The sequence below is a fragment of the Specibacter cremeus genome (assembly GCF_003946885.1).
Taxonomy (GTDB): Bacteria; Actinomycetota; Actinomycetes; order Actinomycetales; family Micrococcaceae; genus Specibacter; species Specibacter cremeus.
In genome coordinates, this window is the sequence record NZ_RWKQ01000025.1 from 1 (window position 1) to 57671 (window position 57671).

Here is a 57671-nt window from a genome sequence, read left to right on the forward strand (position 1 = left end):
CCCGTAGGAGAACATGCCCACGCCCGGGACGAGCACGATCGCCGGATCCGCCCCGCGCATCGCCGGCCATCCGGTGGTTGAGCCTGTCGAAACCCCGGTGGCCTGATCTCGACAGGCTCGATCACCGGCACCGACCTGATCTCGACAGGCTCGATCACCGGTCGCGTTGCGCTCATAGTAGGCCGCATAATCCTTGCGGTACTGCTGATGCAGTTCCCTCAACCGTTCCAGCGACTCCCCCACCGGCGCGTCCGCCGGCAGGTCCAGGATCAGCGGCCTGACCTTGGTGCGCAGGAAATGATCCGGGCAGGACGTGCCCAACACGCCCAGGCGCGGATGCTCGGCGCCGGCCAGGAACGCCAGCACCGCCGGGTCGTCACAGAAGTGCCCGACCATGGCCTGGTCGGTGGAGGCCAGGCCCCGGATCACCGGGCCCAGCGCCGCCGCCTTGGCCCGCCGCGACCCCTCCGGCAGCGCGCCGTACCCGTCCAGCGCCGGACCGAACGGGTCGGCCCTGCCGTGTTCGGCCAGGTAGGCTTCGGCGGTGTCGATGATCCACCGCGAGGCGGCCTCCGCCTCGGCACTGGTCGCCCCCCAGGCGGTGATGCCGTGCCCGCCCAGGATCACCCCCACCGCCTCCGGCTGCGCCGCCTGGATCGCGGCGATGTCCAGGCCCAACTGGAACCCCGGGCGCCGCCACGGCACCCAGGCGACCTTGCCACCGAAAATGGTGGCCGTCAACGCCTCCCCATCGGCCGCCGTCGCGATCGCGATCCCCGCATCCGGGTGCAGGTGGTCCACGTGCGCCGCCTCCACCAGGCCGTGCATCGCCGTATCGATCGACGGCGCCGCCCCGCCCTTGCCAAANNNNCAGGCAGTAATCGAAGGCGGCCACCATCTCGTCCTCNNNNACGCTCCACCCCCGGATAGACATCCCGCAGGGCCCGCAACCGGTCCAGCCGCAGCACCGCCAACCCCGACTCACCCAGCGTGCCCAGATCCCCGCCGGACCCCTTCACCCACAACAACTCCACCGGCTCCCCCGTCACCGGGTCCGTGGCCGCCCCCTTGGCCGAGGTGTTGCCGCCGGCAAAATTCGTGATGCGCTTCTCCGCCCCCAACCGGTTCGACCGGGCAATCAGGTCCGTCACAGTTTGATTGGTCATGTCTTTTCCCTCGCTAGTCATGGCTCACCGCGCGCGGCGGTCCTCATTCAGGTCGGCGGCGCGACGGAAGTCGGCCATCTTGCGTCGGTAGTCCTCATGTTTGGCCGGAACCGGCTCAAACGTCGCCTCGACGTCGGCGGCGAACGAGCGCAACCGGGTGACGCCGTCGTACTGGCCCACGGCCAGACCGGCCAGGTAGGACGCGCCTTGGGCGGCGCCGTGGCCGCTGCGCGGGCGGTGCACCGGGATGCCCATGGCGTCGGCCTTGATCTGCAGCCACGCGCGCGAGGCGGAGCCGCCGCCGGTGGCCCGGATGGCGTCGATCGTGAAGCCGCGCTCGGCGAGCCGCGCCACCTCGACGGCCAGCATGAGCGCGCTGCCCTCCATGGCGGCCAGCATGAGATCATAGCCGTCGACGGTCAGGTCGATGCCGTCGAGGATGCCGCGGGCCGACGCGTTCCACGTGGGCGTCCGTTCGCCGGCCAGCGACGGCACCATGGTCAGCCGGGACGGGCGCGCACGGGCCAGCAGTTCGTCGGAATCCTTCAGGTCCGTGCCCGGAATCAGCCGGGTCAGCCAGTCGACGACCGCCCCCGAGGTGACCTGCGCGCTGATCAGCAGATCGACGTCGTCAAAGCAGTGCCGGGCGTGGATGAACCCGTCGACGGCGGTGCCGCGCGGGACGGCCAGCATGCCGACGGTGGAGAACCCGGTCATCTCGACGAACGGGTCGCCGCTGCGCAGCACGCCGGCCTCCAGCGCCGTGCCGACGGAGTCGATGGCGCCGGCCGCGACGGGCGTGCCGGCCGGGATGCCGGTGGCTGCGGCGGCGGCCGCCGTGACCGTGCCGACGATGTCCGTGCATTTGCGCACGGTCCCGAGCAGGTGCGTGGCGACGCCCGCCCCGGCCAGCCGGTGGTCCATCGCGTCGGCGGCCTGGTCGAAGCCCTGCATGAGGGAGGCGGTGCTGTCGTCGAGCGTCGCCGCGCCGGTCAACCGGTGCACGATGAAGCCGTTGGTCGCCAACACGTGCGCGGCACGTCCGACGACGTCGGGCCGGTTGCGTTGCCACCACAACAGTTTCGCGGTGCCGAAGAAGGGGTCCGCGCCGTTCCGGTCGTCCGGGATGAGTTCGCGGATCTCCCGGGCCTCGGCGAGTGCGCGGCGGTCCAGCCATGTCAGCGCCGGGGTGACCGGATCGCCGGCGGCGTCCACGGCGACAAGCGTGGGCGCCTGCGAGGTGACTGCGACGCCCAGCACGCTGTGCCCGGCGACGATGTCGGGGGTCAGTGCCCGCACGCCGTCCCACCAGGCGTTGGCGTCCTGTTCGGCCTCGTTGCCGTCGATGGCGGTGGGGTAGGCCCAGTGGCCCTCGTCGACGAGCCGGCCGTCCAGATCCGTGGAGACGACCTTGACGGAGCTGGTGCCGACGTCGATCCCGAGCAGGATCGGGGTGGGCGAACTCATGCCCGGGCCGCCGTGGCTCCGATGGCGGTGAGTTCGTGCAAGGGGGCCTCGCCGGCCAGGTGGCGGCGGACCTCCTCGGCCACGCCGGCGGCAGCGCGGACGGCCACCTGCTTGCTCGCCCCGGCGATATGCGGCGTCATGACGATGTTGTACCCCTTGTCCAGCAGCGTGAACAGCGGGTGGTCGAAATCGACCGGCTCGGTGGGGAACACGTCGAACGCGGCGCCGGCCAGGTGACCTGATTCCAACGCCGCGACGACGGCGTCGTAGTCGACGAGCGGCCCGCGCGCGGCGTTGACCAGGTGGCCGCCCGGCGCCATGAGCGCCAGCCGCTCGGCGTCGACGATGTGCCGCGTCTCCTCCGTGAGGCGGGCGTGCACGGAGACGATGGTGCTGCGGGCGAACACGTCGTCGACGTCGTCCACCAGGGTGGCGACCCCGTCGAGGGACACCGGCTTGGCGTAGGGGTCGAACACGAGCACCGTGGCACCCATGGCGTGCAGCACCCGCGCGACGTGCCCGCCGACGGCGCCGGCGCCGATCAGCCCGATAGTGGACCCGTTGATCTCGGGACCCACTTCGGCGTGCCGGTAAAACTCCCCGCGCCAGCGCCGCTCGGCCAGCGCCGTGTGCGATTCGGGGATGCGACGCGAGAGCGCCAGCATGAGCCCGACCGTCATCTCGGCCGTGGCGATGCCGTTGCGGCCGGGGACGTTGACCACCTTGATGCCGAGCTCCTCGGCGGCGGCGATGTTGACGTTGGTGGGGCCGCCACGGGAGACGCCGATGATCTCCAACTGCGGGTTGGCCTCGAGCACGCGCCGGGTGAGCGGCGCCAGCTGCGTGACGACCGCCTTCTGGCCGCGGAGCGCCTCGATGAGTCGGTCCTCGGTGCCGGAGGCCTCGCTCACCTCGGCGACATCGCCGAAGGGGGCGTCCGGCCAGTCGAATTCGAGCTCGGAGACGGCGACGGCGCCGCCCATCCGGTGTTCCAGTTCGGTGCGGAAGATGCCCGGGAGGATGAAGTGGTCTCCGGCCGCCAGGACGGGGTAGCCGGATGCTGGTTGGTTGTTCATGTCTACTGGGCCACCTTGCTGTGAGTTGCGGCATCCCGAAGTCGCCGCGTTATTTCATGTTAAGTCTAACGCAATATTACAAGTTGCACATGTTCTATCATGGCGGAGTGATCACTCTGGCTGCGGAAGAGCGTCTGGCCTGGCTGCTGGACCGGTTGAAGACCCATGGCAGCGTCACGCTGGCCGATGCCGCAGGCGAGCTCGAGGTCAGTCAGATGACGATCCGCCGCGACCTGCAGGACCTCGAGGGCACCGGCGACGCCCGTCGCGTGCGCGGCGGGGCGGTCTGGACGGGCGCCACAAGCTTCACCGGCCGGGAGCGGGCCAACAGCGACGAGAAGAACCGGATCGCCGCGAAACTGCTGCCGTACGTCCCGGCCACCGGCCTCGTGGCCTTCGACTCTTCTACCACGATCTACCGCCTTGCAACATTGTTAACACGGGCGCGGGGCCTGACTGTCGTCACCAATAGCATCCAGACGCTTGAGGCGCTGCGCGGCAAGCCCGGCATCGACGGCATGCTTACCGGCGGCGTGTTCGATGAGAACAGCACCTCGCTCGTCGGCCCCGTGGCGACCGCCTCGATCCGCCGGCTCTCGTTCCAGAGCTTCTTCTGCTCCGCCAGCGCCGTGCACGAGACCATGGGCTGCTCGGAGGGGACGCTCGAGGAGGCCGACGTGAAGCGGGCCATGAGCGAATCGGCCGCGCAGACCCTGCTCGGGGCCAACATCGCCAAGTTCGGCTCCCGTTCCGCCGCGCAGTCGGTCGAGTGGCCCCAGGTCAGCGTGCTGGCCACCGAGCTGGATCCGCACGACGACACCCTGGCCGGCTACCGCCGCCTCGTCCCCACCGTCGTCTAGCCTCCGCATCTTTGACGCAGAAACTGCACCGGGCAAGCGCGTTCCCCTGCAGTTTCTGCGTCAAAGATGCGACTGGATGGGGCTACGCCGTGACCGGATCCTTCACTGTTTGGCTTTTCTCATAGTCGGCCAGCGCGTTCTGGTCGACCCTCATGAAGTAGCTCAGGACGAAGCCGAGCAGGTAGATGGCCGCCAGCAGCACGACCATGCCGGCCGTGCCGAGGATCGGCCAGAAGATGGTCACCAGCAGCGGGCCGACGAACGACGACAGGCCGGCGGACAGGTTCAGCAGCGACACGGCGGCGCCACGGGAGTGCGGGGCCCACGCCGGGAACACCGCCGAGAGCGGCACGAACGCGGCGATGCCCACGCCGAAGAGCAGCACGGCGAACGCGGTGATCCACGGGTTCGGGCCCACGGCCAGCGGCAGGAAGTACATCAGCAGCGTCGCGACGGCCATGCCGATGCAGCCGAACCAGCGCACCGTGCGGATCCAGCCGAACTTGTCGCCGAGCACGCCCCACATGAGATTCGTGAAGATCGTGACGAGGTAGACCAAGCCCCACAGTTGCAGCCAGGTGGATTCGGAGAAGCCGATGTCGCGGGTGAACACGATGGGCAGCATGACGATGAACGCGTACAACGAGACCTGGTTGATGATGCGCATGGCGATGCCGAGCAGGAACTGGCGGTTGCGGAACGGCAGCGTCACGCCCTCCTTCAGCGCGGCGCCGAATCCGGCGGCCGTCTTCGGGAAGTCCGATCGGGGCGCCTTGCCGCGGACCATGAAGAACGCCAGCAGGCCGCCGATGACGATGAATCCGATGGCCAGCCACATGGTCGTGACCTGGCCGATCACCGGGATCGTGAAGCTGGGCAGGTAGGAGCCGAACAGGCCCAGGCCCACCGAGTACATGCACCAGAACCAGCCCATGGCCGAGGACAGCTTGTCTTGCGGTGCCGAGTAGGAGATCCACACGACGAAGCCGTACACGAACAACGGGTACGCGGCGGCGCGGATCGCATACATGAGCAGCATCATCGTGTAGTCGTGCTGCTGGACGCCGAAGACCAGGAAGCCGGCGTGGAACACGATCCAGCCGACGGTGGCGATGGCCATGATGCGCCGGGGGCCGAAGAAGTCGGCCAGGATACCGGAGGCGAACGCAGCGATGGCCACGACGAGGCCGTAGACGGTGAACAGCGTGCCGGCCTGCTGTTCGCTGAAGCCGAGGTCGGACACCATGAAGTTGGACAGGAACGCCTGCTCGATGCCGTCGCCGGTCATGAAGAAGGCGATGGCCACATAGCCCCAGACCAGGGCCCGCGACAGGCCGAAGAAGGTGCGGCCCCCGCTCCCCGCTGCCAATTGAGACATGGATACTCCTTTGTACTCGCGCGTCCCCTGCGGACGTGATCAACGCCATGTTATTGCACGATAGGTCATGTAAGCAATTGTTATTTTTGTGAGGCACAACCAGGGTCGCGGGGACTCGCGGCCCCTCTGGGGCTCGCTTTCCGCCCGTTCCCGTGTCGTGACGTGTAATCTGTGACACGAACTCCCACTCCACGAAAGGGCTGCCATGACCTCCTCGATCCTCGACCGCTTCTCCCTCGCCGGGAAGGTCGCCCTCGTCACCGGCGGCGCCATGGGACTCGGCCTGGCCATGGCCACGGCGTTGACCGAGGCGGGCGCCACCATCGTGCTCGCCGACGTCAACGAGGAGCGCGGTGCCGAGGCCGCCGCGTCGCTGGCCGGCGCCTCGTTCGTGCACATGGACGTGACCGACGAGGAGCAGGTGCGTGCCGCCGTCGTCGGCGTCGTCGAGACGCACGGGCACCTGGACATCTTGCTAAACAACGCCGGCATCACCATCCATGCGCCGCTGGAGACGTCGTCGACTGCGGACTGGCGCAAGGTCATGGACGTAAACCTGGACGGCGTGTACCTGGTGCTGCGCGAGGTCGGCAACGTCATGGTGGGGCAGGGCTCCGGATCGATCATCAACACGGCCTCGATGTCGGGCATCATCGCGAACGTGCCGCAGGCGCAGGCGTCGTACAACGCGTCGAAGGGCGCCGTGATCATGCTGACCAAGAGCGCCGCCGCCGAATGGGCCTCCCGCGGCGTGCGCGTGAACGCGATCGCGCCCGGCTACATGGAGACCGAACTGACGAAGCCGTTCTTCGCCGCCGGCGGGGCGCAGATCGACACGTGGATGGCCATGACGCCGATGGGCCGCCCCGGCCAGCCCGACGAGCTCGGCGGCGCGGCCGTGTTCCTCGCCTCCGAAGCGGCCTCGTTCATCACCGGCGCGGTGCTCTCCATCGACGGCGGCTACACGGCCATCTGACGCCGGCCGGTGGTTGAGTTCGTCGAAACCCCCAGCCGAGCGACCTGCCCGTGTAAAGATGCCTGTCGGTGCGCTCCGCTACCGTTAAACCATGATCGTTCCCGTCCTTCCCTCCGTCACCGCCTATGCGATCGCCGCGTTGGTGGGACCGGCCGCGTATGCGCGGGGGAAAGAGTATGCCGGCGCCGGCCACGTATTCGACGTCCTCTGGGACGACGACGAGCTGGCGCTGCACGGGCGGGTGCAGGGCCACGGCCGCACCGCGTATTGGACAAGTGTCTGGTTCACCGAGGGACGGCATGGCATTGCCGCGGATTTCGGCGATTGCTCGTGCCCCGTCGGCGAGAACTGCAAGCACGTCGCCGCCCTCCTGCTCACCGTTGCCGGACACTCGAACGGAACGCTCGCGGTGGCGGACGCATCCGCAGATCCGGACCCGTGGGAACGCCAGCTGTCGTCGCTGCTGCCCCCGGCCCGCGGCCAGGAGACGGGGCGCCCCGACCACCGGCACGGCGCCTTGGTCCCGATGGCTCTCCAATTCGAGGTGCTCGAGCAGGCCGCGAACCCGTACGTGCGCCCCTCGGCGCCTCTCGCGCCGACCGTCGCGCTGGGCGTGCGCCCCGTCTCAATGGGCGAGCGCGGGAACTGGGTGCGCGGCCAGCTCACGTGGGACAACCTCCGCTACACGTACTATGGCTCGGAGTTGAACCCGGTGCACCGCGACTGGCTCAACGTCTTCCGCGCCCTGCATGTGGCCGGCCGGCAGTACCACCAGATGGAAAAGTGGATCACCCTAGACGCTTTCAACTCCCCGCTGCTTTGGCAGCTGCTGGCGCAGGCCCGCCAGATCGGCGTCGAGCTCGTCACCTCCCGGAAATCCACCGTCGTGACCCTCCACGACACCTCCGCGGTCACCTTGGACGTCCTTGAATCCGACGACGGCGGCCTGCGCCTGTCCCCGCAGGTCACCGCCGGGGACGCCCGGCTGGAGGCACGCGACGTCGGCGTGATCGGCGCGCCGGCGCACGGACTGTTCTGGTCGGTCGGCGATCCGGGTTCGCCACTGCAGGCGCGCGACATAGCCCTGGCGCCCTTGGCCGAGCCCCTCGACGAGACGCTGCGCGCGTTCGTCGCCAACCGGTCCGTTGTGGACATCCCCGCCACCGGCCGCGAGCGGTTCCTCGCCGACTACTATCCGCTGCTGCGCCAGAGAACGCACGTGGGTTCCAGCGACGGATCGGCCACGCTGCCTGCCATCGAGGATCCGGTGCTGGTCCTCACGGCAACGCATGCGGCGACCAAGCAGACCCCCGCCTTGGAGTTGCGGTGGCACTGGGAGTACCCGGTGGGCGGAAACGCCGTGCGGCGTCCGATGGTCGACGATGGCAGCGCCTACCGGAACACGGTCTTTGAGGAACACCTGCTGGAGACGGTGACGGAGGCACTGGCCCCGTTCCCGCCGTCGTGCCGGGAAACCTTCCCGCACGCGCCCAACCTCTACCCCGGCAGCAACGAGCCCGTGCGGCTGCGCGACGTCACGGCGGCCCGGTTCAGCACCGAGGCGCTGCCCGCCCTGGCCCGGATCGAGCACGTGCGGATCGACACCAGCGGCTCGGCCCCCGACTACACGGAGCTGTCCGGCACCCCGCAGATCGGCATCAGCACTCGCGGCACCGACGACCACGACTGGTTCGATCTCGGCGTGACCGTCACCATCGACGGAACGGACATACCGTTCGATCAGCTCTTCCGGGCCCTGGCGGCCGGCGAGGAGCACCTGATGCTGCCCAACGGGCACTACTTCCCGCTGGACCAGCCCGAATTCCACCAACTGCGCAAACTGATCGAGGAGGCCAGGTCGCTGCAGGAGCCCGGCGAGTCCTTGAAGATCAGCCGGTACCAGGCGGGGCTGTGGGACGAGCTGGCGGAGCTGGCGGCCACGGCCGAGCAGGCCGCCGCCTGGCGCTCGTCCGTCGAGGGGCTGCTGAACCTCGCCGAGTTGCCGGCCACCCCAGCGCCCGAGACGCTGCGGGCCGAGTTGCGTCCCTACCAGCAAGAGGGCTTCACGTGGCTGGCGTTCCTGCGCGAGCACGGCCTCGGCGGCGTCCTTGCCGACGACATGGGCCTCGGCAAGACGCTGCAGACGCTCGCCCTGGTCAGCCACGCGAAGAAGCACGACGACGGCATGTCGCCTTTCCTGGTCGTCGCGCCGACGTCGGTGGTCGGGAACTGGGCCGCGGAGGCGGCGAAGTTCACCCCCGACCTGGCCGTGGCCATGGTAGCGGAAACGTTCGCCAAGAGCGGCCTGTCGGCGTCGGCACTGGCCGGCGCCGCCGACGTGGTCATCACCTCCTACGCGCTTTTCCGCATCGATTACGCCGCCTACGCCGCCCAGGAGTGGTCCGGGCTCATCCTCGACGAGGCGCAGTTCGTGAAGAACCACGTCACCAAGGCCAGCCAGAACGCCCGGCGCTTCCCGGCCCCGTTCAAGCTCGCCATCACCGGCACGCCGCTGGAGAACAACCTGATGGAGCTGTGGTCCCTGTTCGCCATCACCGCCCCGGGCTTGTTCCCCTCCTCGGGGAACTTCGCCGACTATTACCGCAAGCCGGTGGAGAAGGACGGGGACGCGGACCGGCTCAAGCAATTGCGCCGCCGCATCCGTCCCCTGATCATGCGTCGCACCAAGGAGGCCGTCGCCAAGGAGCTGCCGGCGAAGCAGGAACAGGTCCTCGAATTGGACCTGGCGCCGCGGCACCGCACCCTCTACCAGCGGCACCTGCAGCGCGAACGCCAGAAGGTACTCGGGCTGCTCGGCGACATGGACAAGAACCGGTTCGCCATCTTCCGGTCGCTGACCACGCTGCGCATGCTCAGCCTGGACGCGTCCCTGGTCGATGTGAAGTACGCATCCACCCCGTCGAGCAAACTGGACGTCCTGTTCGAGCAGCTGGACGATGTGCTGGCCGAGGGGCACCGGGCCCTGATCTTCAGCCAGTTCACCAGCTTCCTGTCGAAGGCCGCGGAGCGCCTGGCTGCGGCCGGGGTCGAGTACGCGTACCTCGACGGCAAGACCACTCGGCGCGCCGCCGTGATCGAGAGGTTCAAGTCCGGCGCCGCGCCCGTGTTCCTGATCAGCCTGAAGGCCGGCGGCTTCGGCCTGAATCTGACCGAGGCGGACTACGTGTTCCTGCTCGACCCCTGGTGGAATCCGGCCACGGAGAACCAGGCCGTGGACCGCACGCACCGGATCGGCCAGACGAAGAACGTGATGGTCTACCGGCTGGTCGCCAAGGAAACGATCGAGGAGAAGGTCATGGCGTTGAAGGAGCGCAAGGCGAAGCTGTTCGCCTCCGTCATGGACGACGACGCCATGTTCGCCTCGGCGCTGACCGCCGACGACGTCCGCGGCCTGTTCGACGCCTGACCGCCCCCGGTTGTCGAGCTTGTCGAGACTCCCGCTGGTCGAGCTCGTCGAGACCCCCGCTGGTCGAGCCTGTCACACCGGATTTCGACAAGCTCAATCACCGGTGGTCGAGCTTGTCGAGACCCCCGCTGGTCGCGCAGCCGTCATCGGATGCGCGCATCCGTGTGACACTGGATCCCTAAGCCCCCATCGTCGCACGAATCGAGAACCCGCATGGCGCACGCCCGCCGCAACCAAACCGTCCTGGTCGCAGGCCAGCTGCTCTCCGGCGTTGGCGTGGCCTCCGGCATCTCCGTCGGCGGGATCCTGGCCGCCGAGTTGACGGGGACGACGGCGGCGTCCGGCTTCGTGCAGACCGCCTCGACGCTGGGCGCCGGGCTCGTGGCCGTCCCGCTGGCGCGGTTGGCCGTGCGGCGCGGCCGGCGCTGGGCGCTGGCCGCGGGGTTCGCGCTCGGCGCGGTGGGTGCGGCCCTGGTGCTGCTGGCCGCGGCGCTGGGCCAGTTCTGGCTGATGGCCGCCGGCATGCTGTTCTTCGGTTCGGCCACGGCGTCCGGGTTGCAGGCACGCTACGCCGCGGTGGACGGCGCACCGCCGGAGACGTCCGGGCGGGCCATGTCGATCGTCATCTGGGCCACGACCGTGGGATCCGTGGCCGGCCCGAACCTGTCCGAACCGGGCCGCCGGCTGGGCGCGTCGCTCGGCATGGCCGTGCCGCTGGCCGGGCCGTTCCTGTTCTCCCTGGTCGCGTTCACCACGGCCGCGCTGGTCCTGGCCGTGTTCTTCCTGGGCGTCCCGCGGTCTGCAGGAGGCGGCGCACCCGCGCAGGCGAGTACCGCCGTCGTGCCCGTCCAACGGCTCGGCGCGTGGGTGGCGCTGCGGGTGGCCGCACGCAATCCGCGGGCGTTGTTCGGGTTGGTCGCGGTCACGTGCGGGCACATGATCATGGTCGGCGTGATGGTCATGACGCCGGTTGCGATGGACCACGACGGGCACTCGCTGCAGGTCATCGGCATCGTGATCAGCCTGCACATCCTGGGCATGTACGCGGCGAGCCCGCTGTTCGGCGCCCTGGTGGACCGGGTCGGCGCGGCGCGCGTCATCGGCGTGGGCGTCGTGATCTTCCTGGCCGCCATCGCCGTGGGCGTCATCAACGCCCACCGGGGCGAGCCCTTGCTGATGTCCGTGGGGCTCATTCTGCTCGGGCTGGGCTGGTCCGCCTCGCTGATTGGCGGGTCCTCGCTGCTGAGCCGGTCCGCGCCGGAGCACATCCGCGTCCCGTTGCAGGGCGCGAACGACATGCTCATGAATTTCGGTGCCGCTGCCATGGCCGCCCTCGCCGGACCCGTACTGGCCGCCGGCGGTTTCCTGTGGGTTAACCTGATGGCGCTTGTGGTGCTGCTTCCGGTCATTGTGCTGGGCCTGCGGTTGCGACGGACGACGCCGGCACACCCGGAGGTGCCTCAGGTCGCCGACCGCCGGTGATTGAGCCCGGTGATTGAGCCTGTCGAAATCACCGGAGTCTGACAGGCTCGACCACCGTTGATTGAGCCTGTCGAAATCACTGGGTCTCGCTCCCCAGCGGCTCCCACTGCTCGCAGGCTCGCAGCGGGTCCCTCGCCGCTGTGGGCCCAGGCTCGACCAACGGCGACAGGCTCGACCACCGCTCAACGCGACCCGAGCACGTGGCGCAGCGCCGCCTCGACGGTCGAGTCGCGGAACGCGTACCCGGTGCCCTCAATCCTGGCGGAGGAGATGCGCTGGTCGGCGAGCGCCAACTCCTGAGCGCCCTGCTTCCCCAGCAGCAGCCGCGGCCCGAAGTCCGGGACCTTCAGCACGGCCGGGCGGTGCACGGCCCGGGCCACGGCCTTGGCCAGCCGGTCGGCCGTCACGGGGGTCGGCGCCACGGCGTTGACGGGCCCCGCCACGGCGTCGTTGAGCACGGCGTGGGCGTAGATCCCGGCGATGTCATCGATGCCGATCCAGCTCTGCCACTGGTCCTTCCCGACGGGGCCGCCCAGCCAGGCCACGAACAACGGGAGCAGCCGTTGCAGCACACCGCCGGCAGGGGTGAGTACGAGTCCGGTGCGCACGTTGACCACGCGCACACCCGCGTCGGACGCCACGGCACAGGCCCCCTCCCAGGCCTGGCACACGCGTGCCAAAAAATCGGTGCCCGCCGGCGCGTCCTCGGTCAGCGGTGTCGCGTGGCGTTGCGCCGCCCCGCCGACGGCGCCGTGCGGCCGGGACCCGTAGTAGCCCACCGCGGACGCGTTGACCAGGGTCCGCGCCCGGCCGTCCACGGACAGCCGGGCCAGGGCCGCCGCCAGCAGCGCCGTGCTGTCGACCCGGCTGTGCAGGATGAGGTCCTTCGTGTGGGGCGTGAACCGGCCACCGATCGGGTGCCCGGCCAGGTTCACCACGGCGTCGCAATCGGCCAGGGCCGCATCGTCCAGTACGCCGGCGGCGGGATCCCACGAGATCTCGTCCGGCATGCGCGGGGGGCGCCGCACCAGCCGCAGCACCCGGTGCCCGCCACCGCCCAGGAGCGCGCACACCTGGGTGCCGATCAGCCCGGACGCGCCGGCCACCACGACCGTCCGCGGCCCCACGGCGTGCGCGGCATGGAAGTCGAGGTCGTCGTGCAGCTGCCGTTCCCGGAACGCGAAGAACCGCCCCAGCTCGGTCTCGAAGCGGCGGCGCGTCAGCGGATTGTCGGCCAGCCGGGGGATCTCGTAGTCGATCCGGTCCGTGATGATCGTAGAGGCCGCCGTCGCGCCAGAACCAGTGCCGTCGGTGAACAGGTGCCGGTGCGTCCAGCTGGTCAGCGGCCCACCCGTCATGACGTCGGTGAAGCTCTCGCCCGGGACCAGCTCGGTGTGCAGGGCCTCCCAGTGCACCTCCGGGCGGAGGATGTCCAGCCCCCGCAACGAGCGGGGCAGCAGTCCCGTGGCGGAAGCCGCCGTCGAACCCAGCCACAACCCCAGCCGGCCCGGGGCGGCGACCCCGACCACCGCCGTCGACCCCGGCTCGATGCCACGGCTCGGTTCCCGGACCACCGAGCCGGCGAACGGCGGGTTGAGCCGGACCAGCGCGCCGGGGCGCGTGAACCATTCGAAGACCCGCGCGCGCGGGTAGGGCAGGGCGGCGGTGTACGTGAACGTTGGCATGGGACCTCCCGGGGCGCTCCCTCCCATCATGCCCCCTCCCGGCGGCCATCCTGCAAGAATGGGCCAATGTACGTCACCATCACCGCGACCGGCCGGCACGCCGGGGACCTGACGTTCCTGCTGCACAAGCATCCGGACCGCGTCCACGTCCGGGACCTGTCGGTCGGGCGCGCCCACGCGTTCACCACCGAACTGCAACAGGACAGGTGCACGGTGGCGCTGCTGCTGGAGGTGGACCCGGTGGGACTGGTCCGGGGCGCCACCCGGGAGTCGTTCACGCTGGGCCAGTACGTCAACGACCGCCCCTATGCGGTGTCATCGCTGCTGGTCGTGGCCGTCCGGCGCATGTTCAGCACGGCCCTGGCCCGCACCTGCGCGGCGCGGCCGGAGCTCGTCGACGAACCCCTCAACCTTGCGGTGCACCTCCCCGCCCTGCCCTCCACGGGCGGCGAAACGCTGGTGCGGGACCTGTTCGAGCCGCTCGGCTGGACCGTCGACGCGACCGCCCTCCCGCTCGACCCGGCCATCCCGGCGTGGGGCCGGTCACGCTACCTCGACGCCACGCTGACGGCCACGCTCACGGTTGCGGACGCCCTGGCCCACCTCGTCGTCCTGCTGCCGGTGCTCGACGACGCCAAGCACTACTGGGTCGACGAGGCGGAGATCGCGAAACTGCAGCACGCCGGCGGCGACTGGCTGGCGACGCATCCGCAGCGGGACCTCATCGCGCACCGCTACCTCGCCCACCGGCGCGACTATGTGGACACGCTGCTGGAGCGCCTCGGCGACGTCGCCGGTACGGCTGAGCGCACGACGCCGGACACGGCCCGGGTGCCCCGGTCCGCCTCCCCCTCGACTCAGGAGCCGCCGACTCGGGAAACGCTGGCTCACCGGCGCCGGGGTGCCGTATTGGCGGCGCTGCGCGACCTCGGGGCGGCCACGATCGTGGACATGGGTTGCGGGCCCGGGGCGCTGCTCGGTTGGCTGGTGCGGAACCCGGCCAACACGCGCGTTGTCGGGGCGGACGTGTCGGCGGGCGCCCTGGCGAAGGCGGAGCGCGGCCTGAACCTGGACCGGATGCCGGACACGCAGCGGGCCAAGCTGGCGTTGCTGCAGTCCTCGCTCACCTACCGCGACGACCGGCTGGCCGGGTTCGACGCCATGGTGCTCATGGAGGTCGTCGAGCACCTGGACGCGGACCGGCTGCCGGCGCTGGAGCGCAACGTGTTCGCCCACGCCCGGCCACGGCACGTGCTCGTGACGACGCCGAACCGGGAGTACAACGTGCTGTACCCGCGGCTCACGGCCGGCGGCCTGCGGCACACGGACCACCGGTTCGAGTGGACCCGGGCCGAGTTCTCCGGCTGGGCGGAGCCGCTGGCGGCCGCCCACGGCTACACCGTCCGGTTCGCGGGGATCGGCGACGCCGACGACACCCACGGCACGCCCACGCAGATGGCCGTGTTCACCCGTAAAGACAAGGAAACAGCATGATCCTGGGCATCCCCGAACTGTCGCTGGTCGTGCTGGTCGGCGCAACCGGCGCCGGCAAGTCGACGTTCGCGCGGGAGCATTTCGGCCCGTTCGAGGTCATCTCGAGCGACCACTGCCGCGGGCTCGTCTCCGACGACGAGAACAGCCAGGACGCCACACGGGCCGCGTTCGAGGTGCTGAATTTCATCGCGGGAAAACGCCTGGCCGCAGGGAAACTGACGGTCGTCGACGCCACGAACGTGCAACGGCACGCCCGGCAGGAACTGGTCGAGCTGGCCCGCGCCCACGACGTGCTGCCCGTGGCGATCGTGCTCGACCTGCCCGAAAGCGTCTCACTGGCGCGCGACCGGGGGCGCGCCGACAGGTCACTGGGCGCCGCCGTCGTGCATCGCCAAAAGGACCAGCTGCGCCGCTCGCTGCGCGGGCTGGCGCGCGAGGGCTTCCGCGCCGTGCACGTGCTGCGGACCGAGGAGGAGGTGCGGGGCGTGAGGATCGAGCGGCAGCGGCTGCTCACCGACGCCAGGCATGAGCACGGCCCGCTGGACGTGATCGGCGACGTGCACGGGTGCCTCGGGGAGTTGGCGGCGCTGCTGGCGAAGCTTGGGTACGTGGTGGGGACGGACGACGACGGGCGTCCGGTCGATGCGAGCCACCCGGAGGGGCGCCGGGCCGTGTTCCTGGGCGACCTGGTGGACCGCGGGCCGGATTCGCCCGGCGTGCTTCGGCTGGCCATGGGCATGACGGCCAACGGCCACGCGTATGCCGTGCCCGGGAACCACGAACACCGGCTGGTGCGCGCCCTGGACGGCAAGAAGCCGAACCTGGACCACGGGCTGGCGGAGACGCTCGAGCAGCTCGGCCGCGAGCCGGCGGAGTTCCGGCGCGCCGTGCGGGGCTGGTGTTACGGGCTGGTCTCACATCTGGTGTTCGACGACGGGCGGTTGGTGGTGGCCCATGCCGGGTTGAAGGAGGACTACCACGGGCGCAGCTCGGGCCGGGTGCGCAGCTTCGCGTTGTACGGCGACACGACCGGCGAGATCGACGAGGACGGGCTGCCCGTGCGCTATCCGTGGGCGCAAGAGTACCGCGGCGCGGCGATGGTGCTGTACGGCCACACGCCCGTGGCCGAGGCCCGCTGGTTGAACAACACGATGTGCCTGGACACGGGCGCCGCATTCGGCGGATCGCTGACCGCGCTGCGGTACCCGGAGCGGGAGCTCGTGTCCGTGCCGGCCGAACGCGTCTGGAGCGAGCCGATCCGCCCGCTGGGTGGTGCGGCGCGCCCGGAGGATGAGTTGAGGCTCGACGACGTCGTGGGCCGCCGCGTTGTCGATTCCCCGCTGCATGGCCGGGTCAGCGTGCGGGAGGAGAACGCGGCCGGGGCGTTGGAGGTCATGAGCCGGTTCGCGCTCGCCCCGAAGTGGCTCGGGTACCTGCCGCCGACCATGGCCCCGGTGGGCACGAGCCCGCTGGACGGGTTCCTGGAGCACCCGGCCGAGGCGTTCGGCGCGTATGCGGCCGCCGGTGTGGGCCACGTGATCTGCGAGGAGAAGCACATGGGCTCGCGGGCGGTCGTGCTGTTGTGCCGGGACGCTTCGGTGGCCCGGCGCCGGTTCAACGCGTCCGGCGGGGAGACCGGGGTGGTGTACACGCGCACCGGACGAGCGTTTTTTGACTCGCCGCTGACGGAGTCCCTGTTGGGCCGGATGCGGTCGGCCGTCGCCGCGGCGGGCCTGTGGGACGAGCTCGGCACCGACTGGATCCTGCTCGACGGCGAGATGCTGCCGTGGTCGTTGAAGACCGGGGACCTGCTGCGGGACACGTACGCGTCCACGGGCGCGGCCGCCCGGGGTGCGCTGTCCGCCGCCGCGGCCGGGCTGGCCCAGGCGTCCGGGCGCGGCCTGGACGTGGCCGCGTTGCAGTCCCGCGTTGCGTCCCGTTCGTCGAATGCCGACGCGTTCACGGCCGCGTACCGCAACTATGTGTGGCCCACCGACGGGCTGGACGGCGTGCAGTTTGCCCCGTTCCAGGTCCTGGCGACCGAGGGCGCGTCCTGGTATACGTCTTCGCATGCCTGGCACCTGGACGTGGCGGACCGGCTGGTCGCGGCGGATCCGGCCACGTTCCGGACCACTGCCCGTTTGGTGGTCGACCCGTCGTCGCCGGAGTCCGTGGCCTCCGGAATTGATTGGTGGCTGGACCTGACCGGCGCCGGCGGCGAGGGCATGGTGGTCAAGCCGCTGGAGAACCACGTGGTTCTCCAGCCGGGCTCCGGCCGCGCGGGCCCCGTCCAGCCCGGCGTGAAGGTGCGCGGGCGCGAATACCTGCGCATCATCTACGGCCCGGACTACACGGAGCCGGACAACCTGCGCCGGTTGAAGGAGCGGAGCCTGAACCACAAGCGGTCGCTGGCCCTCCGCGAGCATGCGCTCGGCCTGGAATCCCTGGACCGGCTGGTGGCAGGCGAGCCGCTGTGGCGCGTCCACGAGGCCGTGTTCGGCGTGCTGGCACTGGAGTCGGAGCCCGTGGACCCGAGGTTGTAGGCGGGGGCGGCCCGCACCCCTCCCCTGCGCCGAGTCAGACCGAACGCTGCATGTCAGACCGAACGCTCGGGCTGACATGCAGCGTTCGGTCTGACTCGCGGCAACACCTTGTCGCGCCCCCTTGCTAGATTCAGGTACGAGCCGGGATCCGCCCGGCCCGAAGGTGGAGGCGCCCTTTGTTCCTGATGGACCCGGTGCACGAAGGTGCCGAAAGCGACCTCATCTTCTCCGCCAGCGACCTCGTCATCGCCAGCGACTGCGACTACCAGTCCCTGCGCATCCTGGACGAGAAGCTGGGCCGCACGCCGAAGGCCGACTTCGCGCCGGACGCCATGCTCGAACGCGCCGCGCGCCTCGGTGACGCCCACGAGGCCAAGGTCCTCCGGGAGCTCGTAAAACAGTACGGCGACTGGAACCCCACGACAGGCCGCGGCGTGAAGATCGTCGACCGCGCCGAACCGACACGCGCCGCCTTGGGGGCCAAGCGCGACGAGACGCTGGCGGCGCTCCGCAACGGCGCCGACGTCGTCTTCCAGGCCACCTTCTTCGACGGCGAGTTCGTCGGGTTCGCCGACTTCCTGGTCCGCCAAACCGGCGGCGACTACGCCGTCTGGGACACGAAGCTCGCCCGCCACGCCAAGGTCAGCGCGCTGCTGCAATTGGCGGCCTACGGCGACCAACTGCTCCAGTACGGCATCACGCCGGCGCCCGTGACCACGCTGGTGCTGGGCGACCGCAGCCGCAGCGACCATCCCATGGCCGACCTCCTGCCGGTGTTCCGCGAGCGCCGCGACAGGTTCAAACGGACGACGGCGGCGCACCGCTCCCAGCCCCACCCGGTGGAGTGGGGGCTCGCCGGCGAGACCGGGGTGGCCGCGTGCGGGCGGTGCGACTATTGCGCCGAGCAGGTCGCCGCACACCGCGACCTGCTGCTGGTCAACGGCATGACGCCCACCCAGCGCCGCAAGCTGATCGGGCGGGGGATCACGACCATCGAGGCACTGGCGGGGATGCCCGCCGGGAACGCCCCAGCCTCCAACGCGGCAGCCCGGCTGCGCGACCAGGCCCGCATGCAACTCGGCCTGGACGAACCCGAGGGCACGCGGACGTTCAGCAAGGACGGCCAGTCCCACACCGTCAGCTTCAAGGTGCTGCCCGGCCACGACCTGGCCACGCTGCCGAAACCCAGCGACGGCGACATCTTCTTCGACTTCGAGGGCGACCCACTGTGGCAGGACCCGGACGATCAATCCTGGGGCATCGAGTACCTGTTCGGCTCCATCGAGGCGCCGGATTCAACACCGGGCGAACCCGAGCGGTTCACGCCGTTCTGGGCCCACTCGCGCGCGCAGGAACGGAAGGCGTTCCTGGCCTTCCTCGCCTATGTGGAGGGCCGTCGCGCACAGTACCCGGACATGCACGTCTACCACTACGCGCCGTACGAGAAGTCGGCGCTGCGCAACCTGTCGCTGCGCCACACCACCGGCGAGGACACGGTGGACCGCTGGCTGCGCGAGGGCCTGCTCGTGGACCTGCTGCCGGTGGTCAAGCACTCGATCCGTATCTCGGAGTCGTCGTATTCGATCAAGAAGCTCGAGCCGCTGTACATGGGCGAGCACCTGCGCACCGGCGAGGTGAAGGACGCCGGCGCCTCCGTGGTGGCCTACGCCGAGTATTGCGCGGCCCGCGATGATGGCCGGGCCGAGGAGGCGGCCGCCATCCTGGCCTCCATCTCCGACTACAACGAGTACGACTGCCTGTCCACGCTGCGCCTGCGCGACTGGCTGCTGGCGCTGGCCGCGACGCATCCGGTGGTCGAGCCTGGGCCGGTGGTCGAGCTTGTCGAGACCTCCCCGGTGGTCGAGTCTGACGAGTCGGTGGTCGAGCTTGTCGAGACCGTGACCCCCGAGGAACAGCGGCTGCGCGCCTTCCTCGACGACCTGGCGTCGCGGAACGGCCACGTCCCCACGAACGACGAGCGGGCCATCGCCATGGTGGCCGCGGCAGCCGGCTACCACCGGCGCGAGAACAAGCAGTTCTGGTGGGGGCACTTCGACCGGCTGGAGGCCCCGGTGGAGGACTGGGCGGAGCAGAGGGACGTGTTCGTCGTGGACCACGCCGAGGTGGTGGAGGACTGGGCAAAAGCCACGCCCAAGTCCCGCACGGAGACCCGCACGCTGGAGCTGACCGGCACCATGGCGGACGGGTCGGATTTCCGGCCGCGCACCACATGGTTCGGCATGATGACGGGACCCCTGCCGGTGGGCCTGGAGCACGAGACAAACCCATTGGCCCGCGGCGGACTTTTTAACACAACTGTACAAAAAACTGTGGATAACCCGAGAAACCCGGCCCAGAGCATCCTGACGGTGACGCAGAAGTCGACCCTGAAAGTCCCCCCGCACGACCACCTGCCCCTGGCGCTGACCCCGGACCAGCCGATCAGCACGCGGAGCATCGAGGCGGCGCTGGCCGAACTGGCGAACGAGGTCGGCGGCCTGCTGCCCGCCCTCCCCCGGCACCCGGGGGTGGAGATCCTGCGGAAGGCCCACCCCAGGCTGGCCGACGACGGCACGCTGCCCGCCGTCGTCGTCGGTGCCGACGGCGCACCGGACTACATTGGCGCGATCACCGAGGCCGTGGCGCGGCTGGACCGGTCGTACCTGGCCGTACAGGGGCCGCCCGGGACGGGCAAGACGCACGTGGGCTCGCACGTCATCGCGGCGCTGGTGGCGCGGGGATGGAAGGTGGGCGTGGTGGGGCAGTCGCACGCCGTGGTGGAGAACATGCTGCGCGCGGCGATCGGGAAGGCGGGCGTGGACCCGTCGCGCGTGGGCAAGAAGCTGGCCGCGCCGCACGAGGTGCCGTGGAAGGTCACGGACGACAAGCGGTTCGAGGGGCTGCTCCTGTCCGCCGAGGGCGCGCTGATCGGTGGGACGGCGTGGACCATGACGGGCGCGAACGTGCCGGCCGGGTCGCTGGACCTGCTGGTGATCGACGAGGCGGGGCAGTATTCGCTGGCGAACACACTGGCCGTTTCCCGGTCCGCCCGGCGGCTGCTGTTGCTCGGTGACCCGCAGCAGCTGCCGCAGGTCACCCAGGGCACGCATCCGGAGCCGGTGGACGAGTCGGCGCTGGGCTGGCTGTCGGCGGGGCATGCGACACTGCCGTCGGAGCTGGGGTACTTTTTGGCCGATTCGTGGCGCATGCACCCGGTATTGTGCGACGCCGTGTCGAAGCTCAGCTACGACGGCCGCCTGGAGTCGGCGCCGGCGGCCGGGCTGCGGCACCTGGCCGGGGCGCCCGCGGGGGTGGAGGCCGTGCTGGTGCCGCATGAGGGAAATTCGACGTCGTCGCGAGAAGAGGCCGCCGAGGTGGTGGCGCAGGCGCGGCGGCATGTGGGACTGGCCTGGACGCCCGGACCCGGCGCGGCTTCGAGGCCGCTGGGGCCGGACGACGTGCTGGTGGTGGCCGCGTACAACGCCCAGGTGCATCTGGTGCGTGCCGCCCTCGACGCGGCCGGATTGTCGGGGGTGCGCGTGGGGACCGTGGACAAGTTCCAGGGGCAGGAGGCGCCCGTGGTGCTGGTGACAATGGCATGCTCGTCGGCGGCCGAGGCGCCGCGCGGCATGGAGTTCCTGCTGAACCGCAACCGCATCAACGTGGCCGTGTCGCGCGGGCAGTGGCGGGCCGTCATCATCCGCTCCCCCGGGCTGACGAACTTCATGCCGACCAAGCCGTCCGGCCTGGCCGAGTTGGGGGCGTTCATCGGGCTGTGCAACTGACCCGGTGATTGAGCCTGTCGAGATTGAGCCCGCCGAAACCCCGGTGGTTGAGCTTGTCGAAACCCCGACCCATCCATTCCGCAGAAAGCAGCGGCGGGCCGCCAACGCTCGCACCCCATGTAGAACGGATGCCGCGAATCATACTGAGTTACAGGTAGACGTTTCGCCGGTGCCCACGCGAACCACGGTGACGATGAGCCGATCGTCCAGCACCTCATAGAGGACGCGATAGTCGCCAACGCGGATCCGCCAGGCATGGCTCTCCCCGACGAGCTTCCTGCACCTCCCTGGCCGCCGCGATGGTGAATTCAACCCGACACGAACTCACGCGTCGAGCTCATGACGCAGTTGCTCCAAGGTGACGCGCTCACCGTTATCGGCGGCCTTGGCCGCCCGATATTCGGTGACATCGCGGAGCATCTCCAGTTGTTCAAGCAACTCGAAATCCTCCGGCCCGATGAGCACGGCAGCGGGTTTCCCATTCTTGGTGATCTGGACGCGCTCGTGCCCGTAGCTGGCGCGAGATGCGGACTTGCAGACAGGTCCCAAAAGTCGGACCATCGATGCATGGCGAGCATCGGGAGGATTGAAGCCATGCTGCGGAACAGGTGCTGGCCGCGATAGACAAATTGAAGGTGATGCCTGATGCCGACTTATGAGACCGATGTCGCCATCGACCACTACGCCTATTCGGTCTCGTGGTCGGTCGAGGACGAGGAGTTCGTGGCGACTGTCGCGGAGTTCCCCTCGCTGTCATGGTTGGACGGCACCCAGGACAAGGCCCTCCGCGGCCTCGAAGCGCTGATCGCGGACGTCGTTCGCGACATGCAGGACAACGGCGAGGACGTACCCACGCCATTTGCCGAACGCGAGTACAGCGGCAACCTGCGTGTGCGCGTCAGCCCGGAAAAGCACCGGAAGCTCGTCATCGCCGCCCGCAGCAGGGCGTTTCCTTGAACCGCTACCTGAACGAGAGGCTGTAGCGCTCTCCGTTCTGCAGATCAGGCGGGTGTGGAGGCTCCACACCCGCCTGATCTGCAGAACGGAGACGAGGGGGTCTGACAAGCTCGATCACCGGGTCTCGACGAGCTCGACCACCGACGGCCAAAACCTACGGCTGCACGAACTCCCCGGCGACGACGCGAGAAACCACCTCGGTGAGCAGGTCGACGCCGGCGAGCATGTCGGCGTCGGAGGTGAACTCGCGCTCGTTGTGGCTGATGCCCTCGGCACTCGGCACGAACAGCATGATCGTGGGGACGATGTCCTTCATGTTGGTCGAGTCGTGCCCGGCCAGCGTGCGGACCACCCCATGCGGCAGGCCCAGCGCGGAGGCACACGAGGCAGCCAAGGCAAGCCCGGCCGCGTCGTACGCCTTCGACGCCCAGATGTGCGAGGCCCCCTGCGAAATCCGGACGTTGAACCGCTGCTCGATCAAAGACACCCGCCGGTGCAGCTCCGCATCCGCCGCGGCCAGGACGGCGGCATCGGTGCTGCGCACATCCACCAGCAGGTTCACCCGGGACGCCACCACCACGGGCGAGTTCGGGAACACGTTGAACTCGCCGCAGGACGTGATCACCATGTGCTCGTCAGTGCTGTAGTCGTCCGCCACCTCGCGGGCGGCCACCACCAGCGCGGAGGCGCCCAGCAGCGCGTCCTGCCGGTCGGCGATCAGCGTGGCCCCGGTGTGCGCCTGCTCGCCGTGCACCACGAACTCGTACTTGTTCGCCCCCCACGTCGACTCGACCAGCCCGATCGTCAGACCGTCGTCCTCCAGCGAGCGCCCCTGCTCGATGTGGATCTCCAGGTATGCGGCCACGTCCAGGCTGAAGTCGCCGATCGTGCCGATGGCCTCCAGCGCCTCGCGCACGCTCGTCCCGGACGGGTCGGTCGTGGCCAGCACCTGCTCGGCCGGGATCTTGCCGGTGAACACGGAGCTGCCCATCATGGACGGCTTGAACCGGCAGCCCTCCTCGTTGAACCAGTTGATCACGGCGATGTTGAACTGCGGCTCGCTGGTGAGCAAGGACGCCACCCGGATCGCCGCATGCGCCCCCGCCAGCACGCCGTACGCGCCGTCAAAGCGCCCGCCCAGCGGCTGCGAGTCCAGGTGCGACCCGATCGCGATGTATGGTGCTCCCGGCACCAGCTCCAGCAGCGCGAACTGGTTGCCGACCTGGTCGTAACGGACCTCGAAGCCGTGCCCCTCCACGAGGCCGCGGAACCAGTTGCGGGTCTGCCCGTCCGCGCTCGTCGCCGCCTGCCGGTCCACGCCGCCGCCGGGTGTGGCGCCGAAGGTGCTCATGGAGCGGAAGTCGGTCAAGAACGACGTCGTCTGCAGGGTTTGGGTTGTCATCGTCAGTCCTCCTGTGGCTGGCTAAAGGGTGCGGGAATCGTAGCTGAAGTCGCCGTCGACGGCGGTCGCGACCACGTCGAGGGCGGCGATGTCGGGCGCGGACAGCGGGCAGCCGGACAGGACCACGAAGTCCGCGAGCTTCCCTCGGGACAACGTGCCGCGGGACGAAAGGGTGCCGGTGGCCTGCGCCGCCCATTGCGTGTAGCTGCGCAGCGCCTCCTCCGGGGTCAGTCCCTCGGATTCGCCGCCCAGGACCAGGCCGCCGTCGGTGCGCCGGTCCACGCTCGATTGCAGCGCGCGCAGCACATTGTTGTCCGCCACGGGCAGGTCGGAGCTGCCGGCCAGCACCACCCCGGCGTCCACCAGGGACCGTCCGCGGTACAGCCAGGATTCGCGCTCCGGGCCCACGAGCGCGGCGAACTGGTCACCCAGGGGCCCGATGAACGCGGCCTGCGGCGTCACGGCGATGCCGGCCTCGGCCACCCGGACAACTTGGTCGGGCCGGGCGATGCCGAAGTGCTCGATCCGGTTCGGCAGCGCGTTCATGCCGTAGGTTGCCTGGCAGTCGGTGATGATGTCCGCGGCCAGGTCGATGGCGGCGTCGCCGATGGCGTGCAGCGCGATCGGCCAGCCGGCCCGGTACGCGGCGTCCACGCGTTCCCGATACGCCTCCGGGGTGTCCAGCAGGTACCCGCTGTTGTGCTGGTGCCCGCAGTAGTCCTCGGTGACGGCGGCCGTGGCGCCCAGCAGGGACCCGTCCATGAACACCTTGACGGGGCCCAGGCTCAGCCAGTCGTCGCCGAATCCGGCGCCGATGCCCAGATCGATGCCGTTGCCGGCGCCCGTGCCATGCATGTCGGTGCCGTGCGCCGAAAGGGGCCGCAGCGCGTCCAGCGTCGGCATCAGCTGGGCCCGGGCGTGCAACTTCCCGGCGCGCCGGGCCTGCTGGTAGGCGCCGACCTCGATGGGCGAATGGCCGATCCAGCCGGCCGCGATGCCCGCCTCGGTGAAGCTCGTGATGCCGACGGCGGCGTAGCGGGTGGTGGCCGCGTCCAAGGCGTCGACGATCTGCGGCACCGCGTACGGCAACAGCAGGTCCTGCAGCAACGCCTGCGCGGATTCCTCCACCACGCCGGTCGGGTAGCCGTCGGCGTCGCGCAGCACGGCCCCGCCCTGCGGGTCGGTGTAGCCGGGCTCGAACACGCCGGCCAGCCGCAGCGTGGCCGAGTTGGTGATGGACAGGTGCCCGGAGACGTGCCGCAGGTACAGCGGGTGGTCGCCGGTGATCTCGTCCAGGCGGTGGATGTCCGGGAACTGCAGGTCGTGGTGCTTGTGGTTGAAGCCGGTGCCGTTCACCCAGGCGGAAGGCGCGTTCCTCAGTCGGGCAACCTCCGCGGACAGCAGCGCGTACAGTTCCTCCAGTCCGCGCGCCGGGGCCAGGTCGACGGCGGACAGGCCCAACCCCCACCACGTGGTGTGGCAGTGCGCGTCGATGAAGCCGGGCACGATGACCCCGGTGCCGAAGTCCTCGTACCGTGCCGCGGTGCAGCCGTCGAGCTCCTCGTCGAAGCCCACGATCCGCCCGGCGAAAACGCCCATGCGCGTGGCCCGAGGCCGGGCGTCCTCCAGCGTGTGGATGGCGCCGGCGGTGACGATCAGGTCCAGTTCCATGGTGACTACTCCGAAACCGCGGCCGCGGCCAAAGAAGGAGCGGCAACGGGGCTCGGCCCCATCGTCGCCGGGTCGGTGCGCAGGTGCAGCAGCGCCGGCAGCCCGCTGGCGAGCGCCCGCTCCAGCGCCGGGGCGAACTCCTCGGTCGAAGACACGTATTCACCGTGCCCGCCGAAGGAGCGCATCCAGGCGGCGAAGTCGGGGTTGGTCATGGCCGTGCCGGAGGGGCGGCCCGGGTAGTGGTTGCGCTGGTGCTGCACGATGGTGCCGTAGATGCCGTTGTCGACGACGAGCACCAGCGGGGTGCCGCCGTGCGCGAAGCAGACCGAGAGCTCCTGGGCGTTCATGAAGAAGTCGCCGTCGCCGCAGATCGCCACGGCCTGCCGGTCCGGGAACGTCAGCGACGCTGCGACGGCGGCCGGCACGGCCAGCCCCATGGCGCCGTTGCGCGGGCCCACCAGCGAATTCGGCTGGGTGTGCGACAGGTAGCGGTGCCCCCACAGGGTCGCGTTGCCGGCGCCGTAGGTGAGCACGCGGTCGGCCGGCAGTGCCCGCTCCAGCTCGCCGAACGCGATGCCCAGATCGACGGCGGTGCCGCGGTCGACGGCGTCCCCTCCGTCGGGCGCGGGCGTCGCGAAGCGCCGCTGGTCGGCGGCGAGGGCGTCCATCCAGGCCGGTCCGCGGGTCCCGGCGGCCGGGGAATCGGCCGCGGACCCCACGGGTAGCGCGTCGACCAGCGCGGACGGCGTGGCGAACACGTGCCGGTCGAGCCGGCCGTCGTGCATGGTGGCGGACGTGTCGGCCAGGACCAGGATGGTCTCGGTGTCCAGGCCGCGGGTGTAGCCGTCGCTGAGCACGTCGGCCCGGCCGCAGCCGATGAACACGAGCAGGTCCGCCTCGTCGAGCCGGGCGGCGAGCGTGTCGGCGCGGCCGTAGCCGAGCCAGCCGGCCCAGGCGGGTCCGCGGTGCGGCACGGCGTCGTAGGCGCGCCAGTCGGCGGCGACGGGGACATTGGCGGAAGAAGCGAAGTCCAGCAGCCGCTCTCCGGTGTCCCCGGTCCAGCCGTCCCCACCCACCACGATGAGCGGCTTGTCGGCCAAAGCCAGGCGCTCCATCAGATGGTCCACGTCAAAAGCGGCGGGCACCAGCGAAGGCAACGGCCGCGGCGTAAGCGCGGGAGCCGCCGTCGTGCGTACCAACACATCCTCCGGCAACCCGACGACCACCGGGCCGGGGCGGCCGCTGCGCGCCAGGTGAATGGCCTCCGCGACCATTTCGGAGGCCCGGTCCGGGTCCTCGAGCACCATGACGCGCTTGGCGGTGGTGGAGAACCAGCCCTCCAGGCTGAACTCCTGGAAGGCGTCGCGGCCGCGGTCGGCGACCGGGATGAGGCCCACGAACAGGACCAGGGCGGTGGCGTCCTGCCAGGCCGTGTGGACGGCGATCATGGCGTTCGCGGCGCCGGGGCCGCGGGTCACCATGGCGATGCCGGGGGTCCCGCCCAGCCGGCCTTCGGCGAGCGCCATGTAGCCGGCGCCGCCCTCGTGCCGGCACACGACCGTCTCGATGGTGGAGTCGTGCAGGCCGTCGAGGACGTCCAGGTAGCTTTCGCCGGGGACGGCGTAGACGCGCTGGACGCCATGGGTTTCGAGGGTTTTGACGATGAGGTGGCCGGCTGAGCGGGTCATGCGTTTGGGGTCCTTACTGGTTCTAGTGCTTGAGGCTCAGTGCTTGAAGCCGGGCAGGCTGACGCTCAGGCGCGGGGCGATGACGCCGGCCACGGCCGTGAAGAGCGAGAGGAAGACCAGGATGGCGGCGGCCGGCCACCAGTGGCCGGCGGCGGAGGCGACCAGGCCGGTGGCGACCAGCGGGATGAACCCGGAGATCATGCCGGCGATGTTCTGGGCGAAGCCGACGCCGGTGTAGCGGGTGCTGGCCGGGAACAGGCCGGTGAGCACGGTGCCGGAGGCGGCGTACGGGAAGGACAGCGCGGCGACCGCCAGGGTCATGCCGGCGATGACCAGGACGCCGTTGTGGCTGGTGATCATCAGGAAGGCCGGGACGGCGACGATGGCCGAGGCGATGCCGCCCCAGATGATGACGCGGCTGGACCCGAACCGTTCGCCGAGGCGGCCGCCGGCGATGAGCACGGGGATCTCGACGACGGCGGCGATCATGCCGCCGAGCAGCATCAGGCCCGCGTCGTAGTGCAGGATCTTGACACCGTAATAGACGACGAACGCGGTCACCAGGTAGAACCCGCCGACGCCGAGCATGCCGGCGGCCATGCCCACGATGATCTGCTTCCAGGACTGCACCAGGGTGGTGCGGATCGGGGCCTTGGCGGTCTCGCCCTTTTCCATGAGTTCGGCGAAGACGGGGGACTCGTCGAGCCGGCTGCGGATGTACAGGGCGATGAGCAGCATGGGGATGGCGGCCAGGAACGGGATGCGCCAGCCCCAGGCGCTGAAGTTGCCGTGGGAGATGAACAACGTCATGAGGAAGAAGCCGCCGGAGGACAGGATGGTGCCGATGGGCGAGCCGATCTGGGGCAGCGCCGCATAGCGGGCGCGGCGTTCCAGTGGGGCGTTCTCCACCACAATGGTCATGGCGCCGGACCATTCACCGCCCACGAACAGGCCCTGGGCGATGCGCAGCAGCACCAGCAGGATCGGGGCGGCGATGCCGATGGCCGCGTAGGTGGGCAGCAGGCCGATCAGGCCGGTGATGGCGCCGATGCCGACGATGGTGACCATGAGCGTCTTGCGGCGGCCGATCTTGTCGCCCATGGCGCCGAAGATCATGCCGCCGATGGGGCGGGCCACGAGGCCCACGCCGAACGTGGCGAAGGAGGCCAGCGCGGCGGCCGTGGCGTTCTCATTGGCGAAGTACTGGACGTTGAAAACCAGTGCCGCGGCGGCACTGAACAGGAAGAAGTCGTACCACTCCATGGCGGTGCCGATCAGCGCACCGATGGCGACCTTGGTCGCCTCCTTGTCGGTGATCTGCCGGGTGGCGCCGGCTTCAAGGTTTGCTGTCTGGGTCATTGCTGGCCTCCGGGGGTTGCGCTGCGGTGCGCGTGCTGGTGATTACCTTCAAGGGTGCCAGCGTTCGCTGTGATCTGGCCGCACGATTCGGAACGAGTTGTGCATCACACTTTGTGCAAAAGCACATATCATGGGGCAATGACGCTTGATGAGCCTGTTTCCGGCGGCCAAAATGTTACGAATGCCGATTCTTCCGGGTGGCGTTCCTTGCTGGCGCAGCTGTCCGTTGACGCGCTGACGGAGGATTTCATCGCCCGGGTGATGACGATCCCGGAGTACGCGAAGGCGCCGCTGCCGGTCAGCGAGATCCGCCGCACGGGCGCGTCCTCCTTTGCGGCGCTGATCGCGGCGCTGGGCCGGGACGACGACACGGCGCAGGACTGGGCGGACCGGGAGTCGATCGCCACGGACGTGGGCGTCTCCCGGGCCCGGGCGGGGGTGCCGATCGAGTCGTTGATGACGGCGATCCGGCTGGACTTCTCGGTGCTGTGGCAGGCGTTGACGGCGATCGCCACGGAGGCCGATGCGGCCGTGCTGGTGGCGCACACGGCGCGGATGTGGCAGGTGGTGGACAGCTACGCGGGGCAGACGCAGGCCGCGTACGTGGTGGAGCAGCAGCGCATGCACGACGAGGCGTTCAGCGTCCGGCAGGGCCTGGTGGCGTCGCTGTTCGGCGATCCGTCCGAGGCGATGCTGGCGCAGGTCGCCGCGGCGCTGAGGGTGGCTTTGGATGCTTCGTTCGCCGTGGCGGTGGCCGTGGGCGAGGAGGTGCCGAAGCTGCGCGTGGCGCTGGCCGCCGCACGCGCCGGCGACGCGGTGTTCACGCATCACCTGGGCGACGCGCTGGTGGCGTTCTGGGTTTCTGATTCGCGCCCGGGGTCCGTCGGTTTGCGGATTGCCGAGCGCGTTGGCGTGTTGCGCTGCGGTTTGGCGGGTCCGACGCCGGAACTCGCCTCCCTGCGCGCGTCCGCCCGGTTCGCGCGTTCGTTGGCCGGGCTGTTGCAGCCCGGTGAGGAGGGGCCGATGACGTGGGCGCGCGGCTGGGCCCGGATGGCGCGGCTGCGGCTGGACGAGTCGGGGGCGTCGGTGATCGCGCCGGTGGACGCTGCGCTTGCCTCGTGTGGCACGGCGGAGCGGCAGCGCCTGGTCGAGGCGGTACGCAGTTATCTGGAGACCGGCAGCGTTTCTTTGTCCGCCGAGCAGTTGTTCTGCCACCGGAACACGCTCATGAACCGGTTGCGGCGCTTCGCCGAGGTGACGGGTATCGACGTGTCGGTGCCCCGGGAGGCCGCGCAGCTCGTGGTGGGGTGGGCATAACGGTGGTCGAGCCCGTCGAGACCCCGGTGATTGAGCTTGCCGAAATCGGCGGTTGAGCCTGTCGAAACCGAGCCCGTCGAGACCCCGGTGATTGAGCATCGAAATCACCGTTGATTGAGCTTGGGCCCACGGCCGCGAGGGGCCCGCCCGAGCTTGCGAGGGTGAGGAGCGGCCGGGGAGCGAAATCACCGGTAGCCGTCGGTGGTCGAGCCCGTCAGACCCCCCGCAGCGGCCCGGCGTTTTTCCGGAGGCCAGGGCCGTAGGCGGCCTGACGCGTCCTTTGACGCCGCCTACAAAAATACTCCGGCTCGGCCGTCGGGGGACTACCAGACCTCGGCTCGCGCGCAGCATCGACCTGCGAGGCCCTCCCGCGGGGCGGGTTTCGCGCCCGTTCTGGACTCCGCCGGCCGGACGTCGACGGACCCGCGGGGGGCCACCTGAACCGAGCCGTTGACAACCATGGGAGCGGTGCGCTGAAGCGCTCCCCACGCCGCAGGACGCCGGAGGACAAGCGCACTCCGCTGGGTGGGTGTTGGTCGGGGCGTTTGCTCGTCTGCCCGACGCTGCGGCAGATGACACCGTGCTCGTGGGGAGCTCTGTCTTCCATGCTTGGGCAAGAAAGGCGACCGTTCTACCGTCCGCGTCCTGATCTGAAAACCGACACGAGCCGGGTGCCGAGGACGCGGAAAGCCTGTTCGATCTGCGGCGCCGGCTCAACCCCGTCCAGATCTGCCAAGGCGAGTTGAAGCAACGGAGTCGTTCGTCGGCCCGCAAATTGGCTGCCCAGCCAGTCGACGACTTCGTCGATCTGTTCGCCCAGCGCCTCGATCTCGGAGAGTTCAGACAGGCGTTCCCCGAGGCATTCGGGCGCGATGTTGCGGAGCAGTCGGAGAAGGTCGCCTGCGTCCTTGGCGATGACGCGGTCGAGGTTTCCGATCTCGAGACGCTCGTGGATCTTCACTGCTTTCGCGACGACGAGAGCGGCGGGCCCGGCGATGCGCACCGTGATCCGGCGCGGATCACTCTCCTCCAATGCAGTGATCTCCGCCGGGGCGTTGTCGTGAAGTGCGGCTTCGAGTCCTCGCGTGCGTCGTGCGGTGGTCCGTGCTTGTCCGTCGAGCGGTGCTGTGCGGCGGGTGCTGGCGGACAGCGATCCGGCCGGGACCATGAGGTCGACGACGATGCCCTCGGGCGAGAACCAATGTCCGGGGTTGCCGTGCTCATCCAAGGTGAACCCCGCGGCTGCGAGTTCGGAGCCCAGATCGGGACGCTGGGCCAGGAGATCGGGGTCGATCGCCAGATCGGCGTCGGTGGTGTAGCTCGGGCGTGGGTCGCCGTAGGGTGCGTGATGGTAGACCGCCTGCGCGCCGACCAGCACGAGCGCATCGATCTGATCGCGCATCAGGAACAGCGCATCCAAGAGTACCCGCCGTGCGGCCACGTACTCGGGGCTGGTGTTCAGCGGCCCGGCCATCTCAGATCCGCTCCCGCTCGAGCGCGTCCGCGAGTTCCTCGCCTACGGCGGCTGTGCGGCCCTGCGTGGACAGGAGATCTCCGACCGTTCGCCACGGCCACACGACTCTGAGTCCGTTCAGGACACGGATCCCCTCTTGTTCGAGGAAGTCGCATTCACCGACCAGGATGCTGCCCTTCGGATCGGCAGCCAGCTTCAGCGCACGTTCGGCGGCTTCACGATCAGGGGTGTAGATCCATGCTCCGCGGGAGGGCAGGGATGCGATCCTGCCCTGCGCGCCGAGGTACTGGTTGGCCGCCTGCACGCCGGTGACGGCGTAGGGAAGCTCGCCTGTCCGCAGCCGTTCGAGTGTGATCTCCTCGCCGAGCAGCGAGAAGTACCGGCGCGCCTTGAAGGTCTTCGTGAAGCTGTAGTCTTGGGCCCATCGCCGCGCGAGACGCTTGATATCGCTGACCACGATTGGACCCCTGGCGGTGTCGTTCAGGAACTCCTCGTCCCGGAGTAGCTCGATGACGCGGCTCACCGTCGCCACTCCGACCCCGGTTTCCCGCGAGAGCTCGCGTACGGTCGCCGCCCGCCCTTCGGTGAGGAGTTTGACGAGCACGACGGATGCCGCCTGCCCTTTCAGCGACCGGAGCCGGCGAGGTCCCTCGGTCGAATCGGGCGACGGGTTGCGGGACGCGCCCGTTCGTTCCACCCATACGAACGGGTCTCGGTTCTGGATGAGCATGTTGCCTGTCTCATCCCAGTAGGACCACCCCGCTTGCCGCAGTTCGTCTCGCGCCGCGGGTGAGAGGAACGCGGCGAGCAATACCGGAGTGCCGCTTTTCGTCCGTTCGACAACCCGGCGCACCTCATTGCGAGAGGTGAGGCTGGCCTGCTTGATCTCGACATCGAGCCGCAGGGCGTCGCCAGGGAGTACCCAAGTGAGCTGGGCGTCGAAATCTGTGTCCCGCGTCGTCGACATATGCAGCCGCTGTTCCGTCGCTCCGCCGACCTGGGACAGCGCAGACGCGAAGCCACCGAGTAAGGTCGTTCCGTACTCGGCGCTGTTTCTCATAACGAGGAACATAGCAATTTGAGGAACAATTGTCCAGCACCCAGTACGACGGCGGAACGCACCTCACGCTCGACTGTCGCCATCCGCGGCGGTCAAGCAAGTCGAGTCCCCGGTGATTGAGCTTGTCGAAATCCTCCGGAGATTGAGCTTGGGCCCACGGCCGCGCGGGGCCCCGCCCGAGCTTGCGAGGGTGGGGAGCGGCCGGGGAGCCAAATCACCGCCGGTCGTTCCAAACCGGTCAACTCCCCCAGACGCCTGGGCGGTAGCCGGTCCGGGTTGGCGCAGAGCACGGCCAAGTTGCCGACGCCTCGTGCCCGGTCGGCTGGATCAAGCACCTTCCAAGAATCGTGGCCGGCGTCGCGAAAGTCCTCCCGGTAGGCGGCACCCTTGAGGACCAAGGCCCCGAGCGCGTTCGGCATACTGATGACCATTGGGTTGCCGTCGATTGAGGTAACCGGGCAGTTCACGGTTTGTCGCAGCGCTTGCGTCCCCGCCGGCAATTGAAACGGGCGCCGCCCACCGATGCGGGGGATGATGGTCGGTGCGGCGTGGTCTGCGATCATCACATCGATTTGCTCCCTCGGTCCGGACGAACTGGCCCGCACGAATCGATGAGCTGGGGCGTCTGCGGCTATCGAGCGCTCCAACGACTATCCAAGATCGCCGAGCACTTTCGTTACACGGACAACCGAGGCCGCCCCCGTTTCGATGTGCAGGACAATATCGACATCCACGGTGGAGCGCGTCACGGCGAGACCTGCCACGATGGCATGGAGTTGGACCATGAGACCACCGATCATGATCCACTGAGTCGACGGGAGCCTCCGCGCCAGTTCCATGCACTGCGGCCACGGGCGGACCCACCCGCCAGGCGGCGTTGGTGCCTCCCAAAGGGGTCGCGATCTCGCCTGGTCACCGTCGGTCATGGAGCAGTTCCTCGAGGACGCGTCGGCCCGCACTTCGTTCCCGGGTCGCGGGTGATTCCATGAGGTCCAGGGCGATGGCGGCGACTGGTACCTGTCCGCCGCGGAACGCAGCAGTTGCTGTGACCTCTCGAATGACGACGTTCCCTTCGGTATCGGCCCGCAGCCCGAGCGCAGCCTCCAGTTCTGTCGCGTCGCCCTCTGCGACGTATCCTTCTACTGCTGCATCCCCGACGGCCAACCCAAAGCGTTCGGCGATTTCGTCGACTCCCATGGCAGCCGCACCGCTGGGGAGCAAATGGCTGCGAAGTACGTCGACGGCGTCGGGCGTTCCTTGGTACCGACGGCACGTTGAGCGGTTGCGGGAGAGAATGGCGACGTCGTCGGCGGTCAGGTCTCGCAGTCGGGCCTTCAGGCGGGCCTTCTCGGACGAGCCGATCCAATCCACGTCCAGGCCGGACAGCATGCTGAGCGCCGCCCAGGCGACGGGCTGGCTCCAGGGTCGACCGCGTCGTGTACCGGTGAGTGCCAAGCGCTCCACGGATGCCGTGTCGATGAGGAGGACCCTTCCGGCCGCGCCTGCCTTCACCAGGCGCCCCGATGACAGCAGGCGACGAACGGCGCGAGCGCCGACGCCCAGTCGTTCGGCCGCCTCTGCGGTGGTCATGGGAGTCATGCACTAATGTTCCGAGAACGGTACATTAGTGTCAATATCCTGGCAACGCCCAAGAGATCCTCTCCGGCAAGCGGCGCCAAGATCGCGCCTCTCTTCCGTCGTCGCCAACAATTGCTCGTGGGCCTGCCCGGGCACATGCGCCGTGGCGCCCTAGCATGAAATGGCGGGGTCACCGCGGCGCTTGCTACTCCGACCCGGGGGTTCCCATCGTCTGGAGGCAGGCGTCCCGGACCTTGGCGACGAGCAGCGAATCGGACATGTCCTTGCTGTAGATCAAGCTGACGCGGGATATGGCATTGACGTCGTCGATCTTCAGGTACGCCAGGCCGGGGATGGCGAACGCTCGCAAGGACGCCGGCACAACGGCGATGCCGAGGTGGGCCGCCACCAGCCCGAGGATGGTGGGGAACTGGACGGCGTGTTGGACTATGTTGAAGTCGACGTCGACGGCGTGGAACAGTGCGGAGATGTGGTCGAAAAGCCGTGAAATCCGGTCCCGGGGGAATGCGATGAACTTTTCCCCCCGGAGCTCTGCAAGTCCCACCGATGTACGGGACGCCAGGTGGTGGTCCGCGGCGACGGCCACGATGAGGCGCTCGTTTTGCAGCAGCGTCGTATCGACCCCGGGGGCGTCTTGGACTTCCCGGGCGATTCCTGCATCCAGGGCTCCGGCCATGATGAGGTCAATTTGTGCGTCCGTGGTTTCTTCTCGCAGTTCGAGCTCGATTCCGGGCCACTGCGAACGGAGATGTCGGACCACCGGCGGCACGGCGGAGATGGCGGCCGAGGAGACGAAGCCAAGCCGGAGCCGGCCGATTTCGCCGTTGCGCGCCTGTCGCAGCGCCGCCGTCATGGCGCTGTATTGGCTCAGTACCTTTCTGGCGTGTTTCAGAAGCAACTCGCCCTCGCTGGTGAGCTGAACATTGCGCGAGTTGCGGACAAACAGTTGGACCTTGTATTCCTCTTCGAGCTTGCGGATCTGCTGGCTCAGCGGCGGCTGGGCCATGTGCAGGCGCTCCGCGGCCCGGTTGAAGTGCAGTTCCTCCGCGACGGCAACGAAGAGTTCCAGACGTCTCAGGCTCATGGAACCAAGACTAGTTGAATATTGGTCCACGCGAAATAGATACTTCAGTGCGGGGTTTCCGGGGTCTACCGTTGGTTGTGAGGAAAGTCATAGATCGGCACGGAACAGAGGATAGGCAATGCCCGTATTGACCAAGCCCGCCAGCAGTTTCATCAACGGCACCTGGGTTGAGGGGTCCGGAGCGGCCGTGTCCCGCTGCAACCCGGCCGCACCGGAGGAGACGGTCACCAGCTACCGCCAAGCCGGTTCAGCGGAGCTGGAGCAGGCGATCCGGTCGGCTGCCGCCGCGGCCAGGGCGTGGGACGATCTGGGCATTCTGGCCCGGGGCCGGATCCTGTCCGCCGCCGCGGCACGGATCCGCGAACGAGCCGAAGAGATCGCCGCGGTCATGACGGCCGAACACGGCAAAACCATGGCGGAGTCCCGGATGGAAGTTGACGCCTCCGCCGATACGTTCGACTACCATGGCGGGTCGGCCCGGAATCCCGTGGGTACCGAATACCCGTCCAGTCATCCCGACGAACGGATCCTCACAGTCCGCAGGCCGTTGGGCATCGTCGGCGTGATCACCCCCTGGAACTTCCCGCTGCAGATCCCGGCCTGGAAAATCGCACCGGCACTCCTGCATGGCAACACGGTGGTGTGGAAATCAGCCAGCCACACGCCCGGGGTCTCCGTCCTGCTCATGGACATCCTGGCCGCGGCCGGTGTTCCGGCCGGCGTCGTGAACCTGCTCCTGGGCCCGGGCCCGCTGGGCTCCGAGCTGGTTTCCCATCCGATGGTGGCCGGCGTGACGTTCACCGGATCGGTTCCTGTCGGCCACCACATCCGGAGCATTGTTTGCGGCCGCGGAGCCAAATTGCAGCTCGAACTCGGCGGCCACAACGCAACGCTCGTCCTTGCCGACGCCGACGTCGAACTGGCCGCCAGCAGCGTCGTCAGCGCCGCGATGGGCTCCACGGGCCAGAAGTGCACCGCCACGCGGCGTATCATCCTGGTCGGAGATGGGCACGAGGCGTTCCTGTCGAGGGTGAAGGACAAGGTCTCGGCCCTGGTTCTGGGACCCGGCACGGATCCGGCGGTCCAGATCGGCCCCGTTGTCTCGGCTTCGGCGCGAGATGAAATCATCGCAGCAATCAGCCAGTCGTTGGCCGAAGGCGGCGAAATCCTGGCCCAGGCCGCGACACCAGCCGGCGACGGATACTACGTCCCTCCCACCCTGCTGACCGGGCCGCAGTCCATGTCCATCTGCCAGGAGGAGGTTTTCGGCCCCGTCGCCACCGTCCTGCATGCGGCCACCCTGGATGAGGCGATCGCGCTGGCAAACAATACGGCCTTTGGACTCACCGCCGCCGTTTTCACCAGCGATGAGCGCGCCGCCCGCCGGTGCGTCACCTATCTGGAGGCGGGCCTGGTCAAAGTCAACGCCCCCTCCACGGGGTCCGAACTGCACGCACCCTTCGGCGGCATGAAGGATTCAACGTTTGCCGGTCCCCGGGAGCAGAACAGCGCCGTCGCCGCGGCGTTCTTCACGCACGAAAAGACCGCCTACCTGCGCCTGGCCCCCGAGAAGGCATGATCATGACTCTTCAGGACGAACAAACCATGTGTGAACTCCGGTCCCCCGAGGAAGTGCTCTCCGGGACCGACATGAACGGCGCCTGGGGCACCCGCCACAGTTTTGCACGCACGATGCTCCGCCGGGCAGCCGCACATCGTTGGACCGTTGCCAGGACACGCCTGGATCTCGATGCGCAGGGCCGGGGCACCGCCGTGTACACCGTTAACGCCGAGGGCCGCGAACTGAACTTCATCGCCTTCTGCCGGACTCTGGAGGAAAGCGAACGCACCGACCGGGTCATCGCAAACGCCTGGGACATCACCGCCGCCCTCGTGGACGGCGAACTCACCCCGGAGCGCGAAGCTGACCTTCGCCGTAACGTCCCGGTCCAGGAGCGCGGCCGCGTGGATCCGGAAACGATCATCATGACCCGGGCCAACCGCAGCGCACGCTTTTTCGACTATGTCAGCGACTGCCTGTCCACGGGATCCCAGCCCGACGTCGGTAAGATCGGACCCAGCCCTTACCTGATTCGCAGCACCGCGTTCTACGGCAACGGCAAATTCGGGCTCAAGGAACTCGCCAACATCCCGGCAGGTCATCCGCTGTCCGTCCCCTACCGTTCCCAGATGCTCGCGGCCTGGCTGCTGCGCGAACTCAGCATGGACATGGTTGAGCACGTCGCCCGGGCCAAAGCCGCGGCAGCCGGTACCATCGCCGTACCCCTGGACGGGGGCTGGGGCAGATACTTCGGTTTGGGCAACGCCACCGGCCTGGGGATGGTCCCCTTTGTCATCAATCACCCCGACTATCTCGACGCCTGGTGCCGGCTCCGGGAGATTCCCCTCGCCGCAGGGCTCACCCCCCGCTACGCACCCGACCACCCGGACCTGGGCCGCGTCGCTGAACTCCTTGTCAAGGCAGACCGGCATCTGGCAGAAAAGAACGGGCTCAAGACAGTCCCGTTCCTGCCGACGGAACTGATCAGGCCCCAACTTCAGCAGCTGCTGGGAGAGCTCCAGTCCTTCATGGTCTCCGGGCAGGAGCCTGCTCCCGTGCTGGCGCGGATGCATGAACGAGCGGCCGGTCTCAGCCCGGAAGTTCGCGGCATCTTTGCCTCCATCGTCATCGAGCTCCGAGCCGACTTCGATGAAGAGGCTGAGGCCCTGCTCACCATGACGGACTCCACACCGTTCGACCCCGCCATGCGCTGCCATGAACTGCAGCACCTTTTGGACCAGAACTACGGCTGGGCCCGAAGCTATGACTTCGCCGTGCCGGAGCGCGCCAGCTACTACTGGTACTCGTCCGCGGCCAACGAAGAACCCCGGCGGGCACTGCGAACAGATCGGGCCGCCGGCACGGTTGAGCACTGCACCGACGTAGCACGCCGAATCAACGCCCTCGCCGTCGATTTGGAACGGTTCCCGTCACACCTCAGCGTGGCTGATTTCCTCCTTGCCCACCCTGACCACCGGTTTGCCGCCGGGCGGATCCAACAGACCCAGCCCCTCTTTTACGGTGAAGTTCGGGACAACCTCCTCGACGCCGAGTTCCTGCCCCTGAGCACCCAGCGCTTCCAGCTGGCCACTTACGGCATGAACAACTTCAGCCCCCAATCAACGGACTGGGTTCGGGTCACCCTGTTCAGCGGTGCACCACGCGTCGCAGACATCAACCACGGAACCGACGACGACGACTGGCTGTTCCCCGTGGCACCGGAAGGGTCGGAGCAATGAGCTTGCACCAGCACGCAACCATCGTCGACGGGCTCCAGATCAGCAATTGGAGCCGGCCGGTCCTGGAGGAACTGCGCACGGGGGGTGTCAGCGCCGTCAACGCCACCTGTGCCGTCTGGGAAAACGCCAACGACACGATACGGTCCATCGGCCAATGGCTTGAACTGGCCAACCGCAATCCGGACCTGGTGTTCCTCGCCACCCATGGCTCCGACATCGAAGTCGCCAAGCGGCAAAACAAGATCGCGGTCTTTCTCGGATTCCAGAACGGCAGTCCCTTTGAAGACGACTACCGGTATGTGGAAGTCTTCCACCGCCTCGGCGTACGCATAGCGCAACTGACCTACAACAACCAGAACCTCATCGGCGGCGGATGCTTCGAATCCACGGATGCCGGGCTGACCCGGTACGGCCGGGTGGTGGTGGAAGAAATGAACCGGGTAGGGATGCTCATTGACCTCTCCCACGTCGGCTACCGGACGAGTCGCGACGCCATCGAGGCCTCGTCCGTGCCCGTAGCGATCACCCACTCCAATCCGCTCTGGTTCTTCGACACCCCCAGGAACAAACCCCACGACGTGATCCAACCGCTCGTGGACCGCGGTGGCGTCATCGGATGCTGCCTCTACCCCACCGTCAGCGGCGGCGAACATGTCACCGTCGACGGCTTCTGCACCATGGTCTCGCGCATGGTGGATCAGTACGGGCCGGCACACATCGGCATCGGCAGCGACTGCACCCGCGGTTGGGGTCAGGAATTCGTCGGCTGGCTCCGCAATGGCCGCTGGCAACCCACCGACGCCCAAAATTCGCCGACTTGGCCCACCTGGCCGAACTGGTTCACCGGGCCCCAGGATTTTCCCCGGCTCACCGACGGGCTCGTCGCCGCGGGCCTCAATGATGACAGCGTCGTCGCCGTCCTGGGCGGAAACTGGAGCCGCCTGTTCGCCGAGGTCATGGACAACACGAAGGAGCTCGCTCATGTCTGACACCATCACCGTGCTCGACGACGCCCACAGCGTCCGAAGCGCCGCCCTCACATCCGTCCAGCCACGGGAAATCACGGAGTCGGCCTTTCGGGCCCTCTCCGCCGCGGGGGCAGACCCTGCCGAGGCCCAGGAGGGTGCCCTGGCCGTGCTGCGCGCCGAAGCCGACACGCAGGACGGACTCGCCCTCCTGGAGCAGCTACTCGATGCGGACTGGGCACAGCCGATGCACCGCGCCAGTGCCAAGTCCACGTCATGGGCCGGCGTCACTGTCCGCGAGGTCTGCTGCCCGGGGCAACCGGGGCTGAGGACAGCGCTCCAGCTGATGGACCTGGCTGCCGACGGACCGGCCGCCGAAGTGCGAGTTGCGCGCACCACGGCCCCGGGCATCCCGCGCAAGCTTTGGAACGACCTACTCCTCCGTCGAACAGCCAGCCTGCAACGCATCATCGCAATCACCACGACCAACGGCACCGAATACCTGACCGTTCGGAACGGTGCTGTCTGCTCCACCAATGAAATACCCTCCGAAGCCATCGCCGCGTTGCTGCTCCCACGGGCAACCGGGCCCGAAACAGTCGTGATCGTCGTTCCGGGGACCACCGGGCTGGCTCCGCAAGACATCCGCATCCCTGCGAAACCCCTGAAAGTGCGTGAAGACGAATGGCGTCGGATGTATCAGTTGTCCCGGAAGTACCTGGCGACGGACCAATGAGCACCATCGTCCGCACCCAGTTCTCCGACGGCAACCCCCGCCCCTACTCGGCCTCGGCCGCCATGAACGGCCTGGTTTTCCTCTGTGGCCAGGTTCCCACCCGCCCCGACGGCTCGTGCCCTGCGGACATTGCAGGCCAAGTCGCGCAGGCCTTCGACAATCTGGAGCAGGCCCTGGTGGCCGCGCAATCAGATTTGTCCAGCCTCCTCAAACTCACGGTCTACCTCGCGGACCTGGACGAGTTTGAGGACTACAACGCCGCTTACCTCACCCGGCTCAGCGGCCGCCCCCTGCCTCCCCGGACCACCGTGCAGGTTGCACGCTTCCGGGGCGAGAAACGCATCGAGATCGATGCCGTCGCAGCCGTAACAGCGTAACCGGACAACGGTCACGGATCTGTTGGGTTACCACCGTCGTTTTCCCCTTGTTCAGATCGGAACCATCATGCTCTCCCAGGCACCCGCCCCCGCCTCCCAAGTGACAATCGATTCAGCCCCGCTTAACTCGTTCCACAAACGCCTGACCCTCTTCAGTTCCGGTGGCCCCTTCCTTGATGGCTACATCCTGGCGATCATTGGCATCGCACTGGTCCAGATCATTCCCAGCTGGAAGATGAATGACTGGTGGACCGGACTCATTGGTGCATCCGCGCTGATCGGCGTCTTCCTGGGCGGCCTGATTTTCGGAAACATCACCGACAAAATCGGCCGCAAACTGATGTACACCATCGATCTGGTCGCGATCATCGTCCTCTCGGTCGCCCAGTTCTTTGTCAACGAGCCCTGGCAGCTGTTCGTCCTGCGGCTGCTCATCGGCGTCGCCGTCGGGGCCGACTACCCGATCGCCACCGCCCTGGTCGCCGAATTCGTCCCCGCGAACTGGCGGGCCCGCCTCCTGGGCGGCCTGAACGCCATGTGGTTCGTCGGGGCCACCGTCGCGGCCTTCGTTGGATACTGGCTGCTTTCCCTCGAGGACGGATGGCGCTGGATGCTGCTGTCCTCGGCAGTGCCGGCCGTACTGATCCTCATTGCCCGCGCCACCATCCCGGAATCCCCGCACTGGCTCGTCGGCAAGGGACGCCATCAGGAGGCCCTGGAAATCCTGCGCAAAACCATCGGCGAGGGAGCCACACTCGACGGGATCACCGCACATGACCCCAACGCAGGCCAACTGAGCACCAAGAAAGCCTTCAGGCTGGTCCTGACCGGCGGATATTTGCACCGGGTCGTCTTCATCTCCATCTTCTGGACCTGCACCATCGTGACCTTGTTCTCCATCTACGCCTTCGGACCCCAGATACTGGCCCTTTTCAACCTCCAATCCGGCGCGGAAGCCAATATCGGCTATGGCCTGATCAACCTGTTCTTCCTCGTTGGCAACATCGTTGCCCTCCTGGTCGTGGACAAGCTCGGCCGCCGTCCGGTCCTCATTTGGGGATTCGTCCTCTCCGGCGTGGGGCTCATGTTCCTGGCCGTCTTCCCGAACGCACCCCTGGCCTTGATCGCCCTCGCGTTCGCCTTCTACGCCATCTTCAATGGCGGGCCCTCCATCCTGGAATGGATTTACCCCAACGAGCTGTTCCCCACGACGGTTCGTGCCACCGCGGTGGGCCTGTGCACCGGAACCAGCCGCATCGGCGCCGCCATCGGTACCTTCGCGACGCCCCTGGCACTGACCCACCTGGGACTCTCGGGGACCATGTGGATCGCCGCCGGCATCGCACTGGTCGGGGCCGGCGCAAGCTACTTCATGGCCCCCGAAACCAAGGGTCAAAAACTCGAAGAAGCTGCCTCACTCCACGCCTAGGATCCCCCGGATACCGACGTGGCGTGGGTGGGGTGGCCTCCCGGGAGGCCACCCCACCCACGCCACGTCGGACCAGCAAGCCCGGTCGGCCGGGGCAGTGCGGGCCATCCAGCGAAATGCGCACACAGGCGCCCAGGAGGCTACCGCAACAGGGTGGCCAAAGTGATAGATCCGGTGTCCCAATCGGCCTTGCGCCGGGGCTTGGCACGTACGACGGCGGAACTCACCTCGCGCGCGACTGCCCGCCGCCCCCGGGTGATTGAGCTTGTCGAAATCCAGCCCGTCGAGCCCCGGTGATTGAGCTTGTCGAAATCACCGTCAGATCCGCACCACCATCTTCCCCGTGTTGTCCCCGTGCATCATGGACAAGAACGCATCCACGGCATGCTCGATCCCGTCCACCACGGTCTCGTCGTAGGCGATCTTGCCCTCGGCGATCGCCCCACACAAGGCGACGCGGCCGCCGTCGTTCATCACCGACAACGCGGCCTGCAGGTGGTCCCCGCCGACTGGCACCTGTTCGCGGTTCACGGTGCGTCGGCCCGACGATCCTTTGCGTCGCCATCTGTCTGAAGCCGCCCCGGAACGTCGTCTTTGAGGTATCCCGGGCGGAATCGCGGTACTCCCCGACCAGACGACGGTATCGACGCTCGTCACCGATGTCCGGTCCGGCGCAAACAACCAGCTCAATGGAGTCGAAACCCGAAGCGCCCGGGCTGTTGAAAAAATCGACGGCATTCCGGTTGCAGATGCTGTATCTCCCGTCCGCGTCGTAGATCGATGCGATGGCCTCGCGGGGCGTGAACCGGCCACCACCGTTGGCGACCCCGTTGATTGCAGCAACACGTCCGTCCGCCCAACGGGTGTAGACGTGGTCCATCGCCGTAGCACGGTCCACTTCGACGTCCAGCAGGGTGACGTCGCCGTAGTCATGGGCCTCAAGCAGTTGAAGATAGCGCGCGGGGAGTCCAGTCCATGAAAGCGTCCCTTCGATCACGACATTCTCGCGCGCCTCCAGGCAGCGTTCGATCAAACGATCTGCCAGGAAGACGCTCTCGTTGTGCACCAAAGTTGACAGTTCGTTGATCATGAGGGGGTGCCCATCCACAAGCGTCCGTGACAACACAGACGCGAAGATGCCATCTCTAGTGGCCGCGTCCAGCAACGTCACCTTTATCGCGTCTGCATCGATTACCCGCCACCCCGGCCCATCGAGACTCAGGTTCTGTACAAACGTCGACTTCCCGGCGCCGGGCGGTCCGGCGGTCACGACCACGGCCGCCAATCCACCGGTTTCCACATTGCCGGCACCCTCTGCCAGGATTTCGTCCAGGAGTCGACGCTGAAAACGAAGCCGGTCAAGGCTAACGGGTTTCTGGGGGTCGAACGTGGCCAGCGCGGAGTACCGGTGCAATTCCGCCCCGGGCGCGGTCAGTTGGTCCAGTTCCGCGGCCACCTGCCGAAGGACCGGGTTGTCCATCTATGCAGCCGTCGGATGGACGGCCTGCACGATCTCTTGGTAGTCCTCTAGGTCGATCAGGTCCCTCTGGACGGCATCGGTGATGTCATCCCAGCTTCCGCCGGTCAGGGCGCCGAGAGGGTTTGCCGGTTCGGCGTCACTGGAGAACGTGTACGGCCAGCCCTTCAGGGTCTGCATCATCTCCTCATGACCGATCCTCTCGGCGTGGAAGTCGAGTATCACCTCCCGGGGCGTGCGGTCGAGGAGAGCTGGGAAGTTTTCAATCCTACGCAGAATGCGATGGACTTCCGGCTGGGAAATGGACAAGTACCGGGCGATTTCCATCTGGGTCAGCCCTTGCCTTCGGGCCTCGCTACAGACACGCAGCTGATCGATCCGGTTCAGCTCGCGATCAGCGAATATGCGGGCGAGCTCATCTTGGATGGTTTGCACGGGACCTCCTCGCTGGGCCAATATACGAAGTGTATAGACATCACGTTACGCCAAGCGGATGCGGTCGGACAGCGCGCATGACGCGCGAGCCCGCCGAGACCCGGTGATTGAGCTTGTCGAAATCACCAGGTCTCGCTCCCCAGCGGCTCCCACTGCTCGCAAGCTCGACCACCGTCAGACCCGCACCACCATCCATGACCACCCGTGTGGCATGGCAGCGCAAGCATGCGTCCTTCGTGCTTGAAGTACGAAGGACGCAGTGGTTGCTGGACCATCCCGATTATCACGGCCCGACGAAGCCGCGGGGACCACTTGGCCGAGCGGATCAGAGGGGTGGGATCCAGGCCTTCCGCTCGCACGACCACACGAAGCCGTCTGCACTGCCGCCGAGCACGGGATCGGCAAATACGATGCACCGGTCGATCAGTTCTTGGAATCGCTCCGGTGTCGCCATTTCGAGCCGTTGCTTGCGTCGCCACGTCATCCACTTGGACTGCGCATGCTCGGCCATGCCGCTGAGGACGACTGCAAGTGGACCCGTGGGGACGCGACGAAATGCGGCAACCTTCTCAATGGCCACTGCGACGTCCTCCTGCCTCACGCTTCGCGCGTCAGTGATGGCGACAATGTCTACAAAGTCGCGCCAACGCGTGTTCTGATCGCCCCGGTCGATGGCCGTGACGATCTTCTCAGCCAACACCATATGGTCGGGATAGCCTCGTATTCGCAAGGTGCCGCCGAGGAGCAGCGGTAGCTCGGTGTCGACGGCCGCGGGCCAGATCGGGTCGCCGAAGTTCACGTCAACATGCAGGGCGATTCGGGCAGTAGCCAAAGCTGGCGTCAGCTTGACTCGCACGCCGGAGTATGCGTCTTCGTCACGGGTCACGGCCCCGGAGACCGAGTCGGGGTCGAAAATGAGGCCGTCCCCGTGGTCGAGCGCAGCGAAGGCCTTCACCCGCCGTACGACATCCTCGACATCATGGGGGAACCCGGATGCTGCGAGGTCGATATCCCTGGTTGGTCGGCGCCCGGCGAACGCGGCCATCAGGACACCACCCTTGAGGACGAAGTCCGCCGAGTCGTCCGAGTCAGCGAGCCGGGCGAGGAAACCTTCAAGCGCATACAGCGTGATGTAATCGACGGGATCGCGACCGTCGCGCTTGGCAAGGTTGCGCAAGTCGTTGTACGCCCGCCCGGCCAGCGTCTCGTGGGTGGGTCCAGACGGGGTTACAGCAGCACCTCCAAAGCGTGGCGGAGCCGTGGGAGCGCCTTGGGGAATGAAGCTGCGACTTGCAATAACGACGACGGCGAGTTCCCCCTCTGTGCAACCCATCGGCGCAGGGCGGTGTGTGCCACGTCGCTGCCCTCTAGATGCATGAGGCGGAAGCAGTCGACAATGGTCCGCTCGGCCGAATAGACCGCTAGCTCCAGATCCGGCCCGGCAGCCATCGGCGTTCGCCCCACCTCGAAGGTCGCCTCGTCGAAGCTGTGCCAGGCGACATGCTCGAACCCAGCAGGGTGGCGAGTACCACGCGGCAGAGCAATGTCAGCACCGAATGGAATGGCGTCACTGAGGTCATGGTAGACCAGCGCGCTGGTCAGGCACATGGTCGCCGCAGGTTGCATGGCGGTGGCCGCGGCCAACGATGTAGTGGTGGGATCGATCATCCCAGGCTGAACGTATACGCCACGCCCCACACGCTCAATCTCGCCGGAGGCGACCATGCGGTAGACCCGATCCTTTCGCAGGCCGAGCGCGCGGGCGTCTTCGAGCGTGAAGACTGCAGTAGCTGCCAACGCAGTCACGTCAATTGCTCCTAACTGTATATAGGTAGATCATATCTGTTTACAGTTAGGACGGAAAGTACCCGCGGAACGACAGTCCCGGAAAAGAAACGCACCGCCACGAGTGGGAGGGAACGCCGACGGCGCCGGCGAGGACATTGTTGGCTGTAAGGACCGCGGGGCGAGACGCCCTCACGGTACTCGCCCTCCGAGGCGTCGGATCCAGTGTTCCTCTCCCCCAATCGACCCGGGAACGGCCATTGCCTCCGGTGATTGAGCTTGTCGAAATCCAGCCCGTCGAGACCCGGTGATTGAGCTTGTCGAAATCCAGCCCGTCGAAATCCGGCGATTGAGCCTCGAAATCACCAGGTCTCTACAAGCGCGACCACCCTCAGATCCGCACCACCATCTTCCCCGTGTTGCCCCCGTGCATCATGGACAGGAACGCGTCCACGGCGTGCTCGATCCCATCCACGACGGTCTCGTCGTAGGCGATCTTGCCCTCGGTGAACCAGCCGGTCATGAGCCGGTTGAACTCGGGGGCATGGCCCTGGTAGTTGCCGACCGTGAAGCCCTTGAGCGTCAGGCCCCGGGTGATCAGGTTCGCCATGTTATAGGGGCCGGGGGTCTTCTCGGTGGCGTTGTACCCGGCGATCGCCCCACACAAGGCGACCCGGCCGCCGTCGTTCATCACCGACAGCGCGGCCTGCAGGTGGTCCCCGCCCACGTTGTCGAAGAACACGTCGACGCCGCCGGGCGCCGCCGTGTGGAGTTGCCGGCGCACGGGGGCGGACTTGTAGTTGAAGGCGGCGTCGTAGCCGTACTTGCCGGTCAGCAGCGCCACCTTGTCGTCGGACCCGGCCGAGCCGATCACCCGGCCCGCCCCGAGCAGGCGGGCGATCTGGCCGGCCGCGGTGCCGACGGCCCCGGCCGCGCCGGAGACGAACACGGTGTCGCCGGCCTTGAGCCCGGCGATCGCCGTCAGGCCCACGTAGGCGGTGAGGCCGGTCATGCCGAGGACGCCCAGGTACAGCGAGAGCGGCACGCCGGGCAGTTCCGGGACGGCCCGGAAGCGGGCGGCGTCCTCCTGGACCACGTCGCGCCAGCCGAACTGGTGCAGGACGACGGCGCCGACGGGCAGGTCGGCGCTGGTGGATTCGACCACGCGCCCGATCGCGCCGCCGGTCATGGTCGCGCCTAGCGCGTACGGCGGGGCGTAGCTCCTGGCGTCGCTCATGCGCCCGCGCATGTAGGGGTCGACGGAGATGAACTCGTTGGCCACGCGGACCTGCCCGGGTTCAAGGTCGCCGTACTCGACCTGCACCGTGGCGAAATCCGCGGGGGTGGGCCAGCCGGCGGGGCGGGCGGCGAGCTGGATCTGGGTGCTGGTGGTCATGGATTCCTCCGGAATGGTTACAGGCCGATGGCCAGGGCGATGATGCCCAGCAGCGGCGGGACGAGTTGCGTGAGCGCGGCGGACGCCTTCGACGGCGCGGACAGCAGCAGGACCAGGCCAGCGGCGACCATCGATCCGGCGCCGGTGAAGACGAGCGTGGCGCCGATGGCAGTGTGACTCAAGGCGAAGAAGACGATGCCGAGGGCGATCGCGACGGCCAGGAACAGGTTGTAGAAACCCTGGTTGAACGCCATCTGCTTCGTGGCCTCGGCCTGGTCGCGGCTGGCGAGTCCGAAGATGGCCCGCGTCTTGTCGCTCGTCCAGGCCACGGACTCCAGGTAGAAGATGTAGACGTGGATCAGTGCCGCGATGCCGGCGAGCACGAGTCCGGCGATGACCATTTTGGTGGCCCTTCTGCGTGTTTTGGACTGATCAGTCCACTATCCACTGGATCGGTCGGTACGCAAAGGGGGCGGTGGTCGAGCTTGTCGAGGCCCCCCGGTGATTGAGCCCGTCGAAATCGTCACTCGCCGCCCGCCGGTGATTGAGCCTGTCGAAATCACCATGGCTTGACGCCCAAAGTACGACGACTGCCATGTATCGCTGTCCGCTCCCCAAACGCACGTGGCCACGCCCTCGTGCGAGCACCCCCTTGCCGGATAATTGACTCATGGCGTCCCGGGACAACATGCCGCTGGTGCCCGCATATTGGCAGCGGCGCGACGACAGGATCCTGCCGTTGTGGTGGGACCGCTTGTGCGCGGAATCGAACCCGCAGCAGGCNGCTGTTCACGGCGGACCGGCGCCGGCCGATCGCCCAGTGGCACAATCCGACGCTGGACGCGGCCCTGCTCGTCACCCACCGAGGCATCGCCTCCCACGCTCCAGGGCGGCCACCGAGTACCGACGCCTCGCGACGGCGTGCGGTCCCCTGCTCATCGCGGCCATGACCTTGGCCCGCATTGGCCGTGCGGGGACCGTGCGGACCCTCGACGCCGCCCTCGAACTCATCGGCCGCTGAGCGGCAGGACAATGACCGGGCATGGCACCCGGTCGGATCGTTGAGGGTGTTCGAAGTCCTTGATGAATCGGGGACGCTGCCGTACCCACACCCGTGTGATCCTTCGTTCCCACCCCCGATGGTCAATTCGTCTCGTCCGGCGCGGGGACTGACCCGCAGGGCCAGATCGATCCGCGGCAAGGGTCGTTGCCTCATAGCAATACCTCCGGGAAGTGAGGGATCGCCTGTGACCCAGAGGTGTGCTACCGTGGGGGCATCACGATCAGCCCGCTCGCCTCACGGCTCGGGCTGATTTTCTTTTGCGGGGGCAGGATGATTGAATACGCGAAGCCTTGGCTTTCGGTCGATGAACAGGTGGCTAAGCTCCAAAGCCGCGGTGTGGAGGTCGGTGAGCGCGCTCACGCTGCCGACCTCCTGCGAATGGTGGGGTACTACCGGCTCACCGGCTATCTCTACCCCTTCCGCAACTCGGAGTCGTATGAGGACGACGAGGGGCGATCGCAGATCCGAATCCTGAATGAGTACAGGCCGGGGACTTCGCTCGGTCATGCGGCAGAGGTGATCGACTTCGACCGAAAACTGCGCATGCTCGTCCTCGACGGTGTTGAGCGCATCGAGATCTCGATGCGCATGCAGATCGGTTACATCCTCGGGCGCGTCTCGCCGTTCGCGCACCGGCAAACCTCGACGTTCATCTCGTCTTTCACGGATCAGTACCCAGACCCTCAGTCCAACGTGATGACGAGCAAGCACGCAGAGTGGCTGAAGCGCGTGGACGCGCGTCGGGCGGACTCGGACGAAGCCTTCGTGGCTCACTTCCGTACCAAATATGACGACCAGATACCGATTTGGGCACTCACGGAGATCTTGGAAATGGGCCAGCTCGGTCGCCTGTACACCGGGCTGATCAACGCCCTCGCGACCGAGATTGCGCAGGCCTACGGCGCTCCCACCAAGAAGCTGATGACGAGCTGGATCTCCAGCCTCAACTACGTCCGGAACGTGGCGGCACACCATGCCCGACTCTTCAACCGAAAACTAGTGGCGGCACCGGGCAGGCCGAAGGAAGGCACCGTTCCCCTCCTTGACCACCTTCGGGACGAGACCACGCCCAAAGCCGTCTTCGGACTCTACAACGCGCTTGCCGTCATGGCCTACCTTTTGAGATCCATCGACAGGCACTCCGGCTGGCCGCAGAGAGTCGTGGAAGTTGTCCAAGGCTTTCCCGAGGAGCCAGGATTCACGGTCAGCACGCTGGGCATCCCCACGGGGTGGACAGAATTGGAGCTTTGGCACGGCTGAGCGCAACGCAAGGCCCGGGCCCCTCAAACCGGAACCCGGGCCGCAAACCCTCAGTCTTCGACGGCGGCGTAGCGTTCGTCACGCCAGGCCAGGGCGGCGCCCAGGCCTTTCCCGGCCACGAGCTCGGTGAATTCCCGGCGCTCCTCGGTGTAGGCCGAGTTCAGCACGGCCGCAATGTCGAGGTTGGCTTTGACCGCGTCGCGCAATCCCATGGCCTCGTAGGCCCGGTTGAGCGCCATCTTGGTGTAGCGCAGGATCGGCAGTGGCGTCAGGGCCACCTTGCGCGCCAGCTTCTGCACCGTGGCCTGCAGCTGGTCGGCCGGTACCACTTTGTTGACCAGGCCCAGGTCCAGGGCGGTCGGGGCGTCGATGATGTCGCCGGTGTAGAGCAGCTCGTTCGTCTTCTTTTGCCCGAGCACGAACGGCATGATCAACGTGACCGGTCCGGAGCCGAAACGGATCTCGGGTTCACCGAACTGCGCATCCTCGGTGGCGATCAGCATGTCGCAGGCCATCGCCAGCTCGCAGCCACCGGCCAGGCACCAGCCGGATACGGCGCCGATGACGGGCTTGGACAACTCCCAGACCTGCATGGTCAGGCCCACGTTGTTGCTCAGGCCGGCATGCCACTGCTCGGCCGTCGACACCCCGAGCTCAACCTCTTCGGCGATGTCGTAGCCGACGCTGAATGCCTTTTCAACGCCCTGCAGCACCACCACCTTCACGGTCGGGTCGGCTTCGGCGGCACTGAGGACGGCGGAGAGCTCGCCCATGACCGCCGTGGAGAGGGCATTGAGCTTCTTGGGCCGGTCGATGGTGATCCACGCGATGCCGTCGGCATCGTCGCGGGTGATGAATTCGTTGTCCGTGGTAGCCATTTCTTACACCGGTTCCTTTTCTGGGTTGGCGATTTTCCGTAGGGCTTTCTTGTCAATCTTTCCCACCGCGGTCGTCGGAAGACGCTCGACGACGACAATCCGGTCCGGGACCCACCAGCAGGGGAAGGTTCGCGCCAGGTAGTCGGAGAGCTCCGCCTCACCGGGTACGACGGCGTCTGCCGGGACTATGTAGGCGACGGGACGTTCCCCCCAGCGGGGGTGGGGGACGGGAACGACGACGGCGGAGGCCACCGCCGGGTGCCGACACAGGTGCTGCTCGAGTTCGGCGGAGACGATCCATTCGCCGCCGGACTTGATCAGGTCCTTCTCCCGGTCTCGCAGGGTGAGGTTCCCACCGGGATCGAGGGTGGCGATGTCCCCGGTCGCACACCAGGACTCGCCGGGAGCCCCGACGACGAACGGGCCACGGACCAGCAGCCGCCCGGGAGGCGCGGTTCCGGGGTCGGCGGCCTCGTCTTGGGCTGCGCCGTCGTCGATCGCCAGCTCGATCAGCGGGATCGGCCGGCCGGCCCGGCGATGCGGCAGCTCACGTTCGTATGCGCTGCAGGCCATGGTCTCGGTCATGCCCCAGGCGGTCGCCACGCCCGCGCCCAGGACGGTGCGGATGCTGCGGCAAAGGGACTCGGAGACCGGGCTCCCACCGGTGAGGACTTCCCGCAGCGCACGCGGTCGCGGCGCCGTCCCGGCGTCGACGGCGGCGCACACGTCATGCCACACGGTGGGAACGGCGGCCGCCACGGTGACCCGCTCCTCGTCCATGAGTGCGGCCACCCGCGCCGGGCCGAGGTCCGCGCCGGCCAGGACGAGGGAGGCCCCGGTCAGCGCGCAGGTCAGGGGCAGGCCCCATCCGTTGACGTGGAAGAAGGGGGCCAGCGGCAACACGCGGTCGCTGCGGCGGATCCCGGAGGCATCGACCGTGGCCTGGCTCAGGCTGTGCAACAAGGCCGCCCGGTGCGTCACCTCGTAGCTCTTCGGGCTTCCGGTGGTGCCACTGGTGTGGAAGATGAAGGCCGTGGCGTTTTCGTCGCCGGGCTCGTCCGGCAGCCGGCGGCCCAGGTGGCGCCGGACCAACGACTCATAGGACCAGGCACCATCCGGTGCGGCGTCTCCGGCGCCGATGACCGGCACCCCCTGGTCCCGTAGGCCGGCGACGAATCCGGCGACGTCGGCACCGACGGCGGGATGCTCCAGGACGCCTGAGCCCACCACGACGATGTCCGGGATGGGGCTGGCGCCGAGCCCGGCCAGGGTGGCTGCGCCCACGCGCAGGTTAAGGCTGTTGACCCGTGCCCCGATCAGCGGCACCGCGAACATCAGCTCCAGGTGTGGCTGGTCGTTCCAGCCCAGGACGGTCGCCGTGCCCCCGGGGCGCAGGCCGAGGTCCTCCCGAAGCCCCACGGCCAGCGCCTCGATGCGCTCGGTCAGCTCGCCGTAGGTGCAGCGGCTGGTGTGTGCCGCGTCCGGCCCGGCCGCGACGACGCCTGAGTCCGGATGCACGTTGCGCATCCGCCAGAGCAGATGGCACATGGTCAAGGCATACATGGCTAGTCCCGGACCAGCACGGTCTGTACGTCGACGGCACCGGCGAGCGTGTCCCGGATCGGCGAGCGCTCCTGGACGGCCCGGGTCAGGGCTGCCAGCTGGGCGTCCGTGGCGTTGGGGGACGTGGCGTGGACGTCGACCCGGATCCGGGAGATGCCGGGGCGGACCTCGTCATTGAGGTTCAGGAAGCCCTGCAGGTCGAGGTCGGCGGCCAGCTCGAGCCGCAGCGAGTCCAGTTCGATGCCCTCGGTTGCGGCCAGTGACGCGTAGGTGACGCTGTAGCAGCCAGCCAGCGCGTGCAGGATGTATTCGGCCGGGTTGGCGGCCTTGTCCGTGCCCAGCAGCGCCGCCGGCTCGTCGGACTCGAGCACATAGGTGCTCTGCCGTGACTCGACGACACTGCCGTTCTGGATCAGCTCGCCCGTCGTGGCCCGCTGGTGGCAGCCGCCGGTCCACTGCGAGTGGACGTTGAAGGACACTTGGGCCAGCTCGGGCTGGTTCTTCACGGCCTCGATGGTGGCGGACAGGGCGTCGGTGTCGATTCCGTTGGTCATGATTGTCTCCTCGTGGTGGGGTGGGTGATGGTGGTGGTTAGTGTTCGAACACGACCTTGCCGAACACTTCACCGTTGAGCATGCGCTCGAAGCCGTCCCGAGCCTTTTCTAGTGGGTACACGCTGTCGATCTGGGGCCGGAGCCCGGTCGCCACCAGGAACTGGCCCAGCCGCAGCAGCTCGTCGCGCGTGCCCATCGTGGAGCCGAGGATGCGCAGCTGGAGGAAGAAGACCCGGCTGAGTTCGGTGCTGGCGGCGGGGCCGCTGGTGGCTCCGCAGGTGACCAGGGCGCCGCCGGGCTTGAGCGCCTTGAGCGAGTGCTGCCAGGTGGCCTCCCCCACGCTGTCGAAGACGACGTCGACCCGTTCCGGCAGCCTGTCCCCCGGGGCGAAGCAGCGTTCGGCGCCCAGGCCCAGGGCCTTGGCCTGCTTCTCCTCGCTGCGGCTGGTGGCCCACACCCGGTACCCGGCGGCATTGGCCATGGCGATCAGGGCGGTGGCCACGCCACCGCCGGCCCCCTGGACCAGGATGGTGGAGCCGGGCGCCGCCGGGGCCACGGTGAACAGCATGCGGTAGGCCGTCAGCCACGATGTGGGCAGTGCGGCCGCCTGCACGAAGCTCAGGGCGGCAGGCTTCGGGACCAGATTGTACCGGGGGACCCAGATCTCATCCGCCATGGTCCCGTGGTATCGCTCGGAGAGCAGGGACCGCCGCGGATCCAGCGTCTCGTCCGCCTTCCAGTCCGAACCGGAGACGACGCCGTGGACGATGACCTCGTTGCCGTCGTCGTCGATCCCGGCTCCGTCGCCGCCGAGGATCATCGGCAGGCGTTCGGCTGGCAACCCCACGCCCTTCAGTGAAAAGAGGTCATGGTGGTTCAGGGCCGACGCCTTCAGCGTCACCCGCACGAAGTCCTCCGGCACGGGGTTGTTGTCGACGTCCAGGTCGCCGAGCACCAGGCCATCCAGGGGGTGCGTGGTGGAAAAGGATTCTACGTAGACTGCGCGCACGGCTAGCTCCTCTGTGGGGCCGGGGAATGGAATTCGGCAAGACACGATTCACCTAATGATTCTTAACCGGAAATCCATAAAGTCAGTTTGGGAAATGATGAATAGTGCGGTATTGATTCGTGCCTCTTGTGTCATTCAGTCTGCTGGCGCTTTCGTCCGCTTTCAATGCCCAGTCCCGCACAGGCGTGTGCAAAGATACACAGCATGGAGCATGAACCATGATCTCGGCGGACAACCTGTCCTTCTTCCTTGAAGTGGCCCGGCGGAACCGGCTGACCCTGGCCGGGCAGGCGCTGGGCGTGGACCACACCACGGTCGCCCGGCGGATTGCGAAACTGGAGTCGGATCTCGGCGCGCGCCTGTTCGACCGCAGCAGCCAGGGCTGGTTCCTCACCGGCGCCGGCGACCGGCTGCTGGTCCATGCGGAGGCGATTGAGGACGCGCTAGCCGCGGCCGGGAACATCGCCAAGCAGTCGGATGCCTCGCTCGCCGGCTCGGTCCGGATCGTCACCCCGGACGGCTTCGGTGCGTTTCTGCTCGCACCGGCCTTGGGGCCCATTCGGGAAAAACACCCCAACCTGACCCTGGAAATCATGACGGCGAGCCAGAAATCGTCATTCTCAACCCGCGAGTTCGATGTCGCCGTCGTTCTCCATGAGCCGGCGCAGCGCGCCGTGTGGACGGACACGTTGTTCCATTACACGCTGGCGCTTTACGCCTCGCGGGAATACCTGGAATCGCATGCGCCTATCCGCAGCGCGGAGGACCTGCACGACCACACGCTCATCTTCTACGTCGACGAGGCACTCGATTCGGACCCGCTGGGCATCATGGAGGAGATCCTGCCGGGCCACACGGCGGCGATCCAGATCAACAACATCGCCGGGCATTGGCGCGCCACGGCCGCGGGCCTGGGCATCGCGCCGCTGCCGCGCTACATCGGGGACCGCGACGCGAGCCTGGTGCGCGTGCTGCCGGACGAGGTCGAGGTGACCCGCACGTACTTCCTCGTCGTCCCGCGCGGCCTGCTGCGGCTGCCGCGGGTGCGTGCCGCCGTCGAACTTTTGCGCACGCTGGCCCGCGACCAGGCGGGCGCGGGCTGAGCGCCGTCGTCGGGCAGACGCCGTCGGGCCGGCACGACAGGGCGCAGGGCAGGGCGGCATCGGTGCCGCCCTGCCCTTCCGCGTCCGGGGTCAGGCGACGCTGTCCGCCGCCAGGACGTCCGCGCCGACCTCGGCGAGCACCTCGGCGACGCGGTCGACCAGCCAGTCGATCTCCTCGCGGCTGAGGACCAGCGGCGGGGAGAACTGGACGAGCGGCGTGCCGCCTTGGTCCACGGCCGCGCGGCACAGGATGCCGGCGGCCAACAGCGCCGGGGTCAGCCGCTCCGCGACGAACTCGTCGGCGGGCACGGGGCCGGACCAGCTGCGGCCGGTCTTGCTGGTGACCAGCTCGAGCGAGTAGTGGTATCCGGCCCCGCGGACGTCGCCGACGAGCGGGAGCGCGGCCAGCTCGTCGAGCCGGGCCCGGAAGTGCGCTTCGTTGCGGCGCACGTTGCCCAGTACGTCCTCGCGCTCCATGATGGCCAGGTTGGCCAGGCCTGCGGCGCAGGCGGCGGGGTGGCCGCCGTAGGTCAGGCCGTGCAGGTACATCTTCGACGGGCCGGCCAGGACCGTGTCCACCACCTCGTTGGTGGCGATCATGCCGCCAAGGGGAACGTAGGCGGAGCCGATGCCCTTGGCGAAGGTGATGATGTCCGGCCGGAGGCCGAAGCGGGTGGAGGCAAACCACTCCCCGAGCCGGCCGAAGCCTGTGATGACCTCGTCGGCCACCAGCAGGATGCCGTACTTGTCGCAGATTTCCCGCAGGCCTTCGCAGTACCCGCGCGGCGGCGTCAGCGACCCGCCGGCGTTCTGCAGGGGCTCGACGAAGATGCCGGCCACCGTGTCGGCGCCCTCCTGGAGGATGAGCGCCTCCATCTCCTCCAGCAGGTAGGCCGTGAATTGCTCCTCGGTTTCGGCCTCGGGGCGCGTGTACCGCTTGGTGTTCGAAACATGGCGCGCCCCGTGCATGAGCGGCTCGAAGGCCTTCCTGAAGTTGGTCATGCCGTTGATGGACAGGGCGGCATAGGACGTGCCGTGGTAGGACACCCGCCGGGCCAGGAACTTCATCCGCGTTCCCTCGCCGCGGGCCTGGTGGTACTGGCGGATCAGCTTGATGGCGGCCTCGTTGCTTTCGCCCCCGCCGGAGGTGAAGAAGACCCGCTCCAGCCCGTCCGGGGCCAGCTCGGCGACCTTGGCGGCGAGCTTGATTGCCGGAGGATGCGCATACCCCCAGTTGGTGTAGTAGGGCAGCTCGGACATCTGCGCCTTGACGGCCTCGCCGACCTCCTCGCCGTGGCTGTAGCCGATCTGCACGCAGAAGAGACCGGCCAGGCCGTCGAGGTAGCGGTTGCCCGCCTCGTCCTCGAGCCAGCAGCCGTCGCCCTTGACCATGACGGTGGGAGGCCGGTCCTCGTAGGCGCGGGCCCCGGTGAAGTGCATCAGCAGGTGCCGCTGGGCGAGTCGCTGCAGGTCGGAGGCTTCCGATGGGGCCTGATCCGGGGCGCCGGCGGCGGTGTGGGTTTGGGTTGACATGGTGGTTCCTTTCCTCAAGTGTCGTGCGATTGCATCCGGGACCCGGCGAATCGCCGTTCCGGTGCGGTCTTCCGTCAGGCGACGGGCACTGTGGCTTCCTGCTGTCCGTCCGGCTCCAAGTCCTCGTTGAACGTGATCTCCGGGAGTCGGCGTCGGAACATGCGGGTCAGGGACAGCAGCCAGACCAGGCCCAGGCCCACCCAGATGAACCCGACGGTGAACGTGAGCCCGTTGAGGTTGCTCCACAGCCACAGCGTGAGGGCGACGCCGCAGCCGGGGAGGACGGCGAACCTGACGATGTCCCGCGGCCTCCTCAGGCCCTTGTCGATGACGTAGTGCTTGATGACAGACAGGTTGACGAAGGTGAAGGCGGTCAACGCGCCGAAGCTGATCACGGCCGCCGCCGTGGTGCCGTCGACGAACAGGGCGGTCAGGCCGAAGGCCCCGGAAATGAGGGTGGCGTTCACCGGGGTGCTGAAGCGGGCGTTCATCTTGCCGAACACGCGCTTGGGCAGCGCGGCGTCGCGGCCCATGGCGTACAGGATGCGGGAAACACTCGCCTGCGACGCGATGGCACAGGCGAAGAGCCCGGCGCAGTATGCAGCCGTGAAGAACACGGCCAGCCAGTTGCCGCCCGCGTGCGTCATGACCTCGATCGTGGCCGCGTCCACGTTGTTGAACGTGTAGCCGGGAAAGACCATCTGGGCGGTGTAGGAGATCATGATGTAGAGTCCGCCGCCGATCAGCGTGCACAAGATGATGGCCCGTGGAATCCTCACCCGCGGGTTGTCGGTCTCCTCCGCCAGGGTGGACACCGCGTCGAAGCCGAGGAAGGACAGGCACAGCAGCGCCGACCCGGCGAGCACGCCGGCAACGGGCATGTCCGGGGAAAAGAACGGCGCGGTGAGCGAGGGGACGGCCTGGCCTGACATCGTCCGGACCGAGGCCAGGATGAAAACGGCGACGAACACGATCTGGACGCCCACCATGATCAGGTTCATCTTGGCCACCATCTTGATGCCCAGCACATTCAAGGCGGTCACCAGCACGACGGCGCCGACGATCCAGACTGCGACGGGCACGTCGGGCGCGTACTGCTGCAGGTAGATGCCCAGGAACAGGTAGCAGATCATGGGGAGCAGGATGTAGTCCAGCAGCAGCGCCCAGCCGACCAGGAAACTGGTGTTGCCCCGAATGAGCGCCGCACGTAGGCGTAGGTCGACCCTGAATGCGGGTGTGCCTTGACCATGGCCCCGTAGCTGAAGGCGGTGAACATCATCGCCGCCAGGGTGACGACATAGGCCGCGGGGACATGGCCCTTACTCAACACGCTGACGTATCCGAAGGTGGTGAACACGGTGAGCGGCACCATGTAGGCCAGGCCGAAGAGGACCAGGGCCGGCAGGCCGAGGACCCGCTTGTAGGTCCCGGATTGCAGTGTCCGGGGCAAGGCATGCGTGGGGAAACTGGGTGTTTTCAAGGTCGTACCACTCTCTCTGGGGGTCCGCCGTGCGGCTCGGGAATCCCTGTCGACCGAGCAAGCACCAATTCCACTTTGGTGGATTGTTTCCACCGATATTGCGACCCGGGGCGGCGGCTTGTCAATGGCCGCCGGCCTCCCGGAGCGGTGCGTTTGTGCACATGCCTGTGCCTTTTTGAGCATTGCCTGTGGTGGCGATGCCGCCCAAACTTGGACCCCAGGGCATCACCGCGCCGCCCGCGCCGCGGGCTGAGACGGCCGTGGACCTTCCCGCCCCCACCAAGAATCAGGATGTGATCAATGATGTACCAGGTGTTGAATCCGGCCACCGGAGCGCTCATCGAGGAATTCCCGACGGCGACGGACGCCCAGGTCATG

44 protein-coding genes and 3 pseudogenes (1 of these 47 running past the window's edge) are annotated in these 57671 nt (G+C 67.9%); 18 read left to right on the top strand and 29 right to left on the bottom strand.

Translation table 11 applies throughout. The features are described from left to right. The 3 genes and pseudogenes from EJC77_RS11070 to EJC77_RS11080 all read right to left on the bottom strand — a co-directional run. A pseudogene (locus EJC77_RS11070) lies at nucleotides 1-1166 on the bottom strand (class II aldolase/adducin family protein); the annotation flags it as partial. Between the two features lie 24 nt (nucleotides 1167-1190). Further along, a complete protein-coding gene (locus EJC77_RS11075) occupies nucleotides 1191-2633 on the bottom strand; it encodes a xylulokinase (protein ID WP_125612581.1) in 1443 nt (480 codons plus the stop codon). Then, a complete protein-coding gene (locus EJC77_RS11080; RefSeq protein ID WP_125612583.1) occupies nucleotides 2630-3709 on the bottom strand; it encodes an NAD(P)-dependent oxidoreductase in 1080 nt (359 codons plus the stop codon). Before EJC77_RS11080 ends, EJC77_RS11075 begins: the two co-directional genes overlap by 4 nt. 107 nt (nucleotides 3710-3816) lie before the next feature. Between EJC77_RS11080 and EJC77_RS11085 the strand changes: the two genes are divergently transcribed. Continuing rightward, nucleotides 3817-4569, top strand: a complete 753-nt coding sequence (locus EJC77_RS11085) for a DeoR/GlpR family DNA-binding transcription regulator (RefSeq protein ID WP_205787171.1) — start codon at nucleotides 3817-3819, stop codon at nucleotides 4567-4569. A gap of 82 nt (nucleotides 4570-4651) precedes the next feature. Here the strand turns inward: EJC77_RS11085 and EJC77_RS11090 are convergent, their stop codons facing one another. After that, entirely contained in the window at nucleotides 4652-5947 is a 1296-nt protein-coding gene (locus tag EJC77_RS11090; protein WP_125612587.1) for an MFS transporter, read from the bottom strand. A gap of 205 nt (nucleotides 5948-6152) precedes the next feature. Between EJC77_RS11090 and EJC77_RS11095 the strand changes: the two genes are divergently transcribed. From EJC77_RS11095 to EJC77_RS11105, 3 genes are all read left to right on the top strand, one after another. After that, the gene (locus EJC77_RS11095; protein ID WP_125612589.1) at nucleotides 6153-6923 is read left to right on the top strand and encodes an SDR family NAD(P)-dependent oxidoreductase; all 771 of its coding nucleotides are present in this window, start codon (nucleotides 6153-6155) and stop codon (nucleotides 6921-6923) included. 91 nt (nucleotides 6924-7014) lie between these two features. Beyond that, on the top strand, nucleotides 7015-10350 hold the full coding sequence (locus EJC77_RS11100; protein ID WP_125612591.1) for a DEAD/DEAH box helicase: 3336 nt from the start codon (nucleotides 7015-7017) through the stop codon (nucleotides 10348-10350). 213 nt (nucleotides 10351-10563) lie between these two features. Next, nucleotides 10564-11832, top strand: a complete 1269-nt coding sequence (locus tag EJC77_RS11105) for an MFS transporter (RefSeq protein WP_125612594.1) — start codon at nucleotides 10564-10566, stop codon at nucleotides 11830-11832. 182 nt (nucleotides 11833-12014) lie between these two features. Here the strand turns inward: EJC77_RS11105 and EJC77_RS11110 are convergent, their stop codons facing one another. Then, nucleotides 12015-13517: a TIGR01777 family oxidoreductase gene (locus tag EJC77_RS11110; protein WP_125612596.1), complete on the bottom strand. Its 1503-nt coding sequence runs from the start codon at nucleotides 13515-13517 to the stop codon at nucleotides 12015-12017. A gap of 66 nt (nucleotides 13518-13583) precedes the next feature. Here EJC77_RS11110 and EJC77_RS11115 point away from each other — a divergent pair, with 66 nt between their 5' ends. The 3 genes from EJC77_RS11115 (at nucleotide 13584) to EJC77_RS11125 (ending at nucleotide 21339) form a co-directional block, all read left to right on the top strand. Beyond that, a complete protein-coding gene (locus tag EJC77_RS11115) occupies nucleotides 13584-15011 on the top strand; it encodes a 3' terminal RNA ribose 2'-O-methyltransferase Hen1 (protein ID WP_125612598.1) in 1428 nt (475 codons plus the stop codon). Then, on the top strand, nucleotides 15008-17554 hold the full coding sequence (locus tag EJC77_RS11120; RefSeq protein ID WP_125612600.1) for a polynucleotide kinase-phosphatase: 2547 nt from the start codon (nucleotides 15008-15010) through the stop codon (nucleotides 17552-17554). The genes EJC77_RS11115 and EJC77_RS11120 overlap by 4 nt, the downstream gene beginning before the upstream one ends. Nucleotides 17555-17730: 176 nt before the next feature. After that, entirely contained in the window at nucleotides 17731-21339 is a 3609-nt protein-coding gene (locus tag EJC77_RS11125) for a TM0106 family RecB-like putative nuclease (RefSeq protein WP_420820315.1), read from the top strand. Nucleotides 21340-21477: 138 nt separating this feature from the next. Here the strand turns inward: EJC77_RS11125 and EJC77_RS11130 are convergent, their stop codons facing one another. After that, nucleotides 21478-21651 carry a type II toxin-antitoxin system RelE family toxin gene (locus tag EJC77_RS11130; protein ID WP_125612602.1) on the bottom strand — a complete coding sequence of 58 codons (174 nt, stop codon included), beginning with the start codon at nucleotides 21649-21651 and terminating at the stop codon, nucleotides 21478-21480. Nucleotides 21652-21663: 12 nt separating this feature from the next. Then, a complete protein-coding gene (locus tag EJC77_RS11135; protein ID WP_125612604.1) occupies nucleotides 21664-21900 on the bottom strand; it encodes a type II toxin-antitoxin system prevent-host-death family antitoxin in 237 nt (78 codons plus the stop codon). A gap of 84 nt (nucleotides 21901-21984) precedes the next feature. Between EJC77_RS11135 and EJC77_RS11140 the strand changes: the two genes are divergently transcribed. After that, nucleotides 21985-22296: a type II toxin-antitoxin system HicB family antitoxin gene (locus EJC77_RS11140; protein ID WP_240630133.1), complete on the top strand. Its 312-nt coding sequence runs from the start codon at nucleotides 21985-21987 to the stop codon at nucleotides 22294-22296. 154 nt (nucleotides 22297-22450) lie between these two features. On the opposite strand, the gene EJC77_RS11145 is transcribed toward EJC77_RS11140, so the two are convergent. The 4 genes from EJC77_RS11145 to EJC77_RS11160 are packed head-to-tail and all read right to left on the bottom strand — an operon-like array spanning nucleotide 22451 to nucleotide 28416. Next, entirely contained in the window at nucleotides 22451-23698 is a 1248-nt protein-coding gene (locus EJC77_RS11145) for a M20 family metallo-hydrolase (protein WP_125612606.1), read from the bottom strand. 21 nt (nucleotides 23699-23719) lie between these two features. Further along, the gene (locus tag EJC77_RS11150; RefSeq protein ID WP_125612608.1) at nucleotides 23720-25369 is read right to left on the bottom strand and encodes an amidohydrolase; all 1650 of its coding nucleotides are present in this window, start codon (nucleotides 25367-25369) and stop codon (nucleotides 23720-23722) included. Between the two features lie 5 nt (nucleotides 25370-25374). Further along, nucleotides 25375-27057, bottom strand: a complete 1683-nt coding sequence (locus EJC77_RS11155) for a thiamine pyrophosphate-dependent enzyme (protein ID WP_125612610.1) — start codon at nucleotides 27055-27057, stop codon at nucleotides 25375-25377. Nucleotides 27058-27093: 36 nt separating this feature from the next. Continuing rightward, entirely contained in the window at nucleotides 27094-28416 is a 1323-nt protein-coding gene (locus EJC77_RS11160; protein ID WP_125612612.1) for an MFS transporter, read from the bottom strand. Between the two features lie 138 nt (nucleotides 28417-28554). Here EJC77_RS11160 and EJC77_RS11165 point away from each other — a divergent pair, with 138 nt between their 5' ends. Beyond that, the gene (locus EJC77_RS11165) at nucleotides 28555-29733 is read left to right on the top strand and encodes a PucR family transcriptional regulator (protein WP_125612614.1); all 1179 of its coding nucleotides are present in this window, start codon (nucleotides 28555-28557) and stop codon (nucleotides 29731-29733) included. Between the two features lie 631 nt (nucleotides 29734-30364). On the opposite strand, the gene EJC77_RS11170 is transcribed toward EJC77_RS11165, so the two are convergent. From EJC77_RS11170 to EJC77_RS11185, 4 genes are all read right to left on the bottom strand, one after another. Further along, nucleotides 30365-31207 carry a hypothetical protein gene (locus EJC77_RS11170; RefSeq protein WP_125612616.1) on the bottom strand — a complete coding sequence of 281 codons (843 nt, stop codon included), beginning with the start codon at nucleotides 31205-31207 and terminating at the stop codon, nucleotides 30365-30367. Between the two features lies 1 nt (nucleotide 31208). Beyond that, nucleotides 31209-32267, bottom strand: coding sequence for a hypothetical protein (locus EJC77_RS11175; RefSeq protein ID WP_125612618.1), 1059 nt, complete (start codon nucleotides 32265-32267; stop codon nucleotides 31209-31211). Nucleotides 32268-33179: 912 nt separating this feature from the next. Beyond that, nucleotides 33180-33857: a helix-turn-helix domain-containing protein gene (locus EJC77_RS11180; protein WP_240630135.1), complete on the bottom strand. Its 678-nt coding sequence runs from the start codon at nucleotides 33855-33857 to the stop codon at nucleotides 33180-33182. A 193-nt stretch (nucleotides 33858-34050) separates the two neighbouring features. After that, nucleotides 34051-34950, bottom strand: coding sequence for a LysR family transcriptional regulator (locus EJC77_RS11185; RefSeq protein WP_125612622.1), 900 nt, complete (start codon nucleotides 34948-34950; stop codon nucleotides 34051-34053). Between the two features lie 118 nt (nucleotides 34951-35068). Between EJC77_RS11185 and EJC77_RS11190 the strand changes: the two genes are divergently transcribed. From EJC77_RS11190 to EJC77_RS11215, 6 genes are all read left to right on the top strand, one after another. Further along, a complete protein-coding gene (locus EJC77_RS11190; protein ID WP_125612624.1) occupies nucleotides 35069-36529 on the top strand; it encodes an aldehyde dehydrogenase family protein in 1461 nt (486 codons plus the stop codon). Between the two features lie 2 nt (nucleotides 36530-36531). After that, nucleotides 36532-38250: a hypothetical protein gene (locus tag EJC77_RS11195; RefSeq protein WP_205787173.1), complete on the top strand. Its 1719-nt coding sequence runs from the start codon at nucleotides 36532-36534 to the stop codon at nucleotides 38248-38250. Beyond that, nucleotides 38247-39239, top strand: coding sequence for a membrane dipeptidase (locus EJC77_RS11200; protein WP_125612628.1), 993 nt, complete (start codon nucleotides 38247-38249; stop codon nucleotides 39237-39239). Before EJC77_RS11195 ends, EJC77_RS11200 begins: the two co-directional genes overlap by 4 nt. Continuing rightward, the gene (locus EJC77_RS11205; protein ID WP_125612630.1) at nucleotides 39232-39951 is read left to right on the top strand and encodes a hypothetical protein; all 720 of its coding nucleotides are present in this window, start codon (nucleotides 39232-39234) and stop codon (nucleotides 39949-39951) included. Before EJC77_RS11200 ends, EJC77_RS11205 begins: the two co-directional genes overlap by 8 nt. After that, complete coding sequence (locus EJC77_RS11210) at nucleotides 39948-40328, top strand: RidA family protein (RefSeq protein ID WP_125612632.1); 381 nt, start codon at nucleotides 39948-39950, stop codon at nucleotides 40326-40328. The genes EJC77_RS11205 and EJC77_RS11210 overlap by 4 nt, the downstream gene beginning before the upstream one ends. Nucleotides 40329-40428: 100 nt before the next feature. Further along, nucleotides 40429-41757, top strand: a complete 1329-nt coding sequence (locus EJC77_RS11215; RefSeq protein WP_205787175.1) for an MFS transporter — start codon at nucleotides 40429-40431, stop codon at nucleotides 41755-41757. A 318-nt stretch (nucleotides 41758-42075) separates the two neighbouring features. On the opposite strand, the pseudogene EJC77_RS21080 reads toward EJC77_RS11215, so the two are convergent. From EJC77_RS21080 to EJC77_RS11245, 7 genes and pseudogenes are all read right to left on the bottom strand, one after another. After that, a pseudogene (locus EJC77_RS21080) lies at nucleotides 42076-42267 on the bottom strand (NADP-dependent oxidoreductase); the annotation flags it as partial. A 274-nt stretch (nucleotides 42268-42541) separates the two neighbouring features. Further along, nucleotides 42542-43237: pseudogene (locus tag EJC77_RS21085) on the bottom strand (AAA family ATPase); the annotation flags it as partial. Continuing rightward, nucleotides 43238-43669 (bottom strand): MarR family transcriptional regulator, encoded by a 432-nt coding sequence (locus EJC77_RS11225; protein ID WP_125612638.1) that lies wholly within the window; start codon nucleotides 43667-43669, stop codon nucleotides 43238-43240. Between the two features lie 325 nt (nucleotides 43670-43994). Next, complete coding sequence (locus EJC77_RS11230; RefSeq protein ID WP_240630138.1) at nucleotides 43995-44846, bottom strand: nucleotidyl transferase AbiEii/AbiGii toxin family protein; 852 nt, start codon at nucleotides 44844-44846, stop codon at nucleotides 43995-43997. A 50-nt stretch (nucleotides 44847-44896) separates the two neighbouring features. After that, nucleotides 44897-45475: a type IV toxin-antitoxin system AbiEi family antitoxin domain-containing protein gene (locus tag EJC77_RS11235; RefSeq protein WP_240630142.1), complete on the bottom strand. Its 579-nt coding sequence runs from the start codon at nucleotides 45473-45475 to the stop codon at nucleotides 44897-44899. Between the two features lie 370 nt (nucleotides 45476-45845). After that, nucleotides 45846-46850, bottom strand: coding sequence for an NADP-dependent oxidoreductase (locus tag EJC77_RS11240; RefSeq protein WP_125612644.1), 1005 nt, complete (start codon nucleotides 46848-46850; stop codon nucleotides 45846-45848). 17 nt (nucleotides 46851-46867) lie between these two features. Beyond that, complete coding sequence (locus tag EJC77_RS11245; RefSeq protein ID WP_125612646.1) at nucleotides 46868-47251, bottom strand: DUF1304 domain-containing protein; 384 nt, start codon at nucleotides 47249-47251, stop codon at nucleotides 46868-46870. Nucleotides 47252-48183: 932 nt separating this feature from the next. On the opposite strand from EJC77_RS11245, the gene EJC77_RS11255 reads away from it, so the two are divergent. After that, nucleotides 48184-49173, top strand: coding sequence for an Abi family protein (locus EJC77_RS11255; RefSeq protein WP_125612647.1), 990 nt, complete (start codon nucleotides 48184-48186; stop codon nucleotides 49171-49173). A gap of 50 nt (nucleotides 49174-49223) precedes the next feature. Here EJC77_RS11255 and EJC77_RS11260 read toward each other — a convergent pair whose 3' ends face one another. Genes EJC77_RS11260 through EJC77_RS11275 form a run of 4 tightly spaced genes read right to left on the bottom strand, consistent with a single transcriptional unit; the run spans nucleotide 49224 to nucleotide 53177 of the window. Next, nucleotides 49224-50051, bottom strand: coding sequence for an enoyl-CoA hydratase/isomerase family protein (locus EJC77_RS11260; protein WP_125612649.1), 828 nt, complete (start codon nucleotides 50049-50051; stop codon nucleotides 49224-49226). A gap of 3 nt (nucleotides 50052-50054) precedes the next feature. Then, entirely contained in the window at nucleotides 50055-51614 is a 1560-nt protein-coding gene (locus tag EJC77_RS11265) for an AMP-binding protein (RefSeq protein WP_125612651.1), read from the bottom strand. Nucleotides 51615-51616: 2 nt separating this feature from the next. Then, entirely contained in the window at nucleotides 51617-52168 is a 552-nt protein-coding gene (locus EJC77_RS11270) for an OsmC family protein (RefSeq protein ID WP_125612653.1), read from the bottom strand. A gap of 37 nt (nucleotides 52169-52205) precedes the next feature. Further along, the gene (locus EJC77_RS11275) at nucleotides 52206-53177 is read right to left on the bottom strand and encodes a zinc-binding dehydrogenase (protein WP_125612655.1); all 972 of its coding nucleotides are present in this window, start codon (nucleotides 53175-53177) and stop codon (nucleotides 52206-52208) included. 218 nt (nucleotides 53178-53395) lie between these two features. Between EJC77_RS11275 and EJC77_RS11280 the strand changes: the two genes are divergently transcribed. Continuing rightward, nucleotides 53396-54280 (top strand): LysR family transcriptional regulator, encoded by an 885-nt coding sequence (locus tag EJC77_RS11280; RefSeq protein ID WP_125612657.1) that lies wholly within the window; start codon nucleotides 53396-53398, stop codon nucleotides 54278-54280. A 90-nt stretch (nucleotides 54281-54370) separates the two neighbouring features. Here EJC77_RS11280 and EJC77_RS11285 read toward each other — a convergent pair whose 3' ends face one another. The 3 genes from EJC77_RS11285 to EJC77_RS21090 all read right to left on the bottom strand — a co-directional run bounded on the left by EJC77_RS11285 (nucleotide 54371) and on the right by EJC77_RS21090 (nucleotide 57293). Next, nucleotides 54371-55813 (bottom strand): aspartate aminotransferase family protein, encoded by a 1443-nt coding sequence (locus tag EJC77_RS11285; RefSeq protein ID WP_125612659.1) that lies wholly within the window; start codon nucleotides 55811-55813, stop codon nucleotides 54371-54373. A gap of 74 nt (nucleotides 55814-55887) precedes the next feature. Next, a complete protein-coding gene (locus EJC77_RS11290) occupies nucleotides 55888-56946 on the bottom strand; it encodes an APC family permease (protein ID WP_240630145.1) in 1059 nt (352 codons plus the stop codon). Further along, nucleotides 56943-57293, bottom strand: coding sequence for an APC family permease (locus EJC77_RS21090; RefSeq protein WP_240630148.1), 351 nt, complete (start codon nucleotides 57291-57293; stop codon nucleotides 56943-56945). The genes EJC77_RS11290 and EJC77_RS21090 overlap by 4 nt, the downstream gene beginning before the upstream one ends. Before the next feature lie 300 nt (nucleotides 57294-57593). On the opposite strand from EJC77_RS21090, the gene EJC77_RS11295 reads away from it, so the two are divergent. Then, nucleotides 57594-57671: the beginning of an NAD-dependent succinate-semialdehyde dehydrogenase gene (locus EJC77_RS11295; protein WP_338069473.1), read on the top strand. Its footprint extends 1290 nt past the window's final position; the window shows 78 of its 1368 coding nt (coding positions 1-78); the start codon lies at nucleotides 57594-57596; its stop codon lies beyond the right edge, outside the window.

Excerpts from the sequence above, each read along its gene's own strand:
- EJC77_RS11145 (WP_125612606.1), bottom strand. The coding sequence starts at position 23,698 with ATGACAACCCAAACCCTGCAGACGACGTCGTTCTTGACCGACTTCCGC.
- EJC77_RS11180 (WP_240630135.1), bottom strand. The coding sequence starts at position 33,857 with ATGACCACCGCAGAGGCGGCCGAACGACTGGGCGTCGGCGCTCGCGCC.
- EJC77_RS11200 (WP_125612628.1), top strand. The coding sequence starts at position 38,247 with ATGAGCTTGCACCAGCACGCAACCATCGTCGACGGGCTCCAGATCAGC.
- EJC77_RS11285 (WP_125612659.1), bottom strand. The coding sequence starts at position 55,813 with ATGTCAACCCAAACCCACACCGCCGCCGGCGCCCCGGATCAGGCCCCA.
- EJC77_RS11120 (WP_125612600.1), top strand. The coding sequence starts at position 15,008 with ATGATCCTGGGCATCCCCGAACTGTCGCTGGTCGTGCTGGTCGGCGCA.
- EJC77_RS11075 (WP_125612581.1), bottom strand. The coding sequence starts at position 2,633 with ATGAGTTCGCCCACCCCGATCCTGCTCGGGATCGACGTCGGCACCAGC.
- EJC77_RS11170 (WP_125612616.1), bottom strand. The coding sequence starts at position 31,207 with ATGGCCGGGCCGCTGAACACCAGCCCCGAGTACGTGGCCGCACGGCGG.
- EJC77_RS11080 (WP_125612583.1), bottom strand. The coding sequence starts at position 3,709 with ATGAACAACCAACCAGCATCCGGCTACCCCGTCCTGGCGGCCGGAGAC.
- EJC77_RS11140 (WP_240630133.1), top strand. The coding sequence starts at position 21,985 with ATGCCGACTTATGAGACCGATGTCGCCATCGACCACTACGCCTATTCG.
- EJC77_RS11115 (WP_125612598.1), top strand. The coding sequence starts at position 13,584 with ATGTACGTCACCATCACCGCGACCGGCCGGCACGCCGGGGACCTGACG.
- EJC77_RS11205 (WP_125612630.1), top strand. The coding sequence starts at position 39,232 with ATGTCTGACACCATCACCGTGCTCGACGACGCCCACAGCGTCCGAAGC.
- EJC77_RS11105 (WP_125612594.1), top strand. The coding sequence starts at position 10,564 with ATGGCGCACGCCCGCCGCAACCAAACCGTCCTGGTCGCAGGCCAGCTG.
- EJC77_RS11160 (WP_125612612.1), bottom strand. The coding sequence starts at position 28,416 with ATGACCCAGACAGCAAACCTTGAAGCCGGCGCCACCCGGCAGATCACC.
- EJC77_RS11165 (WP_125612614.1), top strand. The coding sequence starts at position 28,555 with ATGACGCTTGATGAGCCTGTTTCCGGCGGCCAAAATGTTACGAATGCC.
- EJC77_RS11240 (WP_125612644.1), bottom strand. The coding sequence starts at position 46,850 with ATGACCACCAGCACCCAGATCCAGCTCGCCGCCCGCCCCGCCGGCTGG.
- EJC77_RS11245 (WP_125612646.1), bottom strand. The coding sequence starts at position 47,251 with ATGGTCATCGCCGGACTCGTGCTCGCCGGCATCGCGGCACTGATCCAC.
- EJC77_RS11260 (WP_125612649.1), bottom strand. The coding sequence starts at position 50,051 with ATGGCTACCACGGACAACGAATTCATCACCCGCGACGATGCCGACGGC.
- EJC77_RS11210 (WP_125612632.1), top strand. The coding sequence starts at position 39,948 with ATGAGCACCATCGTCCGCACCCAGTTCTCCGACGGCAACCCCCGCCCC.
- EJC77_RS11110 (WP_125612596.1), bottom strand. The coding sequence starts at position 13,517 with ATGCCAACGTTCACGTACACCGCCGCCCTGCCCTACCCGCGCGCGCGG.
- EJC77_RS11265 (WP_125612651.1), bottom strand. The coding sequence starts at position 51,614 with ATGTATGCCTTGACCATGTGCCATCTGCTCTGGCGGATGCGCAACGTG.
- EJC77_RS11185 (WP_125612622.1), bottom strand. The coding sequence starts at position 34,950 with ATGAGCCTGAGACGTCTGGAACTCTTCGTTGCCGTCGCGGAGGAACTG.
- EJC77_RS11135 (WP_125612604.1), bottom strand. The coding sequence starts at position 21,900 with ATGGTCCGACTTTTGGGACCTGTCTGCAAGTCCGCATCTCGCGCCAGC.
- EJC77_RS11100 (WP_125612591.1), top strand. The coding sequence starts at position 7,015 with ATGATCGTTCCCGTCCTTCCCTCCGTCACCGCCTATGCGATCGCCGCG.
- EJC77_RS11095 (WP_125612589.1), top strand. The coding sequence starts at position 6,153 with ATGACCTCCTCGATCCTCGACCGCTTCTCCCTCGCCGGGAAGGTCGCC.
- EJC77_RS11255 (WP_125612647.1), top strand. The coding sequence starts at position 48,184 with ATGATTGAATACGCGAAGCCTTGGCTTTCGGTCGATGAACAGGTGGCT.
- EJC77_RS11270 (WP_125612653.1), bottom strand. The coding sequence starts at position 52,168 with ATGACCAACGGAATCGACACCGACGCCCTGTCCGCCACCATCGAGGCC.
- EJC77_RS11175 (WP_125612618.1), bottom strand. The coding sequence starts at position 32,267 with ATGAGAAACAGCGCCGAGTACGGAACGACCTTACTCGGTGGCTTCGCG.
- EJC77_RS11190 (WP_125612624.1), top strand. The coding sequence starts at position 35,069 with ATGCCCGTATTGACCAAGCCCGCCAGCAGTTTCATCAACGGCACCTGG.
- EJC77_RS11195 (WP_205787173.1), top strand. The coding sequence starts at position 36,532 with ATGACTCTTCAGGACGAACAAACCATGTGTGAACTCCGGTCCCCCGAG.
- EJC77_RS11290 (WP_240630145.1), bottom strand. The coding sequence starts at position 56,946 with ATGATCTGCTACCTGTTCCTGGGCATCTACCTGCAGCAGTACGCGCCC.
- EJC77_RS11155 (WP_125612610.1), bottom strand. The coding sequence starts at position 27,057 with ATGACCCGCTCAGCCGGCCACCTCATCGTCAAAACCCTCGAAACCCAT.
- EJC77_RS11150 (WP_125612608.1), bottom strand. The coding sequence starts at position 25,369 with ATGGAACTGGACCTGATCGTCACCGCCGGCGCCATCCACACGCTGGAG.
- EJC77_RS11280 (WP_125612657.1), top strand. The coding sequence starts at position 53,396 with ATGATCTCGGCGGACAACCTGTCCTTCTTCCTTGAAGTGGCCCGGCGG.
- EJC77_RS11090 (WP_125612587.1), bottom strand. The coding sequence starts at position 5,947 with ATGTCTCAATTGGCAGCGGGGAGCGGGGGCCGCACCTTCTTCGGCCTG.